The following is a 56,075-nucleotide window of genomic DNA, read 5'->3' as shown; positions in this document are numbered from 1 at the left end:
GAGGAACAGGCCGAGGACATCGACGCCATCGTCCGCACACTGGGCCAGATGGCGCGCGATGTGGAGCTGTCCTACACCGGACCCGGCTTCGAGCCGGCGGGTCTGGACGCGCAGGCCTACACCAGCGGCCTGCGCCTGCTGCGCCGTGCAGGCGGCGGGCCCGTGTTCGAGATCCTGCGCCCCGACCCTGACGGCAACGGACTGTGGCAGCGCGTGCAATGGCAGGTGCGCAAGGACGGCCTGTGGCGCGCCAGCGGGCCATCGGCGGCGCGCAGTCCGCTGCCCGCGGCGGACAACGGCATCCTCCTGCTGCCCGGCACGCGAGCCTTGACGCTGCGCGCCTGGGTGCCGGGTACCGGTTGGGTGAATGGCGAAGGCAGTCAGGCCGCCGCCCCGACCGGCCTGGAGATCGTGCTGGAACGCGGCGCCCCGGGATCCCCCGAGCGCTATACCCGCGTGCTGGAGCTGCCATGAGACGCCCGAGTAACGCAGAACGCGGCGCAGCGGTCATCAGCGCGCTCATCATCGTCGCCATCGTCGCGGCCTTGACCACCGGCCTGTTCCAGCGCCAGACCGCCAGCACGCGGCGCGTGGAAAACGAGATGGCGCGGGTGCAGGCGCGCGCCATGCTGGCGGGCGGCATAGACTGGGCCCGCCTGATCGTGCGCGACCACAGCAAGCGCGAATCCATCACCCGCGGCGACCAGATCTGGGCCACCCCGGTGCTGGACACGCGCATCGAACGCCCCGGCGACGAACGCGTCGCGGTGTTCTCCGGCCGCGTGCAGGACGAACAAGGCAAGTACAACCTCTATAACCTGGCGAACAATGGCGTGCCGCAACCCGAGCAGGAACGGGTACTGCGCCGGCTGCTGAACACGCTGCAACTGCCCGACACCTTGGCCGCGCGCATGGTGGACATCATGTCGGCCGCGCAGCCCGTGGCGCCGCCGGCGGATGCGCCGGCGGCGCCGCCAGGACGGCCCGCGCCCGACGCCCGCGCCCCTTTGCCGCGCGGCGTGGACGAAGTGGCGGCCCTGCTGGCGCTGGAGCCGTCGGCTCGCAACGAGCTGCGCCGCACGATGACGGTGCTGCCCGTTTCCACCAGCGTCAACGTCAACACCGCGCCCGCGGAGGTGCTTGCTGCACTGGTGCCCGGCCTGTCGCTCAGCCAGGCGCGTTCCATGGCGGGCGAGCGCGACCGCGGCAACTGGTTTAACAATTCCGGCGATTTCGCCAATCGCCTGGCGGGCGCGGGGGTCAAAGCGCCTGCGCCCGCCGTCGCCACCACCAGCGGCTGGTTCCTGGCCAGCGGCACCGTGGCCTATGAGCGGGCGCGCATCTCCATGCAGGCGCTGCTGCGCAGTTCACCGCCCGCCGCCCCAGACACCTTATGGACCAGAGAAATACCTTGAAGAACATCCTGCGCATCGCGCTGCCGCCGCTGGACGAGTTCGGCGCCGGCTCTCTCCTGCCCTATGCCTGGTTCGACCGGCGCGGCCGCTGCGCCCGCCAGGGCGAGCTCGCGCTTGAGGCGCTGGGCCATGCCTATCCCCACGCCGCCTGCGAAGCCGTGCTGCATCCCGCCGATGTGATCGCCGCCAGCGTGCAGATCCCCGCGGTGGCGCGTGCCCGATTTGCCGCCGCGGTGCACAGCGCCCTGGAGCCGCTGGTGCTCAGCGACCTGGACGCGCTGGCCATCGGCCACGGCCCGCGCTCGACCGACGGCACGGTGCCGCTGGCCTGGGCCGCGCGCGAACCCGTGCGCCGCGGCTGGAGCCTGCTGAATGCGCAGGGCTTGCGCACGCAGGCGCTCATCGCGCCGCAAGCGCTGGCGGCCGAAACCACGGCGCCATTGCGCGACCCTGCCGATCCTCGCTGGCAGGCGCCCTCGCCTTCGTGGTCGCTGGCCATGCCCCAGCTGGCGCCGGCCCGCGTCTCGGCCTGGCGCCCCGCCTGGCGCTGGGGCGCGGCAGCGGCAGTGGTCTGGATAGGCGGGCTGAACCTGTACGCCTCGCAACTGCAAGCCGAAGCCGACGCGTTGCGCAACGGCATGCACGCGCAGGTCCTGGCCGCGTTCCCCGACCTGCCGGTGGTCCTGGATCCGCCGCGCCAGGCGCAGCAAGGCCTGGACGCGCTGCAGGCGAACCGCGGCGCGGCCAATGCCGCCGACTTCCTGCCCCTGGCGCGCGCCGCGGCCCAGGCCCTGCCCTTCGCCGCCGACAAGGTAGCCCGCCTGGGCTACGCCGAACAGGCGCTGACGCTGCAACTGGCGGATGCCGGCGAGCAGTCGCAACGCGTGGCTGAGACGCCCGCGCTGATCCAGCAAGCCGCGGCCCTGGGCCTGAAGCTCGAACGCGGCGACAACGACACCACTTGGCGCATCGTGCGCGCGCAACCATGAAACTCCCGCAAGCCCTGCATGCGGCCAGACAGTCGCTGGCCAAGACCCTGACTCCCGCGCTGGCGCGCGCCGGACTACGCTACCAGGCGCTGGCGCCGCGCGAGCGCCGGCTGGTGACCGCGGCTGCCCTGCTGCTGGGCGGCGCGCTGGTCTTCGTGACCCTGATCGAACCGCCCCTGAACACGCTGCGCAAACTGCAGGCGGAATTGCCCGCGCTGCGCGGCCAGGCGGCCACGGTCGCGGACCTGACCGCCCAAGCCACGGCGTTGCGGCGTAAATCCGCGGCGCCCGCCGGCGCCATGCCCAGCGCCGCGGAAATCGGCGCCTCGCTGGAGCGCGCCGGACTCGCCGCGGAACAGTGGGCGCTGGGCGAGCCCGAACACGGCCCGGGCGTGCTGCTGACGCTGAAGCAGGCGCCCTCTTCGGCCTTGCTGCGCTGGCTCGACGGAGCAGCGCGCGATTGGGGCCTGGCGGTCAAGGAAGTGCAGCTCACCCGTGCCGCCAATGTCAACGGGCGGCCGCTGCCCGGCCTGGTCAATGGCAAGGTGAGCCTGATGGCGCCGCAAGCTTCGGAGCGTGGCTGAGATGTCCGGCTTCCCGCTTTCCAAACGTTCCGCCGCCCTGCTCCTGGCCGGCGCCGTCTGCGCCGCCGCGGCCGCCGTCACCGTGCTGCCCGCGCGCTGGCTGCTGGCCCTGCTGCCGGACAAGGCGCCGGTCACGCTGGCCGACGCCAGCGGCACCTTGTGGCGCGGCAGCGCCTGGATCGCGCTGGGCCCGCCTGGCGCGCGCCGCATGCTGCCGCAACCGGTGCAATGGCAATGGCGCTGGGACGTGCTCGCTCTGGATATCTCCCACCCCTGGCTGCAAGGTCCCTTGCGCGCCACGCCCGGCTGGAACGGCGTGTCCGTGCCGGCCCAGTCGCTGCGCGCGCCCGCCTCCATCCTGTCCGCGCTGGGCGCGCCGTGGAACACCATTGCCCCCCAGGGCACGCTGGAAGTCCGCTGGCAGCCGCTGCGGCTGGGCGCGCCCCTGCCCGCCGGCCCCGTGGCCGAACTGCGCTGGCGCAACGCCAGCACCGCGCTGACGCCGGTGGCGCCCGTGGGCTCGTATCTGCTGCGGGTACAAGGCGGCAAGTCTGGCGCCACGCTGGCGTTGAGCACGGAAAGCGGCCTGCTGGACGTCAGCGGCCAGGGCAGCGCGGGCGGGCGCGGCGGCCTGAAGTTCCAGGGCCAGGCAACCTATGCCGGCGCCGCGCGCGAGGCGGATCGGGCGGCGCTGGACGGACTGTTGTCGGCGCTGGGGCGGCGTTCGGGGGATGTGGCGTCGTTCGGCACCTAGGCACAGCGACAAGTCGCTGGCGTTCCCCATCGTCCGCTAGGCGTCCCTCGTCACCCGCAGGATTTCCTCCGGCGAGGTCTGCCCGCTATCCACCCAGCGCTGCCCGTCCTCACGCATGGTGCGCATGCCTGACGCGGCCGCCGCGCGGCGCAGTTCGCGTTCGTCACGCCCTTCGTGGATCAGCCGGCGCGCCTCGTCGTCCACCGTGAAGAGTTCGTGGATGCCGGAACGCCCGCTGTAGCCGGTATGGTTGCAGGCGTCGCAGCCCACCGGATGGAACACGCGTGCGCCGTCCTGCGTGGCGGGTTTCTTGCAGGCCGGGCAGAGCTTGCGCACCAGGCGCTGCGCCAGCACGCCCAAAAGCGATGACGCCAGCAGGAAAGGTTCCACGCCCATGTCCGTGAGTCGGGTCACGGCGGACACCGAGTCGTTGGTGTGCAGCGTAGCCAGCACCAGGTGACCGGTGAGCGAGGCCTGCACCGCGATCTGCGCGGTCTCCAGGTCGCGGATTTCGCCGATCATGATGACGTCGGGGTCCTGCCGCAGAATCGCGCGCAGGGCCAGCGCGAAGCTCATGTCGATCTTGGCGTTGACCTGCGTCTGGCTGATGCCGGCCAGGTCGTATTCGATCGGGTCCTCGACCGTCAGGATGTTGCTGGTGGACGCGTCCAGGCGGCTCAAAGCCGCGTACAGCGTGGTGGTCTTGCCGCTGCCGGTGGGCCCCGTCACCAGCACAATGCCGTGCGGCTGGCGGATCAACCGGTCCAGCTGGCCCAGCACGCCCGCGTCCATGCCCAGCTTCTCCAGCTGCAGGCGCCCCGCTTCCTTGTCCAGCAAGCGCAGCACCGCGCGTTCGCCGTGCCCGGTGGGCAAGGTGGACACGCGCACGTCTATGGGTCGTCCGCCCACGCGCAGCGCGATGCGGCCGTCCTGCGGCAAGCGCTTTTCGGCGATGTCCAGGTGCGCCATGATCTTGATGCGCGAGATCAGCGCGGCGTGCAGCGCCTTGCGCGGCGACACCACGTCGCGCAGGGTGCCGTCGACCCGGTAGCGCACCACCGAGTGGGTCTCGAAGGGTTCGATGTGGATGTCGCTGGCGCCGTCGCGCGCCGCCTGGGCGAACAGCGCGTTGATCATGCGGATCACGGGCGCGTCGTCCTGGGCCTCCAGCAGGTCCGCCACCTCGGGCATGTCCTGCATCAGGCGGTCCAGGTCGATCTCGTTCTCGGCCACGCCCATCACCGAGGCCGCATCCTCCGAATGGCTGTAGGCCGCGGTCAGCAAGGTTTCCAGCGCCTGGTCCTCGACCTGCGCCAACTCGATGTCGCCGTGGCAGCGGCGGATCTCGCGCACCGCCCATTCCGGCGTGCGCGGGCTGACGGTCAGCCGGGCCTGGCCGCCGCGCAGCGACAGCAGCGCGCGCTGCGCCCGCGCCCAGGCATAAGGCAAGGGGTGCGCGCTCATAGCAGCGTATCGGGGTCCACGGCCACGCTGTGCATCAGCGTGCGCGACACGCGGATGGCGCCCGAGGCGTCGCGCGCGGGTTCCATGCCGGCATACTGGCGCACGGCGAAGGACTGCGCCGTGACCGGCGCCGGCCGGCGCAGCGTTTCAGCCTGATGTTCCGGACGCAGGTCATAGGCGTTGTTGGACACCGAGGGCGCGGAGCCCGGCGGCGGCAGCATCGGCGCCTGCATGTCGGGCAGCGCCCAGTGCTGGCCCGGCTGCACCGCCGCCTGCGCGCGGCGCATGTAGTCGTAGCGGTCCATGGTGACGCCCGCCGTGCGGTTGGCGTCGCGCACCACATAGGGGCGCAGGAACACCATCAGGTTGGTCTTGGTGCGCTTGCGCGTGTCGTAGCGGAACAGCGAGCCGATCACCGGCAAGGATCCCAGCAGCGGCACGCTGTTGGTGGAGAGCGTGACGTTGTCTTCCAGCAGGCCGCCCAGCACGATGATCTGGCCGTCGTCGATCAGCACGCTGGTGTCGATGGCCCGCTTGTTGGTCACGATGCCGGTAGTGGAGTTGGAGCGGCTTTCGTCGATGCTGCTGACTTCCTGGTAGATGTCCAGCTTTACCGCGCCGCCCTCGGAAATCTGCGGCCGGATGTTCAGCTTCAGGCCCACGTCCTCACGTTCGATCGTCTGGAATGGATTGGTGCTGCCGTTGCTGCCCGAGGTCACGTACTGCCCGGTCACGAACGGCACGGTCTTGCCCACCAGGATGCTGGCCGACTGGTTGTCCAGCGTCAGCAGGTTGGGCGTGGACAGGATGTTGGCTTCGCCAGTGTTCTCCATGGCACGGGCCAGCACGCCCAGGTTGATCACCTTGTTGCCCAGCACGTCGACCGTGCCCTTGACCACCCCCAGGCTCAGGCCGCTGCCGATGCCGTCGATGGTGGTCGGCCCCTTGCCGGTGATGCCGCTGCCGCCCAGGTTGGTGCCGCCGATGAAGCTGGTGCCGTCGCTGTTGATGTTGCCGGCGCCCGTCATCCACTGGATGCCGAACTCCGCCGCCTTGGCCTCGCTGACTTCGACGATCAGGCTTTCCACCAGCACCTGCGCGCGGCGCTGGTCGAGCTGGTCGATGACTTCGCGCAGGCTGCGGTACAGCGGCTCGGGCGCGGAAATGATGAGCGAGTTGGTAGCCGGATCGGCCTGGATGGTGGCGCCGCCGGCCGAATACGACACGGCCTGCGTGCTGTTGTCTTCGCGCGAGATGCGTTCCTGTTCGCCCGACAATCCGCCCGTGTTCGAACCGGACATGCCGGCCATGCCCGCTGTCGCCTGGGCCGGCATGCCAGCCGCGGCGTTCTGCGTGCGCGCTCCGCCCTGCGCGCCCGTGCCGCCGCTGGCGCCGCCCGTGGCGCCGGGCGCGGAATTCGCCTGCCCCGTCAGCAACCCGCCCAGGACCTCGGCGATGCGCGTGGCCTGCGCGTTGCGCATGTAGACCACGTGCAGGTTGCCGGCGCGGTTCTGCTGCGCGTCCAGCTTCATGATGAGATCGCGCGCCAGCCGAGTGCGCGCCGGGCTGCCGGAACGCACCAGCACGCTGTTGCTGCGCGGATCGGCCACCACGGCGATGCGCTGGGTCGGGTCGCTGCTTTGCGTATCCAGCAGTTGCGAGGCGAGGATGGCGAGGTCGGTGGCCACGGCCGAACGCACCGGCACCACGTCGGTGTCGATCGAACTGGGCACGTCGATGCGCGCGATGACCTGCGCGATCCGCTCCAGGTTGTCGGCGTAGTCCGTGACCACCAGCGTGTTGTTGCCGGGATAGGCGTTGATCGGGTTGTTGGGCGGCACCATGGGGCGCAGCACCGGCACCAGGTTGGCGGCGTTTTCGTACTTCAGCGGGAAGACGCGGGTCAGCATTTCGCCGCTGCTGCCCTTGGCAAACGCGGACACTGGCACCGGACCGCGGCCCGCGCCGCCCACGGCTTGCGCGGGACGCGCGCTGCCCGCGACCACGCTGCCTTGCAGCTTGCCGTCGGCCTCGGGCACCACGCGCGTCACGCCGTCGACCTCGACGATGGCAAAACCCTGCATGCGCAGCGCGCCCGTCAGCATCGACAACGCCTGCGCGCTGTCCACGGGACGGTCCGACACCAGCGTCAGCTTGCCCTTGACGCGCGGATCCACCAGGAAGTTGCGCTGCGTGAACAACGACAGCGCGCGCAGCACGGCGGGGATGTCGGTGTCGACGAAATTCAGACTGACGCGATTGTCGGTCTGTTGAGCGTGAGCCCTGCTGGCTGCGGGTCCGAGCTGGCTTGCGGCGAGCAGTACCGCAAGGCTGAATTGCGCAATATGACGCATGACGGGATAGGTGCCTGAAACGTGAAATCGTGTGAAAAAACGTGAAAGCGCGTCGGAGTATACGGGGTGACAGTGCAACACTACGGTCATAATCCGCAGGCATCGTAGCGGCCTTGAAACCCTTTAAATTCGGGGCTTTGCGCGCTTTTTTGAATGCGTGCCGGCCATGCTTTCCAGATGCCTTCCTTCCGTTACGAAGCCACCGACGCACTAGGGAAGATCGTGCGCGGCACGATCGACGCCGACAGCGAACGCGGCGCCCGCAACCAGCTGCGCGGCCGCGGCCTGCTGCCGCTGTCCACGTCCCTCGCGGCGCGCGCCGAAGGGTTCGGCGCATCGCTGCGCACGCGCCTGTCGGATGCGGATCTCGCCTGGCTCACGCGCCAGCTCGCCAGCCTGCTGGCCGCGAGCCTGCCGCTGGACGCGGCCCTGAGCGCCACGCTGGAACAGGCCGAGAAAAAACATATCGCCGCCACCCTGGGCAGCGTGCGCGACGACGTGCGCGCGGGCCACAAGCTGTCGACCGCCCTGGCCGCGCGGCCGCGCGACTTTCCGGAGATCTATCGCGCGCTTATCGGCGCCGGCGAGGAATCGGGCGATCTCGCGCAAGTGATGGAGAAGCTGGCGGACTACATCGAGGAGCGCAACGCGCTACACAGCAAAGTGCTGACCGCGTTCATCTATCCGGCGGTGGTGGCCTGCGTGTCGGTGATCATCGTGATCTTCCTGCTGGGCTATGTGGTGCCGCAGGTGGTGTCGGCGTTCAGCCAGGCCAAGCAGGAGCTGCCGCTCTTGACGCGCATCATGCTGGCGTTGTCGGACTATGTGCGCGAATGGGGCGTGGCGACGGGCGCGGCGTTGGCGGCGGCCGTCGCGCTGTGGCGGTATGCGTTGCGCGCGCCCGCTGCGCGGCGGGCCTGGCATGCGCGCGTGCTGAAGCTGCCCTTGGCGGGACGCTTCGTGCTGGGTGTGAATGCCGCGCGCTTTGCTTCCACGCTGGCGATACTCTCAGGTAGCGGCGTGGCATTGCTGACGGCGCTGGAGGCGGCGCGCCGCACCCTGGGCAACGATGTGCTGCGCCAGGCGGTGGACGAAGCCTCTGCGCGCGTGCGCGAAGGCGCGTCGCTGTCGGCCTCGCTGGGCGCGCAAAAGGTGTTTCCGTCGCTGCTGGTGCATCTGATCGCCAGCGGCGAGAAGACCGGCCGCCTGCCCGAACTGCTGGACCGCGGCGCGCAGAACCTGTCGCGCGATCTGGAGCGGCGCGCCATGGCCATGACGGCCTTGCTGGAGCCGGCGCTGATACTGCTGATGGGGGGATTCGTGCTGCTGATCGTGCTGGCGGTGATGAGCCCGATCCTGGAGATGAATCAGCTCATCCGCTAGGCGGGAAAATGCGTTGCGGGCTTGGTGCGGCAGCTTCCCCGCCGCGCCAAGCCCGCAATATCCTGCTGCGGTCTCGCGGCTGCCGGCGGATCCGGCCAGCCGCAAGTCCCCAGGAACTTACAGCGCCTCTTCGTCGCTTTCGCCCGTGCGGATGCGGATGGCCTGTTCGACCGGCGTGACGAAGATCTTGCCGTCGCCGATCTTGCCGGTGCGGGCAGCCTTGACCACGGCTTCGATGGCGGCTTCGACCTGGCTGTCGGGCAGCACCACTTCAACGCGGATCTTGGGCAGGAAGTCCACCACGTACTCGGCGCCGCGGTAGAGCTCGGTATGGCCTTTCTGGCGGCCGAAACCCTTGACTTCGGTAACGGTCAGACCGCTGACGCCGACTTCGGCCAGCGCTTCGCGGACTTCGTCGAGCTTGAAGGGTTTGATGATGGCGGTGACTTGTTTCACGTTGGTCGTCCTGGGTTTTTGATCTGTTGCGTCGCCCTGACACGGCATGGCTGCAGGGCGCATCGGATAAGAGAATACCACCCGCGGGGGCCCGGACGCCGGGTCCCCCTTGGGCGGGAAATCCCGGTCAGGCCTCGTCGGGAATACGTTCGGCGTCGCGCATCCACACCGCCGACTCGGAGTCGCTGGGCGCGCGCCAGTCGCCGCGCGGCGACAGCGAACCGCCGGAGCCGACCTTGGGCGCGTTCGGCACGCAGGTACGCTTGAACTGGCTGAGGCGGAAGAAACGGTCCAGGAAAATCTTCAGGTTGCGCTTGATGGCCGCCAGATCGTACTGGTTGCGGGCCACGTGGCCGCCCTCGGGCCAGGCGCCGGCCTCGCGGTCGCGCCAGGCCGCCAGCGCCAGGAACGCCACCTTGGTCGGCGCAAAGCCGTAGCGCAGCGTGTAGTACAGGTTGAAGTCCTGTAGTTCATAGGGACCGATGGAGTCTTCGCTCTTCTGCACGGGCTTGTCGTCCGCGCCGCCCGGCACCAGTTCGGGGCTGACGTCGGTGCCCAGCACGTCCAGCAGCACCTGCGCGCCTTCGTCGCCCAGGCGGCCGGATTCCGCGACCCAGCGCACCAGGTGGGTGATGAGCGTCTTGGGCACGCTGGCATTGACGCTGTAGTGCGACATGTGGTCGCCCACGCCGTACGTGCACCAGCCCAGGGCCAGCTCGCTCAGGTCGCCGGTGCCGATGACGATGGCGTTGTTGAAATTCGCGATGCGGAACAGGTGGTTGGTGCGTTCGCCGGCCTGCACGTTCTCGAAGGTGATGTCATAGACCGGCTTGCCGTCGGCATAGGGATGGCCCAGGTCCTTGAGCATCTGCAGGCAGCTGGGCCGGATGTCGATCTCGGAAGCCGTGCACCCCACCACCTCCATCAGCTTGCGCGCCTGCTGCAGCGTGCGCGAGCTGGTGGCGAAGCCCGGCATGGTGACGGCCAGGATGTTGGAGCGCGGCAGGTCCAGCGCGTCCATGGCCTTGGCGCAGACCAGCAGCGCATGGGTGGAATCCAGCCCGCCGGAAATGCCGATGACGACCTTGGACATGCGGCTGGCCGACAGGCGCTGGACCAGGGCCTGGACCTGGATGCTGTAGACCTCCTTGCAGCGGGCGTCGCGGCGCTGCGGGTCGGCCGGCACATAGGGAAAGCGCGCCACGCGCCGCTCCAGCGGCAGCTCGGCGTCTTCCAGCGGCGGATTCACGGGGACCGCCACGCTGCGGAATTTGCGGACTTCGTCCTGGTGGCGACGCACGGACTGGCCGAATGTGGTCTGGTGCATGCGTTCGCGCGACAGGCGTTCGAGGTCCACGTCCGCAAACAGCAGGTGGGAATGGCCGAGGAAGCGTTCGGATTCGCCCAGCAGTTCGCCGTTTTCGTAGATGAGTGCCTGGCCGTCCCAGGCCATGTCGGTGGACGACTCGCCCCGCCCGGCGGAGGTGTACATGTAAGCCGACAGGCAGCGCGCCGACTGCTGCGCCACCAGTTGGTGGCGGTACTCCGACTTGCCGACCACGATGTTGGAGGCCGACAGGTTCACCAACACGGTGGCTCCCGCCAGCGCGGCGTAGGAAGACGGCGGGATCGGCACCCAGACGTCTTCGCAGATTTCGACGTGGAACTGGAACAGCGGCAGCTTTTCCATCTGGAAGACCAGCTCGGACCCGAACGGCACGGTCTGCCCCAGCAGGCGGATCTCGGACGCGGTGGCGCAATCGCCGGCGCTGAACTGGCGCGCTTCGTAGAATTCGCCGTAGTTGGGCAGGTAGCTCTTGGGCACCACGCCCAGCACGCGGCCGCCGGCGGCGACCACGGCGCAATTGAACAGCTGATGGGCCACGCGCAACGGCGCGCCGACCACGACGGCGATGTCCATTTCAGCGGTTGCCGCCACCACCTGGGCCAGCGCGGCTTCGCATTCGTCCAGCAGGGCCTTCTGGTGGAACAGGTCGTCGCAGGTATAGGCGGACAGGCCCAGCTCGGGAAACGCCGCCAGCACCGCGCCGCCCTGGGCGGCCTGCTGCGCCAGCGCGATGGTCTGGGCGGCATTGAAGGCGGGGTCCGCGACCTTGCATTCGGGCACGCCGACGGCCACCCGGGCAAAGCCGTGGGAATACAGGTTGAAGAACGGGTTCGACATCGGGTCTATCGCCAGGGATTTCAACGCCTGGATTATCTCACGGGGCCACCCGCCGCCCCCCCCACGCCTTGCCGCGCCTGCTGTCCGCTAGCGCGGCATCTTCTCGTCGGTCAGGCCGCGTTCCGACGGCGCGGCCAGGCCCGGACGGCCGCCTTCGCCCGCCAGCGCGGCCTGCAAGGCGCCTTCGCGCAGGTGGACGCCCATTGCGCCGATATCGGCGCCGGACGGCTGCTGGTACAGGCGCAGGCCCAGTTCGGGCAGGATGGCCAGCAGATGGTCGAAGATGTCGCCCTGGATGCGCTCGTACTCGACCCAGGCGGTGACGGCGGTAAAGCAATAGACCTCGACCGGGATGCCTTCGGAGGTGGGCTCCATCATGCGCACCATCATCGCCATGTCCTGGCGGACCTCGGGATTCTGTTTCAGATAGGCCAACGCATAGGCCCGCAAGGTGCCGATATTGGTCAGGCGGCGGCGGTTGGCGGGCACGCTGGCCAGTTCGCCCATGGTCTGGTTGGCCTGGGCGATATCGTGGGTCTTGGCCTGCAGGTAGTCGTGCAAGAGGCGAAAACGCATCAGCCGCTGCGCCTCGTCGTCGGTCAGGAAGCGCACGCTGGCCGAGTCGATGCGCACGGTGCGCTTGATGCGCCGTCCACCCGATTCGAACATGTGGCGGTAGTTGCGGTAGCTTTCCGAAAACAGCTTGTAGGTGGGCACCGTGGTGACGGTGTTGTCCCAGTTCTGCACCTTGACCGTGTGCAGCGCGATGTCCTTGACGAAGCCGTCGGCGTTCGATTGCGGCATCTCGATCCAGTCGCCGATGCGCAGCATGTCGTTGCTGGTCAGCTGGGTGCTGGCCACCAGCGACAGCAGCGTGTCCTTGAACACCAGCAGCAACACGGCGGACAGCGCGCCCAGGCCGGAAATCATCCAGAGCGGCGAGCGGTCGATCAGGATGGAAAGCACCAAAACGGTGCATACCGCCATCAGGATCAGCTTGCCGATCTGGATATAGCCCTTGATGGAGCGGGTCTGCGCCCGGGTGGTGGCGGAATAGGTATCCTGCCAGGCGCTCAGCACCCCGGAAAACGCCACGAACACGCAGATCCAGGCGCCGGCATGCGCCAGCCGGCCGACGATGGTCACCGCCCGCTCGACGTGCGGCACCAGGCCTATGCCCAGCGACACCACGGCGAACGGCACCGCGTACCAGAGGTTCTGGTATGCCCGGCGGCGTTGCAGGGCCTTGTCCCAGTCGCCCCGGCCGCTCAGCACCAGCACGCGATGGGCCAGCAACAGCACGACCCGGGCCACGACCCACTGGACGAACAGCGCCGTCAGGATCAGCGCGGCGATTCCGATCAGCGTCTGCGCCCAGGCTTCGCGCGGCAGATGGGTATCCAATTGGGTGACCAGCTCTTCCCATTCCAGGGGCATAGACTCTCTTCCTGCTCTAAGGTCTTGAAACTAATCCAGGATTATCCGACAAAGGCCGGGCCGGAGGGTTCGCCCCCGCGGAACCCGCGCCCGGCGGCGCGGCCTTGCGCGCCAGGCCCTATAATTCCGCCCATCATGGCAAACACTCCCTCCCCCGATCAAAACCAGTTCGCCAACAAGGCGCAGGCCTGGTCCGCCCGGTTCTCGGAACCGGTTTCCGAACTCGTCAAGCGCTATACGGCGTCCGTGGATTTCGACAAGCGCCTGGCGCGCTACGACATTCAGGGTTCGCTCGCGCACGCGGACATGCTGGCCGCCCAGGGCATCATCGGCGCCCAGGACCTGGCCGACATCCAGCGCGGCATGACACAGATCCTGTCCGAAATCGACGCCGGCAGCTTCCAATGGCTGCTCGACCTCGAAGACGTCCACCTGAACATTGAAAAGCGCCTGGTGGAACTGGTGGGCGACGCGGGCAAGCGCCTGCACACCGGCCGTTCGCGCAACGACCAGGTCGCCACCGACATCCGCCTGTGGCTGCGCGCCGAAATCGACAACCTGCTGGACCTGCTGCGCCAGCTGCGCCACGCCCTGGCCACGGTGGCCCTGGACAACGCCGGCACCATCATGCCCGGCTTCACGCACCTGCAAGTCGCCCAGCCCGTCACCTTCGGCCATCACCTGCTGGCCTACGCCGAAATGTTCGGCCGCGACGCCGAGCGCCTGGCCGACTGCCGCCGCCGCGTGAACCGCCTGCCGCTGGGCGCCGCCGCCCTGGCCGGCACGTCCTACCCGATCGACCGCGAGCGCGTCGCCAAGACCCTGGGCTTTGACGGCGTGTGCCGCAATTCGCTGGACGCCGTGTCCGACCGCGACTTCGCCATCGAATTCTGCGCCGCCGGCGCGCTGATCATGACGCACGTCTCGCGCCTGTCCGAAGAGCTGGTGCTCTGGATGAGCCCGCGCGTGGGCTTCATCGACCTGGCCGACCGCTTCTGCACCGGCAGCTCGATCATGCCGCAGAAAAAGAACCCCGACGTGCCCGAGCTGGCCCGCGGCAAGACCGGCCGCGTCAACGGCCACCTGGTCGCCCTGCTGACCCTGATGAAAGGCCAGCCCCTGGCCTACAACAAGGACAACCAGGAAGACAAGGAAGGCCTGTTCGACACCGTCGACACCGTGCGCGACACGCTGACGATCTTCGCGGACATGGCCGGCGGCATCAAGGTCAAGGCCGACAACATGCGCGCCGCCGCCCTCCAAGGCTTCGCCACCGCCACCGACCTGGCCGACTACCTGGTCAAGCGCGGCGTGCCGTTCCGCGACGCCCACGAAGTCGTGGCCCACGCCGTGCGCGACTGCGAACAGCGCGGCTGCGACCTGGCCGACCTGTCGCTGGACGAACTCAAGGCCTACCACGCCAGCATCGGCGACGACGTGCACCAGGTCCTGACCCTGGAAGGCTCGGTCGCGGCCCGCAAGCACGTGGGCGGCACCGCCCCCGAGCGCGTGGCCGAGGAAGCCCGGCGCGTGCTGCAGGAAACTGCGGAGTAAGCCTGGTTTTCCGATGCAAGATGATCGGCCCCGTTAGCGGGGCCGATTTTCATTGACATGCGGGACTTGCAGGCTTGCCAGCCTCAGGCAATCGACACGTCCAGGCGGCGCCCAAGCTGCCCGAGAGCGGATTCGACTTGCTCGATCCGGGATGCGTGTCGCACGTTGAGCAACCGGTCCACTTGCGGCATGTGAACCCCCATGCGCCTCGCCAACTCGGCCTTGCGCACCCCCTGAAGAATCATCTCGTTCGACAGAAAAACCTTGCTGGTGACCAAGGCGGGCAAGGTTACTGACGCCTGGCCCTTGGCAGGTTTGGAGGGCATGGGAATGGGGCGACGCGCCTCGAAGTAGATCTCCAGCGCAGCTTCGAGCGCCTCTTCGGCGTTGATTGCCGCCTCATCGACGTCCTGCCCTACGGCTAGCGCTTCTGGAATATCGCGAAACCGGACTAGCCACGTATCGTTGGAGTCGCGAGTCAGGGTATAGGGATAGGTCAGCATTTGGGCTTCCGTTTGATGAATGTGCCAGGCAAGGCTATCCACGTGACGCACGGCGTCATTTCAAACCGAGCTGTTTCTTGATTTCGCTTTCCAGATGCTTGCCCATTTCCTTGGACCCATGATGTGGAAAGATAGTGGTCACGCCGTTCAAGGTAACCCGGTAATGGCTGCTGCCTGACTTATGCGGCACAAACACTGCCCCTTGTCGTTCCAGCCATCTCTTGAATTCGCTGTATTTCATGACCGATGGTCACGGCCTGATTGAGCATAAACAAAAATGTTGAATAAATAAACAGAACTGTTTACTTGAGCCGTCCTCCTCCCACCATGAGCGTAGAAGACGTAGGAACAGCGCGGCGCAGGGCCGTCACTTTCTCAGACCAAACGATATTGCGGCCGCCCGCTACACGATGCTGAGTGACTCCCCCAGCATTTCCACCACCGCATCCACCTTGGGCAGCAACTGCTTGCCCAGCGGCCACGCCAGGTACAGCGGCAGGCCTTCGGTGGCCAATTGCGGCAGCACCTCGACCACCCGACCGTCGCGCAAGGCGTCGGCCGCCAGCCAGGTCGCCAGTTGCGCGATGCCGAAGCCGGCGGCGACGGCGTCGACCTGGGCCGCGGGCAAGCGCTACCCGACGCCCGCGAGCCGGCGCCGAAACCCGGCAGCAGCAGCCCCGACGCTCAGCGTCCGCCCGCCTCCGGCATACAGGCCGGCACGGCGCGCGCGGCCGGCGCCTTGATCAGGAACTCCTTCAGGCTGGCCACGTTGTTCTTCTTGAAGATGCGGTTCTTGTAGGTGACCACGGTGGTGGGCGACAGGCCCAGTTCGCGCCCCACTTCCTTCGCCGTATGGCCCTGGCGCAGCAAGTCCGCCACCTGGATCTCGCGCAGCGACAGGCCGCTGCACCAGGACGGCGCGCGCGGCGCGTCCGTTTCCGCGCGGCACAACTGGTGATGACGCCGCGCCAACGCGATCAGCAGGGGCGCTCGCCCGCGCATCAGTTCGGCTACGTCCGGCGAATGGGCGTGCGAGAAATACAGGTTCAGGTAGCTGATGCCCTCATCGCGGCAGCCGATGAGCGAAATCTTGCTGGCAAAGCCCGGGCGCTCGAACAATACGCGGCGGTACTCGTCATCCGCGATGCGTTCGGGCGACGCGGTCTGGACGACCAGGTCGGGATGGTGGCCGGGCCGGCACGCCATGTCGCGCAGCAGTCCGTAATTGGGGTCGCGCCGGTAGAACTCGTTGTCCACGAACACATTCGTGGTCCATTCGATCAGGGACTGGTTGAGCAGGCTGGCGGCCGACGAATACTGCACCGAGCCCTCGTGGCCGTAGAACACGTGCGACACGTGGTCGGCGGCCACGGTTTCGCGCAACGCCAGCAACAGCGCGGCATGGAACATCGGACCGCCCAGGTCCATGACGGCGGACTCGGCCCAACGGTCCGGCCCCCCGCCCGCGGGCATAGGGTTGTTTGTCTCTTCCATGGTGTCGTTTTCCCCCGCTTGCGCGTGTTTTCCCGATTCTAAGGTCATCCCCCGCCGCCGCGATGTCCTCTTCCGTGAGGACATGACGGACCCGCGCGGCGCTCCTAGAGTGGGGCCTGCAACAAACCACATCGAACTAGGGAAAACGATGAAAGAGCTTCCCATCTATCCATACGTCAGGCCCGAGGAAATGGACCGCCCGCGCCGCGATCCGCATCCGGTGGCGGTCGTGGGGGCCGGATTGACCGGGTTGACGCTGGCGCTGGATCTGGTGCGGCGCGGCATCCCCGTGGTCGTGCTGGACGACGACAACACCGTCGGCGTGCGTGGCCTGGCCTCGCGCGGCATGGTCTGGGCGCAGCGCACGCTGGACATCTTCGACCGGCTCGGCATGGCCGGCGACGTGGTCGGCAAGGGCGTGCGCTGGAACGTGGGCCGCGTGCTGTGCCGCGACATGGCGGTGGCCTCATTCACGCTGCAAGACCAGCCCGACATGCGCCACAACGGCTTCGTCAACCTGCAGCAGTACTACCTGGAAGCCTTCCTGGTGGACGCGCTGATGCGCGAGCCGCTGGCCGAGCTGCGCTGGTTGAACCGCGTCGCCGGCATCGAACCGCAAGCGGACGGCCCGGCGACGCTGCAGGTGGAGACGCCCGACGGCGTCTATCTGTGCCGCGCGCAATGGGTCGTCGCCTGCGACGGCGCGAAGAGCGCGGTGCGCGGCATGCTGGGCCTGAGTCCGCGGGTCTACGACCAGACCGAGGACCGCTGGATCATCATCGACATCGTGCTGCGCGACACCACCTGGCCGGAGGAACGCTGGACCTGGCTGGACGCGCGCAGCAACCATGGCCGCGCGGTCTGGCGCCACAAGATGGCCGATGACACCTGGCGGCTGGATTTCCAACTGCGCGCGGACGAAGACCCGGCCGAGGCGGCAACGGACGCGGCGATGCGCCAGCGCGTGTGGGACCTGCTGGGCGAACGCGTGGAATTCGACATCGCCTGGCACGGCGTCTGGGCCTACCGCCATGAATGCCTGGACAGCCTGCGCCACGACCGCGTGCTGTTCGCAGGCGACTCGGCCCACCTGGTCGCGCCCTTCGGCGCGCGCGGCGGCAACGGCGGCATCCAGGACGCCGACAACCTGGGCTGGAAGCTGGCCCTGCTGCTGCAAGGCCGCGCGGGCGACTCCCTGCTGGACACCTACAGCGTGGAGCGCAAGCACGCCGCGATGGAGAACATCCGCCAGGCGCGCCGCTCCTCGCGCTTCGTCTACCCGGGCGCGGCCCGCTCGGCCGCGCTGTGGCGCGACGCCATCATCGACCTGGCGCCGCGCCACGCCGTCGCCGCCCGCATGATCAACACCGGCCGCCTGTGCATGCCGGCCATCTATCCCGAATCTGCGCTGGCTTGCGGCCCGCACGTCCTGGCCGGGCGCGCGCTGCCCAACGTGGTGCTGCGGCAAAGCGACGGCCTGACGCTGCACGGGTTGCTTGGCCCCTGGTTCACCGTCCTGGTGTTCGGCGATGCCCTGCCGGCCGGCGTAGAGGACGACGACGGCCTGCTGCGCTGGGCCGCCGTCGGACCGCTGTGCGATGAACGCGGACGCGCGGCTCTGGCGCACCAGCTCGGCCAGACGCTGGATGGCCAGGCCTGGCTGCTGCGCCCCGACCAGCACGTCATGGCCGCCGCCACGCCCGAGACGCGCGATCCCCAGGCCGTGCAGGCCTGGATCAGCGCGGCGCTGGATGCGCCCGGCGCCTGTCCCGAATCCCTGCCCGAGGCCCGCGGCCTCTACCGCTCAACCGGAGGCGCCAGCCATGCCGCTATCCCAGCAACAGCTTGACGACCTGCTCGAGCGCCTCATTGCACTGACCAACGTGCCCGACCCCGCGGCCCAGCGCGACAGCCTGGCCCGGCTGTCGCTTCTGCTCATCGAAGCCGTGGACGACGCGGCCCGTGTGCAGGCGGCGGTCGACGAGATGCTGGCGAGCCAGCCCGGTTCGCCCGCCTTGAACATTCCATGAACCACGGAGACGGCGCCATGACGCTGCAACACCCCCCTGCCTGCCCCGCCATCCAGGGCCTGCACCACTTCGCCTGGCGTTGCCGCGACGCGGAAGAAACCCGGCATTTCTACGAAGACATCCTGGGCCTGCCGCTGGTGCACGTGGTCAAGGAAGAACGCGTGCCCTCCACCGGCGAGCACTGCCCCTTCGTGCACCTGTTCTTCGAATTCGCCGATGGCTCCCACATCGCCTTCTTCGATCTGGGCGACAACGGACTGAGCCAGCCCGATCCCGCCACGCCGCGCTGGGTCAACCACTTCGCCATGGAGATCCGCGGCGAGGCCGAGCTGGAGCGGATGCGCCAGCGTCTGCTGTCCCACGGCGTCGAGGTGGTGGGGCCGACCGACCACCACTTCATCCGCTCCATCTATTTCTTCGACCCCAACGGCATCCGGCTCGAACTGACCCTGCGCCTGCCCGTGGACGACTACGTGGCCCGCAAGCGCCGCAGCGCCCACGACGACCTGGCCGCCTGGACCCGCGACAAGGCCGCCGGGCTGATGCCCGGCGCCACCGGCACCAGCAGCCAGCAGCGCGGCCAAGTCCACGCCAGCTGAACCGCCGCCCACTTTCCATTCATTAAAGGAACACCATGAGCAAACCCTTCGCCTCCCAGGCCGACCTGGCGGAAAAGAAGATCTCCTTCGAACGCCTGTCCGACAACGCCTACGCCTACGTTGCCGACGGCGACCCCAACTCGGGCGTGATCATCGGCGACGACAGCGTGATGGTGGTCGACGCGACCGCGACGCCGGCCATGGCGCAGGCGCTGATCCGCGCGATCCGCGGCGTCACGGACAAGCCCATCCGCCACGTGGCGCTGACGCACTACCACGCCGTGCGCGTGCTGGGCGCGTCGGCCTTCGCCGCCGAGGGCGCGGCCAACGTGTACGCCAGCCGCGGCACGCATGAGCTCATCGTCGAACGCGGCCAGGCCGACATGGACTCGGAGATCGGCCGCTTCCCGCGGCTGTTCCAGTCCGCCGAGACCATACCCGGGCTGACCTGGCCCACCGTGGTGTTCGAGCGCGAACTGACCGTGTTCCTGGGCAGCCTCGAAGTGCGCATGCTGCACCTGGGCGCCGGCCACACCCGGGGCGACTCCATCGTCTGGATTCCGTCGCAGGGCATCTGTTTTTCCGGCGACCTGGTGGAATTCAACGCGGGCGTGTACACGGGCGATGCCTATTTGTCCGACTGGCCCGCCACGCTGGACGCCCTGCAGGCGCTGGAGCCGCGCCAGATGGTGCCGGGCCGCGGCCCCGCGCTGACCACGCCCGCCGCCTGCCGCGAAGCCATCGGCTACACGCGCAGCTGGGTCGAAACGCTGTACGGCTGCGCGCGCCAGGGCGTGGAGCAAGGCAAGAGCCTGAAGCAGGTCTATGAGGACACGCGCCGCGTCATGGACCCCGAGTTCGGTCACGTCGTCATCTACGAACACGCCATTCCCTTCGATGTTTCGCGCGCCTATGACGAGGCCAGCGGCATCGCCGATCCGCGCGTCTGGACCGCCCAGCGCGACCGCGACATGTGGGCTGAACTCACCGCCTGATCCCGCACGACAAGGCCCCAGCGCGGGCCTGCCTATCCGATACGGAGTACCTGAAGATGAAACTCGCCACCCTGACCAACGGCGCCCGCGACGGCGTCCTGGCCATCGTCAACCGCGACCTGACCCGCATGCGCGCCGTGCCGCACATCGCGGCCACCTTGCAGCAGGCGCTGGACGACTGGGCCCGCGCCGCGCCGCTGCTGCAGGCCGAATATGAGTCGTTGAACGCCGGCGACGGCGCCAGCCTCCCCTTCGACCCCGCCCGCTGCGCCGCCCCCCTGCCGCGCGCCTACCAATGGCTGGACGCATCGGCCTACCTGAACCACGTGGAGCTGACGCGCCGCGCCCGCGGCGGCGAGATGCCGCCTTCGTTCCTGACCGATCCGCTGATGTACCAGGGCGCGTCGGATGACTTCATGGGCCCCTGCGAAGACATCACCGCCGCCAGCGAGGAACTGGGCGTGGACCTGGAAGCGGAGATCGTGGTGGTGACCGACGACGTGCCGCTGGGCGTGGACGCCGACACGGCGCTCGAACACATCGTGCTGCTGGGCCTGGTCAACGACGTGACCCTGCGCAACGTGGTGCTGCCAGAGCTGTCCAAGGGCTTCGGCTTCCTGCAGGGCAAGCCCGCCTCGGCGCTGTCGCCCGTGCTCGTCACGCCTGATGAGCTCGCCCCCTACTGGCGCGGCGGCAAGCTGCACCGCGCCATGCAGGTGTGGCTCAACGGCCAACAGATCGGCCGGCCCCAGGCGGGCGAGGAAATGCAGTTCCACTTCGGCGAACTGATCGCGCACGCGGCCCGCACGCGCCGCCTGGGCGCGGGCACGCTGGTGGGCAGCGGCACCATTTCGAATGCCAGCGACGCGGCCGGCGTGTGTTGCCTGGTCGAGGCGCGCGTGCGGGAGAAGTTGCGCGACGGCGAAATGCGCACGCCCTTCCTCAAGCATGGCGACCGTGTGTGCATCGGCATGCGCGACGACGCGGGCGCAAGCCTGTTCGGCGACATCGACCAGCAGGTGCGCATTCCCGGCACGCGCCCCATGCCTGGCACCGTATCGGCCGACGCTTCTGAGCCCGCCGCCGCCTGACCGGAGACTGCCATGGCCGATACGCCTGCCCTCACCCTGCACAGCTACTGGCGCAGTTCCGCGGCCTACCGGGTCCGCATCGCCCTGGCCTTGAAAGGCCTGCCTTACCGGCAGGTCACCTGGCACATGGTCAAGGGCGAGCACCAGCAGCCCGCCTACCGCTCGCTCGCGCCCTTCGGCCTGGTGCCCATGCTGGAAATCGACGGCCTGCGCCTGCAGCAGTCGCTGGCCATCATCGAGTACCTGGACGAGCGGCATCCCGGCGCGCCGCTGCTGCCGGCCGATCCGGCGCTGCGCGCGCAGGCCCGCGCGCTGGCGCAACTGGTCGCCTGCGAAATGCATCCGCTCAACAACCTGCGCGCGCTCAAGCGCCTGCGCGCCCAGTTCGGCGCGGATGACGAACAGATCCAGGACTGGTACCGCCACTGGTGCGCCGAGGGCTTCCAGGCCTTCGAGGCGGCGCTGCCCGTGGCGCAGGACGGCGGCTACGCGCTGGGCGCCGCGCCCACGCTGGTCGAGTGCTATCTGATCCCGCAGGTCTACAACGCCTTGCGCTACGGCGCGGACCTGACGCCCTTCGAACGGGTCCGCGCCATCGTCCAGGCCTGCGCCAGCCTGCCCGCGTTCGTAGCGGCCCGTCCGGAAAACCAGCCCGACGCGCCGCAGAGCGCCGCGGCCTAGGCAACGCCTCCCAATAAGAAGCTGAACCGCCGCATTCCCCCACGGAGACAACCATGCAGACAGAAATTCCCGCCGACGGCGCCGCCGTCGCTTCCGCCCGCCGGTCCGCATCCGGCCCGCTGGTCAGCGCCGACGACCGCAAGGTACTGGCCGCCACCCTGGTCGGCTCGGCCATCGAGTGGTACGACTACTTCATCTACGTCCAGGCCGCGGGATTGGTGCTGGGTTCGCTGTTCTTCGCGCCATTCGCCAAGGAAAATCCCGAGCTGTCGCTGATCCTGTCCTTCGCGACGGTGGGCGTGGCCTTCCTGTTCCGGCCGCTGGGCGCCATCGTCTGCGGCCATCTGGGTGACCGCTACGGCCGCAAGCGGGTGCTGGCGGCCACGCTGATCCTGATGGGCGTGTCCACCGCGCTGATCGGCGTGCTGCCCACCTACGCGCAGATCGGCATCTGGGCGCCGGTGATGCTGGTGACGCTGCGCGTGCTGCAAGGGTTCTCCGCCGGCGGCGAATGGGGCGGCGCGGCGCTCATGGCGGTCGAGCACGCGCCGCGCGACCGGCGTTCGCTGTTCGGCGCCTTCCCCCAGATCGGCGTACCGCTGGGCATGATCGTCGCCACCGGCGTGCTGTGGTGCATTACCTCCCTGGTCGGCCCCGACAACTTCATGGCCTGGGGTTGGCGCGTGTCTTTCCTGCTGTCCATCGCGCTCATCATTGTCGGCGTCTTCATCCGCCGCGCAGTCGAGGAATCGCCTGTGTTCCTGGAGATGCAGTCGCGCCGCAGCCATTCCTCGGCGCCACTGGGCACGCTGTTGCGCAAACATCCGCGCCAGATCCTGCTGACCACGCTGATCTTCGTGGGCAACAGCACGGCGGGTTACCTGCTGGTCGGCTTCTTCATCAGCTACGGCAGCCGGGCGCTGCGCATGCCGCCACAGCAGGTGCTGATGATCTGCACGCTGGCCGCGGCCTGCTGGCTGGGCACCACGTTGCTGGGCGGCTGGCTGGGCGACCGCATCGGCCGCGTGCGCACCTTCCAGCTCGGCTACGTGCTGCTGGCGCTGTGGGCCATACCGATGTGGTCCTTCGTCGACTCGGGCGACGTCATGCAATTCGCCTTCGCCCTGGCCGTGCTGTCGGTGCCGCTGGGCCTGACCTATGGCCCGCAGGCCGCGCTGTACGCCGAGATGTTCCCGGCCGACGTGCGCTACTCGGGCGTGTCGGCAGGCTACGCGCTGGGCTCCATCCTGGGCGGTGCCTTCGCCGCGATGATCGCGCAGTCCATCATCACCGCCACCGGACAGTCCTGGCACGTAGGCGTCTACGTCATCGCCATGGCCGTGGTGTCGTTCGTCGCCGTGAGCCTGGTCAAGGACCGGCCCGGCGTCACGCTGCACGCCGATTGAACTTGATCCTCTGCCAAAGCCACCTGCCCTCGCACGCCATGAGCACCTTCATCCGCCAGGACGACCTGATCGAATCCATCGCCAGCGCGCTGCAATACATCAGCCATTACCATCCGGCCGACTACATCGCGCACCTGGCCCGCGCCTATGAACGCGAAGCCAGCGCGCCGGCGCGCGACGCCATGGCTCAGATCCTGGCCAGCTCGCGCATGGCCGCCATCGGTAAGCGGCCGATCTGCCAGGACACCGGCATCGTCAACGTCTTCCTGGAGGTCGGCATGGACGTGCGCTGGGAGGGCTTTACCGGTAGCCTGGAAGACGCCGTCAACGCCGGCGTGCGGCGCGCCTACCTGGACCCGGACAATCCGCTGCGGGCCTCGGTGGTGGCGGACCCGCTGTTCAGCCGCGGCAATACCCGCGACAACACGCCCGCCGTTATCAACACACGCATCGTGCCGGGCGCAAGCGTAGCCGTCACGGTCGCGGCCAAGGGCGGCGGCTCGGAAAACAAGGCGCGGCTGGCCATGCTGAACCCGGCCGACAGCGTCGTCGACTGGGTGCTGGCGCAGATACCCGCCATGGGCGCGGGCTGGTGTCCGCCCGGCATGCTGGGCATAGGCGTGGGCGGCACCGCCGAAAAAGCGGTGCTGCTGGCCAAGGAAAGCCTGATGCAGCCGCTGGACATGCACGAACTGCAGGCGCGGGCGCAGCGCGGCGATGCACTGACGCCCGAAGACGCGCTGCGGCTGGAACTGCACGAGCGCGTCAACGCGCTGGGCGTGGGCGCGCAGGGCCTGGGCGGCCTCACCACGGTACTGGACGTGAAGATCAAGACCTACCCCGCGCACGCGGCCGCCAAGCCCATCGCGCTGATCCCCAATTGCGCGGCCACGCGCCATGCAAGCTTCGTGCTGGACGGATCCGGCCCCGCACACCTGGCCCCGCCCTCGCTGGATCTCTGGCCCGACCTGGGACCCGGGCGCGGATCCAGCGCCGGTCGGCGCGTGAACCTGGACACCCTCACCCGCGAGGAGGTCGGGTCCTGGCGCGCCGGCGAAACCTTGCTGCTAAACGGCCGCATGCTGACCGGACGCGATGCCGCGCACCAGCGCATCCGCGAAATGCTGGCCCGCGGCGAGCCCCTGCCCGCCGACTTCCGCGGCCGCGCCATCTACTACGTGGGCCCGGTGGACGCCGTGCGCGACGAGGCCGTCGGCCCTGCCGGCCCGACCACGTCCACGCGTATGGACGGCTACACCGACATGATGCTGGAGCGCACGGGACTGCTGACGATGATAGGCAAGGCCGAGCGCGGCCCGCAGGCGGTCGAGTCAATCCGACGCCACCGGGCGGCCTACCTGATCGCCGTGGGCGGCGCGGCCTATCTCGTCTCCCGCGCCATCCGCAGCGCCCGGGTGGTCGCGTTCGAGGACCTGGGCATGGAAGCGATCCACGAGTTCGAAGTCCAGGACATGCCCGTGACCGTGGCGGTGGACGCGGAGGGCGGCAACCTGCATGTGTCCGGGCCGGCGCAATGGCGCCGCACGGCGGGGGCCAGGGAGATACCGGTGGCGCTGGCGGGCGCTGCCTGACCACGGGGATTGGCGTCCCCTCGAAGGCGCCGCGCGGTATGCGCCACGGCTCGGCGCGTGTTCAATCCAGCTTGAATTCCACCACGGCTCCGCCGCTGCCATAAAGCGGCGCATATTCCAGCACATTGGCGCCGCGGAACCGGTCGCCCAACGCGCCCAGCAGCCAGGACATGTGCTTGAAGCCCATCTCCGCCTTGGCCTGCCCGGCGTACTCGGGCATGAGTTCACGCAGTTTTCCGGCGTCGCCGCTTTCCAGCAGCGCCAGCATGCGGCGGTTCCAGTCGTCGTCGGTCTGGGAGATCAAGCGGTCGGATTCCGGCGCCACAGGCTCGCGGAACATGGTGTTGGACAGGCCGCCTATGCCGATGACCGCCGCCCGCTTGCCCTGGGCCGCGGCCGCCTGCAAGGCGATGCGGCTGAGCTGCTCCGTCTGCGCGTTGTCGTGATACAGGTTATTGGCCGCCAGCGTCACGGGCAGCTTGTCGGTGCCGAAGCCCATCAGCGTGCTGACCGTGATGGTGCCCGTATCGATGGGAAACTGGTCGTAGTCCACGCCGCGCGCATGGATGCCGGCGTCGCGGCAGCCCTGCACGCAGGCTTCTGCCAAGCCCGTATCGCTGGCGATGTCAAAGGGCAGCTCGCCGTACTCGTGCCAGTTCTCGTCCACGTGCACACCGGTGCTGCGCGCGCGGGTGATCCACAGCTGGTCCAGCACCGCCATCCACTGCGTCGAATACACCAGCACCACGTCGGGCCGGGAAGCGGCGAGCGACTCGCCGGCCGCGCGCAGCGCCTGATGCAGCCGCCCCCAGGGCGCCACGTCGCTGCGCAACTGCGGCAGCGGGCTGCCGGGAACGAGAAATGCGGAAACGAGGGTCATGGCATGTCTCCAACGGCTAGGCCGTAACGCCAGCGGGGGCTTCAAGGCGGGACAGCCCGGCCTCCTGCAGATTCCATTCCATCACCGCGTTGCCGGTGCCGATCACGGTGCCGTAGCCATGGAACTTGCCCGCCAGTTGCGGATAGCCCATGGCCGCGTGCATCCAGGTGAACGCGCCGGATTTCACTTCGGCGAAGGCTTCGTCGATGAACTGGGGCAGGAGTTCGAACACCTCGCCCATCCTGCCCTTGCGCATCAGTTCGATCATGCGGATGTCCCACAGATAGCCGTCGTAACGCGCCGGATGCTCCTTGGACATGTCCTCGGGCACCTCGGGCTGCTCGTGGAAATGCCAGTGCGACAGCGTATTGCTGGCCAGCAGGACCGCCCGCCGCCCGCTCTTGCGTATGGCTTCGCGCGTGGCCCGGCCCAGCAGGTCCATTTCCTTCTGCCCTTCCTGGGTGTCGAGGTAGTACGGCGTGTTGTTCGCCGACAGCCCCACCACCGGGATGTCCCATTGCGGCCGCACCATGTGCAGCGTGGTGATGGTGCCGTAGTCCACCCTGAACTTCGGATTGCGCATCATCTTGGTGACCAGGCCCAGCTTGCTGCCTTCCTCGCAACAGGCTTCGGCCAGTTCCACGTCCACGTCCATGCCGAAGTCGTAGCGGAACAGGTCGGGAAAGATCGGATCGACCGAGCGGCCCGCCAGGCGCGGCACGCCCAGGAAATGGTGGCCCACCTGGGTGATCCAGTGCGGCGAATGCACCAGCAGCACGTCGGGCTGCAGGCGTTCGATGCTCTCTCGCACGTGGTCGTAGGCCCAGCGCAGGCTTTCCCAGCCGCCGCGCGAGCGCGGCTCGTTCTGCGGCGGGTTCTCGCCGTACACCAGGTGCGGCGGGTGGGGAGCCAGGAATCCGGAAAGAATTTCGCCGTCCTTCATTGCTTACTCCTTTGCGAGAGCAGTGGGAACCCGTTAGGCCGATGCGACGCCTGTCATTTTGTACGTATACGTACTTGATTCAAGTATCGATTCGTGCAAGGCCGCTGTCAACGGGCGGCGCGTCCTCAGAAGATAGGGAGTTTCCCCGAGCGGCCACGAAAAAAAGGAGCAGCGATGGCTGCTCCTTTGAAAAGACCCTACGAAAAACCGTTTCCATCATCGCGTGCGGAGATGGCCGGTTTCTCGCGGCGCCGGCGGGCGCGATATAGCCTTGGGCGGCATTACACGCCATCTTTGGCCCCATGCATATCGCTGAAATTGGGTATTTTGCGTCCGGCAGCAACGTCAACGCATAGTTGGCCACATCCGGAAACAACCGCCCGCGCCACTCCGATATCATCGCGGCTCCCTGCGCCCCGCCCGCCCGTCCATGCGTCCATCACCCGCCCGCCGCCGCCTTTCCTCCCGCCACCTGACCCGCCTGATCGTCCTGGCCGCATTGGCTGGGGCAGCCGCCGGCTTCGGTCCGTCCGTCCAGGCGCAGACTGCCCGCAAGCCTTCGCCCTACGAGAACTCGCGGCCGTTGACTCCCGACGAGCGCGCGGCGCAGCCAGCGGAAGACGCCAAAAAGGCGGGCCCGGCCTTTCTGGGGAAAATCCAGACCCAGGCCGAATTCCTGCAGCTGGCCCGGGTCTACAACCCCGGCACGCCGCTGGAAATCCCGCACGTGCTGTTCGTGATCGACCGAAAACAGGGCGGCAAGATCTACTACCTCAACACACCGCGCTACTCGCTGCACGAGAACTTCGCACGTGAACGTCGCCTCTTGCCCGCCGACGACAAAGCCACGCTGATCGCCCAGTACAAGGACCCGCAGCGACGTCTGCTGTTCGGCACCCTGAGCTGGCAGCGCGACCTGCCCGGCTACACCTATGAATTCTGGGAAGGCGACCGGCTCACTCCGGAACTGCTGCAGCTGACCGAGGAGAAACTGCAGGCCAGCTTCTACCAACCGGTGCGCTTCAAGGCCAATTCCACGCTGCATGAACAGCTCGCGCAAAACGCCGGCCTGAAGGCCGTGACGCAGGAATCGCTGCTGCGCGAACAGACCTTCCTGCCGCTGAACACGGGTCAGGCCCAGGGCCGGCTACGCATCGTGGCCTCGGTTGACGACACGCCGGATCTGGCACCGACCGACATCCTGGTGCTGGACGAGGTCCCGGTCGCGCTGCCGCCCGTGGCCGGCCTGGTCACGCAACGGCCCTCCACCCTGCTGTCCCATGTCAATCTGCTGGCCAAAGGCTGGCGCATTCCCAATGCCTATGTGCGCGATGCCGTGGCGACGCTGCGCGAGCACGACGGCCAGTGGGTCGAGCTGACCGTCACCAATAATGCCTATCAGGTGCAGCGCATCGCCAAGCCTGAAACCGCGCCGCCGCCCAAGGCCGCGCGGCCGCTGCCCAAGCCCGACCTGACGGTGAAGGCAATCAAGCCGCTCTCCGGCATGGTCACACGCGACAGCCGCCATTGCGGCGTGAAGGCGGCCAACCTGGGCGCGCTGAAGTCGGCGCTGCCACCCGCGGCCACCGTGCCGGACGGCTTCTGCATCCCCTTCGCGCAGTACGCGGCATTCATGGCGCAGCTGCGCGTGCCGCAACGCATCGCCGCGCTGGAACAGCGGGCGGACTTCGCCAGCGATGCCAACGTGCGCCGCGCCGAACTGGCCGCGCTGCGCCAGGACATCATCCAGGCCCAACCCGATCCGGCCTTGGCCGCGGCCTGGCGCGAACGCTGGCAAAAGCAGTTGCAGGGCCGCGGCGTATTCGTGCGCAGCTCGTCCAATTCCGAAGACCTGCCGGGATTCAGCGGCGCCGGGCTCTACACCACCGTGCCCAACGTGACCCAGGCCGACGCGCTGGCGCAAGCCGTGCAGACCGTGTGGGCCTCGGTCTACAACTACGAAGCCTACGAAGCCCGGCGCGCGGCCGGCATCGGCCAGGACGGTGTGGTGATGGCGGTGCTGGTGCAACAGGCCGCCGCGTCTGACAGCTCGGGCGTCATGATCACCCGCGATCCCTTCGACGCCTCGCGCCGCTACGTCACCTACATCTCGGCCAAGCGCGGCCTGGGCATCAAGGTGGTGGAAGGCAAGCGCCAGGCCGAACAGCTGATGTACTCCAGCTGGTCCAAGGCAGTGCAGGTACTGACCCGCTCAGCCGAGGACACCCAGTTGGTAGCCGACGCAGCGGGCGGCGTGCGCGAAGTGCCGATCGAGGGCGCGCGCCAGGTGTTGAACGATGCCCTGGTGGCGCGCCTGGCCGCGGTAGGCAGCCAGGTCAAGCAGCGCCTGGGCGGCGCGGACCAGGATATCGAATGGGCCGTGCAGGGCGAGAACATCCTGATCCTGCAGGCCCGGCCGTACATCGACGGTAGCCGGTAACAACCCGGCCGGAAGGCAGACCGGGCAAGGCTGCCGCACCCGGCGCCTTGCCCGCGCCTCCTAGATATGCAGCGCGTGCCCCAGCGCCTTGAGCGCCGCTTCCTGCACCGCTTCGCCCAGGGTCGGATGCGCATGGATGGTGCCCGCCACGTCTTCCAGCGTGGCGCCCATTTCCAGCGACTGGCCGAAGGCCGTCGACAGCTCCGACACGCCGCGCCCCACCGCCTGCCAGCCCACGATCAGGTGGTTGTCGCGGCGCGCGACCACGCGCACGAAGCCGTCGGTGGATTCCAGCGTCATCGAACGTCCGTTGGCGGCAAAGGGGAAGGAAGCCGTCAGGCAGTCCAGTCCCGCGCTTTCCGCCTCGGCAGGCGACAGGCCCGCGACCACGACCTCGGGGTCGGTGAAGCAGACCGCCGGGATCGAGGCAGGCAGGAAGTGGCGGCGCTTGCCCGAAACCAGCTCGGCCACCATCTCGCCCTGCGCCATGGCGCGGTGCGCCAGCATGGGTTCGCCGGCGATGTCGCCGATGGCCCAGACGTCGCGCATGGAGGTGCGGCACTGGTCGTCGATGCGCAGCGCGTTGCCCTTGCGGTCGAGCTGCAGGCTTTCCAGCCCCCAGTCCTGCGTGCGCGGACGCCGTCCTACCGCGATCAGCACGCGGTCTGCCGGCAGCAGGGTTTCGACGCCCGCCGCGTCCTGCACGCGCACCGCGTTGCCGGCGCCATTCAGGCCCAGCACCTTGCGGCCCAGATGCAGCTCCACGCCCATTTTCGCCAAGGCGGCGGCCACCGGCTTGGTGAGTTCGGCGTCGTAGGTTGGCAGGATGCGGTCCTGCGCTTCCACCACGGCCACCTCGGCGCCCAGCTTGCGGTACACGGTGCCGAGTTCCAGGCCGATGTAGCCGCCGCCCACCACCACCAATTGCTTGGGAATGCTGGAAGGCGACAAGGCTTCGGTGGACGACACCACCATGCCGCCGAACGGCATGGACGGCAGCGGCGTCGGTTCGGAGCCCGCCGCCAGCAGCAGATGCTCGCACTGGATGCGGATGGCGCCGGACTCGCCGCCATCCACTTCCACGGTCTTGCCGTCCAGCAGCCGGGCCCAGCCGCGCACCACTTCCACGCCGTTCTTCTTCAACAACGCAGCAACGCCGCCGGTCAGCTTGCCGACGATGCCGTCCTTCCAGGCCACGGTCTGGGCCAGGTCGATGGCGGGCGCCGACACGGAAATACCCAGCGCCGACTTGCCCGCGTAGTGGCGCGCCTTGTCGAATTCCTCGGCCGCGTGGATCAGCGCCTTGGAGGGGATGCAGCCGATGTTCAGGCAGGTGCCGCCCAGCTGGGCGCCTTCGACCAGAATGGTCGGCACGCCCAACTGGCCGGCGCGGATGGCGGCGACGTAGCCGCCAGGGCCGCCGCCGATCACCAGCAAAGTCGTAGTCTTAGTGATCTGGCTCATGCTTACTCCACGAAAAGCAGCGCGGGTTGCTCCAGCAGCGCGCGCACCGCCTGGATGAAGCGCGCCGCGTCCATGCCGTCCACCACGCGGTGGTCGAAGGACGACGACAGGTTCATCAGCTTGCGCGCCACCACGGCGCCATTGCGGATGGCGGGCCGCTCGACGATGCGGTTCACGCCCACGATGCCGACCTCGGGATGGTTGATCACCGGCGTGGTGACGATGCCGCCCAAAGGCCCCAGGCTGGTAATGGTGATGGTCGACCCCGACAGCTCGTCGCGGCTGGCGCTGCCCGTGCGCACCGCCTCGGCCAGGCGGACGATCTCGGCCGCCATGGACCAGAGGTCGCGCGCCTCGGCGTGGCGCATGACCGGCACCATCAGGCCGCCGTCGCTTTGCGTGGCGATGCCGATGTGGACCGCGCCGTAGCGCGTGACCACGCCGCCCTCATCGTCGTAGCGCGCGTTGATCTGCGGGAAATCGCGCAGCGCCACCACCATGGCGCGCGCCAGCAGCGGCAACAGCGTGAGCTTGCCGCGCGTCGCGCCCCACTTCTGGTTGAGGCTGGCGCGCAGCTCTTCCAGCTCGGTCACGTCGATTTCCTCGACGTAGCTGAAGTGCGGAATGCGGCGCTTGGACTCGGCCATCTTCTGCGCGATCTTGCGGCGCAGGCCGATGACCGGCACGTTTTCCTCGTCGTTACGCTCGGCGTAGGCCACGCCGCCGCGGGCTTGAGCGCCCCCGCCCTGGCCTTGCAGATAGGCGTCCAGGTCTTCGTGCAGGATCCGGCCTGCCGGGCCGCTGCCGTGCACGTAGCGCAGTTCGATGCCCAGGTCCCAGGCGCGCTTGCGCACCGCCGGCGAGGCCAGCGGTTTGTCGCCGGGCTGGCGCGCGACGGCGGCGGACGCCTGGCGCGCGGGCTTGGCCGGCGCAGCGGGCGGCGCGGCCGGTTTCGCGGGTGCGGCAGCCTCAGCCTTCGGCGCTGGCGCAGGCTGCGGCGCAGACGCTGCGGCGGCAGGCTGTGCCGCAGCGGGAGCCGCAGCCGCCTTGGCCGGCGGCGCATCGGCGCCCGGCTTCAGGTTGCCCTCGCCTTCGACCTCCAGGCGGATCAGTTCACCGCCCACCGCCATGACCTGGCCCACGTCCCCGCCCAGCGCGACCACGCGGCCGACCACCGGCGCGGGAATCTCGACCGTGGCCTTGTCCGTCATGACGTCGGCCAGCGGCTGGTCCTCGGCCACCATGTCGCCGATCTTCACGTGCCAGGCGACCAGTTCCACTTCCGCGATGCCTTCGCCGATGTCGGGCATCTTGATGACATGAATACCCATCTCTCAACCCTCCATCGCGCGCTTGAACGCTTCGCCGACCCGGCGCGGGCCGGGGAAGTACGCCCATTCCTGCGCGTGGGGATACGGCGTATCCCAGCCGGTCACGCGCTCCACGGGCGCCTCCAGATGATGGAAGCAGTGTTCCTGCACCAGCGAAATCAGCTCGGCGCCGAAGCCGCAGGTGCGCGTGGCTTCGTGCACCACCACGCAGCGGCCGGTCTTCTTGACCGAGTTGACGATGGCGTCCAGGTCCAGCGGCCACAGGCTGCGCAGGTCGATGATCTCGGCGTCGATGCCGGTTTCCTCGGCGGCCGTCAGCGACACGTGCACGGTGGTGCCGTAGGTCAGCACGGTCAGCGCGTTGCCGGGGCGCACGATGGCTGCCGTATCCAGCGGCACGGTGTAGTAGCCGGTGGGCACCACGCTGCCCGGCCGTCCGGTCCAGGGCGTGACGGGCCGGTCATGGTGGCCGTCGAACGGGCCGTTGTAGAGCCGCTTGGGCTCCAGGAAGATGACCGGGTCGTCGTTCTCGATGGCCGCGATCAGCAGGCCCTTGGCGTCGTACGGGTTGGACGGCATCACCGTGCGCAGCCCGCAGACCTGCGTGAACATGGCCTCGGGGCTCTGGCTGTGCGTCTGGCCGCCGTAGATGCCGCCGCCGCAAGGCATGCGGATGGTCATGGGCGCGACGAATTCGTTGACCGAGCGGTAGCGCAGGCGCGCGGCCTCGGACACGATCTGGTCCGAAGCGGGATAGAAATAATCGGCGAACTGGATCTCGCAGACGGGACGCAGGCCGTAGGCGCCCATGCCCACCGCCACGCCGACGATGCCGCCTTCGGAGATGGGCGTGTCGAACACGCGCGAGCTGCCGTACTTGGTCTGCAGGCCTTCGGTGCAGCGGAACACGCCGCCGAAATAGCCGACGTCCTGCCCGAACACCACCACGTTGTTGTCGCGCTCCAGCATCACATCCATGGCCGAGCGCAAAGCCTGGATCATGGTCATCGGCGCAGAGGCCGGACCAGCGTTGTTATCGATAGCCATGATCAGACTCCGAGCTGCTGACGCTGCCGGCGCAGATGCTCCGGCATGTCCTTGTACACGTCTTCAAAGATGCTGGCGGCGCTGGGAACGTGGCCGTCCACCAGGGTGCCGTAGCTTTCCGCTTCCTTCTGCGCCGCCAGGATCTCGGCGTCGAGCTCGGCCTTGACGGCTTCATGCTCTTCGTCGGACCAGATGCCCAGCGAGATCAGGTGCTTCTTGAAGCGCGCGATCGGATCGCCCAGCGGGAAGTGGCTCCAGTCGTCGCCGGGGCGGTACTTGGAGGGATCGTCGGACGTGGAGTGCGGCCCGGCGCGGTAGGTCACCCATTCGATCAGGGTCGGTCCCAGATTGCTGCGGGCGCGTTCGGCGGCCCAGCGCGAGGCGGAGTAGACCGCCAGGAAATCGTTCCCGTCCACCCGCAACGAGGCGATGCCGCAGCCCACGCCGCGGCCCGCGAAGGTCGCGCCCTCGCCGCCGGCGATCGCCTGGAAGGTGGAGATGGCCCACTGGTTGTTGACCACATTCAGGATGACCGGCGCGCGGTAGACGTGGGCGAAGGTCAGCGCGGTGTGGAAGTCGGCCTCGGCGGTGGCGCCGTCGCCGATCCAGCCGGAGGCGATGCGGGTGTCACCCTTGATGGCCGAGGCCATGCCCCAGCCCACCGCCTGGATGAATTGCGTGGCCAGGTTGCCCGAGATGCTGAAAAAGCCCCGTTCGCGGTCGGAGTACATGACCGGCAATTGGCGGCCCTTGAGCGGATCGCGTTCGTTGGACATCAACTGGCACATCATGGTGACCAGCGACGCGTCGCGCGCCAGCAGGATGCTTTGCTGGCGGTAGGTCGGGAAGCACATGTCGCCCTGCTCCAGCGCCATGGCGTGGGCCGTGCCGATGGCCTCTTCGCCCAGGCTCTGCATGTAGAACGAGATCTTCTTCTTGCGCTGGGCGGTCAGCATGCGCGCATCGAACAGACGCGTCTTCAGCATGTTGCGCATGCCCGCGCGCAGCTGCTCGTGGCTGAGTTCCGGCGCCCACGGTCCGACGGCGCTGCCGTCGTCCGCGATCACCCGGACCAGGCTGTATGCCAGTCCGCCGGTATCGACCGCGGCAACATCAATGGGGGGTTTGGGCACATCGCCGGGCGGCGACAGGTGCAGGTAGGAAAAATCGGTCTTGCAACCCGGGCGCCCTGTAGGCTCCGGGACGTGCAACTTCAACGGCCCATATTGGCTCATGTATTGTCTCCACGCTTGATCGTGTCATGCGCATTCTTCTTACCAAGACACTGCCCAAGGGGGTGACCTCGGACATTGCCATCGTCGGCCGGTGCAAAGGGATGAACATGCACGACCGGCAGCCAGAGTAGCACAGGGCGCAGCCCCGAGACAGGGGCCGCGCCGGGCCTCGCTACCAGCGGTAGCTGAGAGTCGCGTAGAGCGTGCGCGGATCGCCGTAGCGGCAACCGGTGGCGCCGGCGCATGACAGGTAACCACGGTTGAACAGGTTGCGCGCGTTCACGGTCAAGGACAGGCCGCTGAACTGGGGCGAGACCGCGCCGAAGTCGTACGCGGCCATCGCGTCCACCAGGAACTGGCCCGGCACCTCCGCGGGATAGCCCGGCAGATTGGTCGAACTGGCGTAGCGCACGCCGGCGCCCAGGGTCAGCCCGGGCACGCCCGCCGCCGTCAGGTTGTAGTCGGCCCACACCGCAGCGCTATGCAGCGGCACCAGCGTGGTGCGCTGGCCGACCAGTTCGGGCAAGGTGCTGCGGATGGTGCGCGCATCGGTGTAGGCATAGCTCGCGGTCAGGTTCAGCGCCCCCAGCCGCGCCTTGGCCTCCAGTTCCAGGCCGCGCGAGCGCGCCTTGCCGGTCTGCACCGAATAGGTCGGATCCACCGGATCGGCGGTCAGGGCGTTGGTCTGCGTCAGGTCATAGACGGCAGCGCTGTATAGCATGTCGCTGCCAGGCGGCTCGTAGCGCAGACCCAATTCGTACTGCACGCCCTTGGTCGGCTTGAAGGCATTATCGGCGCGGTCCATGCCCACGGTGGGCGCGAAAGACTGGCTCACGCTCACATAAGGCGCCAGGCCCGCCGGCGCGAGGTACACCAGGCCGACCCGCCCGGTGGTGGCCGTGTCCCGCTGCCGGGTGGCGGCGCCGCTGGCATGGCTGCGCTGGTCCGTATCGGCCCAGTCCTGGCGCCCGCCCAGCACCACCACCCACTGGTCATGGATCTTGATCTGGTCCTGCAGGTAGAAGCCGATGCCGTTCGAGCGCGTCACGAAGCCGTTGTCGCGCGCGGTGTTCACCACCGGCACCGCGCCATAGACGGGATGATAGATGTCGCCCAACGGCGCCACCGTGCCCGAGTGGCGGCTGGTGTCGTAGTTGCTGCGGTAATAGTCCAGGCCTGCCAACACCGTGTGCTGCAGCCCGCCCCCCTCCAGCTTGAATTCCAGCGAGGTGTCGGCGGCGATGCCATACGAATTCTCGGTTCGGCTCACAACCCCGCGCCGCAGCGTCGTGCCATTGGGTTGCAGGCCACCGAACGACAGATAGTCCCACTCGCCGTAAGCGGTGAAGTAGCGCGCGCTCTGGCGCAGCTTGACGCGCTCGTTGAAGGCGTGCTCGAACACGTAGCCGGCGGTGTAGGTGTCAGTGTCATAGCGATCGAAGTCCGGTTCTCCGATGAACAGGTCGCGCGGGATCTGGCCGTTCAAGGTGTTGGCCGCCGGCATCGGAGCCGCGAAACGCGTGCGGATGCGCTGGTAGCTGGCCAGCAGCGTCAGCGAGGTCGCCGCGTTGGGCCGCCAGCTCAGGGCCGGCGCCAGGTAGGTGCGATCGTCGGGCACGTGATCGACCCAATTGTCGGCGTTGCGCGCCAGGCCGGTCAGGCGATAGGACCAGGTGCCATCTTCCGTCAGCGCGCCAGCGAAATCGCCCGACACCTGCCTGCGGGCGTAGCTGCCGGTCTCAAGATTCAGTTCGCGCAGGGGCTCGGTGGTCGGGCGTTTGCTGACGGTGTTGACCACCCCGCCCGGCGTGAGCTGGCCATACAGCACCGAGGCCGCGCCGCGCAACACCTCGACACGTTCCAGTCCATAGGGTTCCTGGCCGCCATCGTAGACGTTGGACTGCAGCTTGAGTCCGTCGCGCAGCAGGCCCGAATTGCCGGTGGCCACGTTGAAGCCGCGCAACATCAGGTCGTCCACCATGCGGCTGAAAGCCGGCGACTGGGCCGCCACACCCGGCGTGTAGCCCAGCGCGTCGGCGACGCTGGCGGCCTTGACGACGCGGATCTGGTCGCTGGTGACCACCGACACCGATTGCGGCGTCTCGATCAGCGGCGTGTCGGTCTTGGCGCCGGCCATGCTGCGCAGGGCCACGTAACCGTCGACGTGGCCGGTGGGCGATTCGGCCGCGGCGGTCACGCGCACGGGCTCCAGCATGGCCGCGCCGCCCTGCGGCAGGGGTTGCGCGCTGAAGGTGCCGTTGGCGGTGATCCGCAGCTCCAGCCCGCTACCCATCAGAGCCAGCCGCAAGGCCTGTTCGGCGGTGTAGACGCCGACCACGGCGGGGGCCTGGCGACCCGCCACCAACGCCGGCTCGACCGACACGGCACGGCCGCTCTGGCGCGCGATGCGGGTCAAGGTGTCGGCCAGCGGCGCAGCCGGCAGGTCGTAGCGCAGCGCGGCGGATGCGCCCGCCTGGGTGCTGGATTGCGCCTGGGCGGTGCCGGCCGGCACCGCCAGGGCAATGAGGAACGCGGCCGCCAGGCGCGGCGCGGAACGAACGGGGAACATGGAATCTCCTGCTGCAAGTGTGTGCTTCAGGAGGTATGTCCAGCGGACCCGGCGCAAGCGATCATTTTTTTTCGACTGACGGGCTGCGCAGGTCGATGCTGACCAGCCAGCCGGTCAGCGCGCGCACCTCGATCGGCAAGGTCTGGCGCAAGGACTCCAGCACCTGATCGGTGTCGTCCAGGGGAAAGGCCCCCAGCACCCGCAGCCGGGCGGCTTCGGGCGTGATACGCAGGAAACCGCGCCGGTACGGCCGCAAGGCCGACACTACCTCGCCCAGCGACCGGTCGCGCACCACCAGCATGCCGTCCCGCCAGGCTGCAGCCTCGGCCAGCGCGGCGTCCGGCGCGCCGACGCCATCCGCGCCGAAACGCGCGCCCTCGCCCGCCGCCAGGACCCGCCGCTGGCCGGCCGCGCGCACTTCGACACTGTGTTCAATCACGCTGGCGATGCTGCCCCGCTCATCGCGCGCCACCCCGAACACCGTGCCCAGGGCTTGCACCTCGCCATCGGGACTGGCGACGATGAACGGCCGTGCAGCATCGGCCGCCACCCGCACGTACACCGCGCCGGCCCGCAGCCGCAGCACGCGGGCGCGGCCGCCAAATTCCAGGTCCACCGCGGAGCGGGCGTTCAGGGTCAGCAGGCTGCCGTCCGGCAATGTGTGCGTGCTGCGCTCGGCGGTGCCGCTATGCAGATCGGCGGCCAACGTGCGCAATGGCGTCTGCCGGTCGACCAGGACAACCAGGCCCCCGGCCGCCAATGCCAGCCCCAATGCGTTGCGCAAGGCCCGACGCCGCGCCGGCGCGGTAGCCAGGGCGGCTCCTGCGGCGCGCGCCGGGACCCCGTCGGGTAACGGCGCGAACGTGTTCTTCAACGCCGCGGCGACCGTCTCCCAGGCGGCTGCGTGGCGCGGGTCGGCGCGGCGCCAGGCGTCAAAGCCGGCACGGTCGGCGTCGCCAGCCACGCCCGACGACAACAGCACCATCCAGTCGACCGCGGCCTCCAGGTCCGCCGGCAGCGTGGGCCCGCTCATGCCGCCAGGCGCGCCGCGACGCAGAGCGTGACGGCCTGTTTCATGCAGCGCCTGACGGTGATGCCCGACACGCCAAGGCGCTCGGCGATCTGCGGATACGTGAGTTCTTCCAGCTGGTTCAGCAGAAAGACCTGGCGCGTGCGCGCCGGCAGGCGTTGCAGGGCGCGGTCTATCTGCATCAGGGCCTCGACCGCCAGCGCGCGTTGTTCCTCGCTGGGCGCATGAGCCTGCGGCAGCAGTTCAAGGCTGTCGAGATAGGCCCGCTCGAGTTCGCGGCGACGCCAGAAGGTGTACAGCGTGCGCTGTGCCAGCGTGGTCAGGAAGGCGCGCGGTTCCCGGATGACCTCGGCCCGACTGCCGGTCAGCACCCGCACGAAGGTGTCGTGCGCCAGGTCGGCCGCATCGTGGCGGCAGCCCAGCCGGCGGCGCAGCCATTCCTGCAACCATGGATGATGGGCCTCGTACAGCTGGGCGGCGGTAGGCTGCGTCGGCTGCGCAGAATGGGACATGGGGGAAGGCGCGGTAGCGGGTCAATAAAAATAAGAATTATTGTTATTTATTCCCCGCCACGCAAGCGCGGCATGCGCCCCGCCTGCTCCATCCCAGGCTTGGAGCGCTCTATACTTGCCGTCCCTGATTCCCTGGAAAGCCACGTGCCCGGATCGACAGCCTCAAGATGGTTCAGCTGGACCGGCATCGTCTTCGCCGCGCTGTACCTCGCCATCGTCATCCTCTGCGTTGCCGGCGCGCTCTCGGCCGACGGCGATGACAAGGGGCGTTTCGTGCTGCTGCAGTTGCCGCTGGCGCCGCAACTGGCGCTGCTGCATGAACTGAACCTGGACCGCCTGCTGGGAGACCTGTCCTGGGTCGGCGGCTATCTGCTGATCGGGCTGCCCACGCTGGCCCTCTTCTACTTCGCGGGCTGGGGCCTGGAGAAGCTCGTGCGCGCCGCATTCCGGCCGATCCCGGGCCGGCGCTAAGCCGGAGATGCCATAAAAAAACCGGCCATGGGCCGGTTTGCTTCATCCAGGGCGGCAGACTCAGACCGGACCGGTCCACTCCGTGACGAATTCGCGGTAGTCCGGGCGGTTGGCCGGCGGTACGGCGCAAGCCGGGGTGCCGATGGCCAGAAAGCCCAGGAAACGGTAGTCCAGCGCGTCCAGGCCCAGCGCGTTCTGCACGTCTTCGACGTAGGTGCCGATGCCGGTGCTCCAGAACGCGCCGTAGCCCAGCATGTGCACGGCGTTCAGGAGGTTCATGGTGGCGGCGCCGGTGGCCAGCAGTTGTTCCTGCTCCGGGATCTTGGTGTTGTCGTGCGCAATCTTCTGCGCCACCGCGACGAAGAGAGGCACGCCGGCCATCCATTCGCGCACCGACTTTTCCTTTTCCGGCGTCATGCGCGGATCGCCGCTGCGCTTGACGGCGTCCAACGCCAGATCGGCCAGCTTGCCGATGGCCTCGCCCTGGATCACCACGAAACGCCACGGGCGCAAGGCGCCATGGTCGGGCGCCGACATCGCCGCCTGCAGGATCTGTTCGAGTTCCTCGGGCTTGGGCGCCGGGGCGCGGAGGAACTTGAAGGAACGGCGGGTATTCAGGGCGTGCAGCGGGGTGGCGGTCTGGGTCGTGGTCATCGGATCGGGCGTCAATGAGAAAGAAACACAATTCATATTACGCCACTCCGCCGCCCCAGGCCGTCATCCCCCCGGACCGCCAGAGGTCATTCGATCTGGATGCCGACCTCTTTGATGACCCCCGCCCAGCGCGTCAGCTCCGCGTTGACGAACTGGCCCAGCTCGGCCGGGCTGCTGGCGCCGGGCGTGGCGCCCTCGCCCTTGAAGCGGGTCTGCAAGGCCGGCACGGCCAGCGAGCGCGCCACCGCCTGGTTCAGCACCGCCACCACCGCATCGGGCGTGCCCTTGGGCGCCATCAACGCATTCCAGGTGTTGATCTCGTAGCCCTTGAACATCGGGTCCTCCGCCACCGTGGGCACGTCGGGCAGTTCGGCCGAACGGTCGCGGGTGGTCACGGCCAGGGCGCGCAGCGCGCCCGCGCGAACCTGCGGCAAGGCTGCCGGCAAGGTGGCGAAGCTGAACTGGGTTTCGCCGCTCATGACCGAGGAATTGGCCAGCGACCCGCCGCGGTACGGCACGTGCTGGATCTGCACCTTGGCCTCCGAGGCGAACATGGCGCCGGCCACGTGCACTGGCGAGCCATTGCCGCTGGAGGAATAGTTCAGGTCGCCCGGTTTCTCGCGCGCCAGCTTGACCAGGTCGGCCACCGACGCCACGGGCAGCTTGGGATTGGCCACCAGCACCAGCGGGATGGACGCGATCATGCTGACCGGCGTGAAGCCGCCCACCGGGTCGTAGCCCAGCGATTTCTTGTACACGACCGGATTGATGCCATGGCTGGACACGGTCGCCATGAACAAGGTGTAGCCATCCGGCGCGGCCTGCTGCACGGAGGCCGCGGCGATGTTGCCGGCGGCGCCAGCCTTGTTCTCGATGATGACGGGCTGCTTGAGCTCCTTGCTCAACTGCTCGCCCAGCGCCCGGGCCAGGATGTCCGTGGTGCCGCCGGCGGCGTAGCCCACCACGATGCGCACCGGCTGGCTTGGGTACGCCCCCTGCGCGTGCAGCGGCGCCGCGCACAGCCACGTCGCCAGGCCAGCCAGGCCTGCCCTCAGATAAACCGCTTTCATGTCTGTCTCCTCGTCGCCGCGCTTCTGCTGCGCGATCTATGGCCAGGCCGTCCCCGGTGGGATCGGTGGCCGGGTTGATCCGGTCCGCGGCGGATTCAGGACGCAAGCCTCCCCGGTCCGCGCCGGTGACGGCGCGGACCTGAAAGCCGCGTAGGGAATCCGGCCCGCGGCCGGAGATCAGGTACCGGTGAACACCGGCGCTCTCTTTTCCGCGAACGCCTTGCGGCCTTCGCGGTAGTCATTGCTTTCGAAACACTCCAGCACCAGACGGCGCATGCCTTCCACGTCGACCTCCGGTCCCAGCTGCTGAAGCTGTCGGATCATCTTCTTGCCGGCGCGCAGCGTCAGCGGGGCGTTGGCCTGGATCTGGGCCAGCATGGTTTCCAGCACCTGCGGCAGTTCGTCCACCGGCGCGACCCTGCGGATCAGGCCCAGCTCCTTGGCTTCGCGGGCGTCATAGCGCGCCGCCGTCAGGAAGATTTCCAGCGCGTTGGCCGGGCCGACCGCCGTCACCAGGTTGCGGATCGCGGTCAGGCGGTAGCCCAGGCCCAGCTTGCCTGCGGGAATCGCGAAGCTGCTGTTGTCGGAAGCGATGCGGCTGTCGCAGCACAGGGCGATGTTCAGGCCGCCGCCGATGCAATAGCCCTGGATGTACGCGATCGTGGGCTTGTCGTAGTCGTACAGCGCCAGTTGCGCGGTTTCGGCCACGCGCTCGTACTCCACCACCGCGTCTTCGCCGCTGCGCAGCTTGTCGAACTGCGAGATATTGGCGCCGCTGACGAAGGCCTTGCCGCCCGCGCCCTGCAGCACCACCGCCCGGATCTCCGGGTCCTGGCGAAAGGCTTCCAGCACTACCGGCACCGCTTCCCACATGGCGAACGATACGGCGTTGTGCCGCTGCGGATCGTTGAAAGTCAGCCAACCTATCGCGCCACGCTTCTCGGCCACGATGTTGTCGGTAATGTCGCCCTGCAGGATGCGTTGTATGGTCACGGTTGCTTTCCTTGTATGACTGTCTGGTGCCGTTGTATGCCGTTGGTCAGGTGGACGCGCATGGCAAGGCGCGCTGCCTCGCTGTCGCCGGCGACGATGGCATCGAAGATGCGGTGATGTTCGCGTTCGATTTCCGGCACGCGCTCGGTGCCGGCGCTGGTGTAGCGCAGCGTGCGCACGGCGCCGCGGAACACGTGGCGCAGGTGCGCCAACAGGCGCACGAAATAAGGGTTGTTGGTGGCCTCGCCCACGGCCATGTGGAAGTCCAGCGCGTGGTCGGCGCCGGCCTGCCAGTCATTGCCTGCCGCGTCGACCCGTTGCAGGGCCTGGCGCAGGGTTTCGATCTGTTCGGGGGTACGGTGCAGGGCCGCCTGCGCGGCCGCGCCGGATTCCAGTTCCACCCGCAGCTGGAAGATGTGCGCCAGCGGCTCGGGCTGCAGCAGGTCTTCCGGCGCGATTTCGAAATTGCGCGTGCCCACGTCCTGCGCCACGAAGGACCCCACGCCGCGCCGCGTATCCACATACCCCGACAGCTTCAGCCTCGCGATCGCCTCGCGCACCACATTGCGGCTGACGGCGAACATCTGCGCCAGTTCGAACTCGGTGGGCAGGCGCTGGCCGGGCTCGAATTCGCGCGCCACGATCTTCTGGCGGATCTGCGAAGCGATCTCGTCCGGCAGGTTGTCGGGGCGTCCCAGGCTGGAAAAGACCTGGTCGGCGGCGGCGGTGGATGGTGCGTTCATGTCTGGGCTGTCTCCGTCTGGGCCGCCGGATACGCGGGCGGCCTTGGCGGCGATTTTATGCTCGGTGCCTGGACGTATCCCTTAAATGACGCCTTCGCGGGCCAGCTGCTGCAAGTCGGCAGGCGCCAATCCCAGCATGCCGCCATAGACGTCGCCGTTGTGCTGGCCGCGTTCGGGCGCGGGCGCCATTTCCCCGGTGGTGGAACGGCTCAGGATCATGGGCTGCCCCACCACCGAAATCGGCCCCAGCGCGGGATGGCGGATCTCGCGGCTGAGCCCCAGGTGGCGCACCTGCGGATCCTCGAATGTCTGGTCCATGCCCAGGATCGGACCGCAAGGCACGCCTTCCTTGTTCATCAGCGCTATCCATTCGGCGGTGGGCCGGGTCGCGGTGCGCGCGCCGATGGCCGCGTTCAGCGCGGGTCGGTTGCGCGCCCGCAGCGGTACCGTCAGGAAGCGCTCGTCCTCGATCAGTTCCGGCAATTCCAGCACGCGGCACAGGCGCGCATAGATGTCGTTGCCCATGGCGGCGATGTTCATATAGCCGTCGCTGGTGGGGAACACGCCGGTCGGGCTGCTGGTGGGATGGTCGTTGCCGCTCTGGCCAGGCACCTCGCCGTTCATCAGCCAGCGCATCGCCTGGAAATCCATCATCCAGACCTGCGATTGCAACAGCGATGTCTGCACCCACTGCCCTTGCCCCGACACCTCGCGCTCCAGTAGCGCGATGAAGATGCCGATGGCGCAGAACAGGCCGGAGGTCAGGTCCGCCACCGGAATCCCCGCCCGCATGGGGCCGCGGCCGGGTTCGCCCGTCACCGACATCAGCCCGCCTATGCCCTGCGCGATCTGGTCCAGCCCCGGGCGTCCGGCGTAGGGGCCGTCCTGGCCGAAGCCGGACACGCTGGCGTAGACGATGCGCGGGTTCACCTGGCGCAGCGTCTCGTAGTCGATGCCCAGCTTGAACTTGACGTTGGGCCGATAGTTTTCCACCACCACGTCAGCCTGGCGCACCAGGTCCAGGAACAGCGCCCGGCCCTGCGGATGCTTCAGGTTCAGCGTGACGCTGCGCTTGTTGCGGTGGGTGTTCTGGTAGTCCGCGAACTGGGCGGAGCCGCCCGGCTTGTCGTCCTGCTCGTCGCCCGGCTCTTCGATCTTGATGACGGTGGCGCCCCAGTCCGCGAACTGGCGCACGGCGGCGGGACCCGAGCGCACTCGCGTCAGGTCCAGGACGGTGAATCGGCCCAAGGGCTTGGAATCCATGCTTGTCTGCCTCTCTGTATGGCGCCGCCTATCGTCGACCGCGGCTGCCTTGTCATTATTTGTTGGATGTTGGACATCTTACATGCTGATTTTGGACGCAACAAGACGCCGCCGCGCTTTTTGCGCGGCGGGTTTTCCCTAGGCCATCAGGCCCGTGCTCCGGGATGCCGCCCTGTCCAGGGCCGCTGTCAGCCCAGGTGCGTGTGGCGTTCCTGGCGCTCTTCGACCTGCATTTCGCTCAGGCCATGCAGGATGCCGCAGTCTTCCGTGTCGGGCCGGGCCGACAGGCAGCGCTGGCGCAATTCCGTGAGCTGGGTCTTGAGCTGGGTCAGTTCGGCGATGCGTTCATCCACGTGGGAGATGTGCTCGTCGAACAGTTCGTTGATGGGGCCGCAACCGCTCTGGTGGTTATCCGCCAGCGACAGGATGGCGCGGATCTCGTCCTGCGTCATGTCCAGCGCGCGGCAGTTGCGGATCAGGCGCAGCCGCTCCAGATGGGGCTGGCCGTAGCTGCGGTAGTTGTTCAGTCCCCTTTCCGGGGCCGGCAACAGCCCTTCTTTCTCGTAATACCTGACGGTCTCGACCGTGGTTCCGGCCGCCGTGGCCAATTCGCCGATACGCATCGCTGCCTCCCGGATCGCATCCGATTGATATAGGGGGTTGACCCTATAGTAACTCCAAGGTGTGGAATAGCGTCACCAGCTTATTTCAAGGCAGAGGACGATGTCTTTACCTCCGGTCAAAAAACACGAACATATGCCCGCCGGGCAAGGCGGCGCCTGCTGCGCGCACGACGGCTGCGACGCGCCCGCCAAGAACGCCCAGGCCCAGGCCGGACACGATCATGCGGGCCATGATCACGCGGATCACAGCCACGCGGGCCACGATCACAGCCACGACCATGCCGGCCATGACCACGCGCACGATCACAAGCACGATCGCAGCCACAAGCACGACCACGGCGGCGACGCCTGCTGCGGCCATGGCGATGGCCAGCCCTTCACCGTCTCGGGCGCCGGCGCGGCCACGCTTACCGCGGGCCCGGGCCAGTCGCTGGCGCGCCTGCGCATCGGCCAGATGGACTGCCCCACCGAGGAAACGCTGATCCGCAAAAAGCTCGACAACATGGCCGACGTCCACGCGCTGGACTTCAACCTGATGCAGCGCGTGCTGACCGTGGTGCACGCCGAAGGCGCGCTGGACCGTGTCATGGCCGCCATCAAGTCGCTGGACATGACGCCCGAGCCCCTGGCCGACAACGCTCCCGGCACGCCAGCCCCTGCCGCCAAACCGGTGAACTGGTGGCTGATCGGCGGCTCCGGCGTCCTGGCCGCGCTGTCGGAACTGTCGCATTTCGCCGGCTGGCCGCTGGGCGTCACCGCAGCCCTGGCCGTGGCCGCCATCCTGGCCTGCGGCATCAGCACCTACCGGAAGGGCTGGATCGCCGTACGCAACGGCAACCTCAACATCAATGCCCTGATGAGCATCGCCGTCACCGGCGCCGTGCTGATCGGCCAATGGCCCGAAGCGGCGATGGTGATGTTCCTGTTCAACGTGGCCGAACTGATCGAAGCCCGCTCCCTGGACCGGGCGCGCAACGCCATCCGTGGCCTGCTCGACCTGGCGCCGGAAACGGCGACCGTGCGCCAGGCCAATGGCGACTGGCTCGAAGTGCCCGCCGCCAGATTGCAGGTGGGCGATATCGTGCGGGTACGCCCGGGCGAACGCATCGCCGCCGACGGCATCATCGTCAGCGGCAGCTCGGCGGTGGACCAGTCCCCCATCACCGGCGAAAGCCTGCCCGTGGAAAAGACGCAGGACGACCCGGTCTACGCGGCCACCGTGAACGCGGCCGGCTCCTTCGAATACCGCGTCACCGCGGCCGCCGGCAACACTACGCTGGCGCGCATCATCCACGCCGTCGAACAGGCGCAAGGCGCGCGCGCGCCGACCCAGCGCTTCATCGACCGCTTCTCGCGCATCTATACGCCGGCCGTGGTGGGCATCGCGGTGCTGGTGGCGGTGCTGCCGCCGCTGTTCTGGAACCAGCCCTGGTTCGACGCCATCTACCGCGCCCTGGCGCTGCTGATCATCGCCTGCCCCTGCGCGCTGGTCATTTCCACGCCGGTCAGCATCGTCAGCGGCCTGACCGCGGCCTCGCGCCGCGGCATCCTGGTCAAGGGCGGCATGTACCTCGAAGAAGGCCGCAACCTGAAATGGCTGGCGCTGGACAAGACCGGCACCCTGACCCACGGCAAGCCGGTGCAGACCGACATCCAGGATTGGGACGTGTCCGACCAAAGCCGCCAGCCGGCCGCGCTGGTCGCCGCCAGCCTGGCCGCCCGCTCCGACCACCCGGTATCGCTGGCCGTGGCCAATGCCGCGCGCGACGCCGGCACGGCCTTGCTGGACGTGCAGGACTTCACCGCCCTGCCCGGCCGCGGCGTCAGCGCCACGCTGGACGGCGTGACCTTCCAGCTGGGCAACCGCCGTCTGATGCGCGAACTGGGCGTCTCCAGCCCCAAGCTGGAAGCGCGCCTGGACGAACTGGAACGCCAGGGCAAGAGCGCCATCGCGCTGACCGACGGCAACCGCGTGCTGGCCGTAGCCGCCGTGGCCGACACGGTCAAGCCGACCAGCGCCGCCGCCATCACGGACCTGCACGCCCTGGGCGTACGCACCCTGATGCTGACGGGCGACAACACGCCCACCGCGCAAGCCATCGCGCAACAAGTCGGCATCGACGAAGCGCGCGGCGATCAGTTGCCCGAAGACAAGCTGGCCGCCATCGAAAGCAAGCTGGCGTCTGGCGGTCGCGTCGGCATGGTGGGCGACGGCATCAACGACGCCCCCGCCCTGGCGCGCGCCGACATCGGCTTCGCCATGGGCGCGGCGGGCACCGGCACCGCCATCGAAACGGCGGACGTGGCCCTGATGGACGACGACCTGCGCAAGATCGGCACTTTCCTGCGTCTGTCCCACGCCACGCATCGCGTGCTGGTGCAGAACATCGCGCTGGCGCTGGGCATCAAGGCCGTGTTCCTGGCCCTGGCCATGACCGGCAACGCCACGCTGTGGATGGCGGTGTTCGCCGACGTGGGCGCGAGCCTGCTGGTGGTGGCGAACGGCCTGCGGCTGTTGCGGGCGGCGCCTGCGGCACACTGACGCGGAGCAGTCCGATTCCCGGTGGCGCATGCATTGCATGGCCGCCGGGAAAAGCAGGCCTCAGCCCGCCTGCTCTTCCTGCGGCCAGTCGCGCAGCACCGGCGCGTCCGGCGCGCCAGGCCCCACGTCGCGCAGATGGTCGTGCTGCAGCAGCGCCATGCGGTAGGCGTCGCGATAGCCGCCGTTGGAAAAGAACTCTTCCTTCAACAGTCCTTCGATCTGGAAGCCGCAGCGCTCATAGATGTGCACGGCGGCGGTGTTGTCCTTGTCCACCACCAGATAGACCTTGTGCAGGTTCAGCACGCGAAAGGCATAGCCCACAGCGATGCGCGTCGCCGCCTTGGCGTAGCCCCGGCCCTGATAGCTGGGCGCGATGATGATCTGGAATTCGGCGCGGCGGTGGATGTAGTCGATTTCCACCAGCTCGACCAGGCCGGCGGGCTGCCCGGTGTCGTGCTCGATGATGAAGCGCCGCTCGTTCTGGTCGTGCAAGTGGCGGTCATACAGGGCGACCAGTTCGTCGTAGGCCTCGTAAGGCTCTTCGAACCAATAACGCATGATGACGTCGTTATTGTTGATCTTGTGCACGAAGTGCAGGTCGCCACGCTCCAGGGGGCGTATTTTGATATCGGTTGTGACCGACATGGTGATACCTCCGAAAGTGCGCCCATTGTAAGCGGGCGCGGCCCGGCGCGCTGGCGCTCAGCCGCCCGAGAACGCCGGCAGGCGTTGTTCTATGCGCCGCATGACCTCATTGGCGGCGGACGACAGCGGCCGCCCCAGCCGCAGCAGCGCCTGGCATTCGGGCGCGCTCAGGATGGGATGCGCGATGGGAATCGCCACCAGTTCGCCGCTGGCCAGCTCATGATGCACGCCCAGGTTCGGCATCAGCGTCACGCCCGCTCCGGTCATCGCGTACTGCTTCAGTACGCGCAGCGAATTGGTGGTAAGGCTGGGCGTCAGATGGATGCGCTCGGTGAATTCCAGCAGGTCCACCGCCTGGCGCAGCCCGTAGGGCGCGGACATCAGCGCGAAGGGATACGGCATGATGTCGGCGATGGTCAGCGGCCCGCGCCTTGCGGCCAGGGCATGGCCGCGGCCCGCCAGCAGGCAGACCGGATGCTTGCGGCTGGCGCGGCAGCGCAGCCGCGGGTCCACCGGCGGGTTGTAGGCCAGCCCGATGTGGGCCGCGTCCGAGGCCACCGCCTCGACCACCTCATTGACCGAACCGACGTTGACGCTGATGTTGATCTGCGGATATTCGATGCAGAACGGCCCGACCACGTGTTCCATCAGGCCGTCGATAAAGCCTTCGCTGATCATCAGCTGCACGTTGCCGCGCTGCATGCCGCGCAATTCCTGCAGGCGCGCATTCAGATGCTCCTGCTGGGCGCGGCAGCCGCGGTGGTACTCCAGCAGCATATCGGCGGCCTCGGTGGGCGTCAGCCCGCGCGAGCGCCGCTCGAACAACTGCACGCCCAGTTCCTTTTCCAGCAGCTGGATCTGCCGGCTGATCACGGAGGCCGCGGTATCCAGCTTGTCGGCCGCGCCCCGTATCGAGCCGCAGGCCATGACCTCGTTGAAGTACTTCAGGCGGACCTGGCTGATTTCCTGCATATCCCGCGTTCCTGGGGCGCCTGGTGGCGCCGGTTGAAGGTGATTCAAGCGTTGCCCACAGGGCAACGATAATTTATCACCCCGGTCATTGTTCGGAACGCCCCTGTCTTCCAATAATGGCGGCCGCGGAAGCCACAGGGTTTCCGGCCCAACCCCAGCCAGCGCGGGCGCCAGACCCGCGCGAGGAGACATGCAATGCCCCATCCGACCACGCCGGGCGCGGACCCGCGCCTGGCCCCGCTCTATCGCAAGATCACGTGGCGCCTGCTGCCCTTCCTGCTGCTCTGTTACGTCTTTGCCTACCTGGACCGAATCAACATCGGCTTCGCCAAGCTCCAGATGCAGCAGGACATCGGCATTTCCGACGCCGTCTACGGCCTGGGCGCCGGCATCTTCTTCCTGGGCTACGTCATCTTCGAAGTGCCCAGCAACCTGTTGCTGACCCGCATCGGCGCTCGCCGCACGATCAGCCGCATCATGGTGCTGTGGGGCCTGACCTCGGCCTCGATGCTGTTCGTGCAGGGCGAATGGAGCTTCTACGTCCTGCGCTTCATGCTGGGCGTATTCGAAGCCGGCTTCGCGCCCGGCATGATCTTCTACCTGACCTACTGGTACTCGCAGTCGCGCATGGCCGGCGTCATGGCGGTGGTGATGCTGGCCGGCCCCATCGGCGGCATCGTCGGCGGCCCCGTGTCGGCCTGGATCATGACCGCGTTCTCGGGCGCGCACGGCCTGGACGGCTGGCAATGGATGTTCCTGCTGGAAGGCCTGCCTTGCGTACTGCTGGGCGTCATCGCGTACCGCTACCTGGACGACAAGCCGGCCGAGGCCAAGTGGCTCAGCGCCGACGAAAAAGCGCTGCTGGCGGCCGACCTGGAGACCCGCGGCACGCAGCAGAAGCACGCCTTCAAGCAGGTGCTGCGCGACCCCGTCATCTACGGCATGGCCCTGACCTATTTCTGCCTGATCTGCGGCATCTATGCCGTCAGCTTCTGGCTGCCCACGCTGCTCAAGCTGGCGGGCGTGCACGACACCATGGAGATCGGCCTGTATTCCGCCATCCCCTACATCGCCGCGGCGGTCTTCATGCTGTGGTTCGCGCGCAGCTCGGACCGCATGCAGGAACGGCGCTGGCATACGCTGATTCCGGCGCTCCTGGCCGGCGTGTCCCTGTGCATCGCCACCGCCGCGCCGACGCAATTCGCGCTATCCCTGAGCGCCATCACCCTGGCCACGGGCTTCATGTGGGCCTCCTACACGGTATTCTGGGCGATTCCTTCGCAGTACCTCAAAGGAGAGGCAGCAGCCGGCGGCATCGCCCTCATCAACAGCATCGGCCTGCTCGGCGGATTCCTCAGCCCGTCCATCATCGGCTGGTCCAAGGAAGCCACGGGCACGCTGGCTGGCGGCCTGTACGTGATCTCCGCCTTGCTGGTGGCAGGCGCCTTGCTCCTGCTGGTGAACCGTCCGCCCCGTTCCGCGCCCGCCCGCGCCTGAAGTCCAACTCACAGGAAACGATCATGCATATTCTGGTTGCTGGCTTCCAGCACGAAACCAACACCTTCGCGCCGTCGCTCGCCGCCTACGACAACTTCGTGCGCGGCGAAGGATTCCCCGCCATGGTGCGCGGCAAGGACATGCTGGCGCTGCGCGAGGTCAACATCCCCGCCGGCGGCTTCATCAACGCGGCGCTGGCCCAGGGCCATACGGTCGAGACCGTGATCTGGGCGGGCGCCAGCCCCTCGGCCCATGTAACCCGCGACGCCTACGAACGAATCGCCGGCGAAATCCTGGACGCGGCCCGCAACGGCAGCTACGACGCCGTCTACCTCGACCTGCACGGCGCCATGGTCGCCGAACACCTGGACGACGGTGAAGGCGAACTGCTGGCGCGCGTGCGCCAGATCGTCGGACCCGACGTGCCGGTGATCGCCAGCCTGGACCTGCACGCCAACGTCACCGCGCAGATGCTGCAGGAAGCCGACGGCCTGGCCGCGTTCCGCACCTATCCGCATGTGGACATGGCCGACACCGGCGAGCACGCGGCGCGCCTGCTGCAGGCCCGTATCGCGGCCGGCGACAGCTGGAGCCGCAGCGAACGCCGCCTGCCCTTCCTGATTCCGATCAACGGCATGTGCACGATGCTGCAGCCGTCCAAGGGTGTGTACGAGCTGCTGGAAAGCCTGGAGCAGACTCCGGGCGTGGCCTCCATCTCGTTCGCGCCCGGCTTTCCGGCGGCGGACTTCCCCGAGTGCGGCCCGGTGGTCTGGGCCTACGGCACCGATGCGGCAGCCGTCGAACGCGTGACCGAAACCCTGTACCAGCGCGTGCTGGAACTGGAGCCGCAATGGTCGCCCGACTTCCTCGATCCGTCCGAGGCCGTGCGCCGCGCGCAGGCGCTGGCGGCGGGCGCATCGCGCCCCGTGGTCATCGCCGACACGCAGGACAATCCGGGCGCTGGCGGCGACGCCAACACCACCGGCATGCTGCGCGCGCTGGTGCAGGCCGATGCCCAGAATGCCGCGCTGGGGCTGTTCTACGACCCCGAGGCGGTACGCCAGGCCACCGCGGCCGGCATCGGCGGCAAGGTCCGCCTGAGCCTGGGAGGCCAATCGGGCGTGGCGGGCGACTCGGCTTTCGAAGGCGAGTTCGTGGTCGAAACCCTGTCGCCCGGCAAGCTGCGCTTTGACGGGCCGATGATGAACGGTATGGACGTGGACCTGGAAGCCGTGGCCGGCCTGCGCATCGGCGGCGTGCGGGTGGTGGTCAGCGCCACCAAGTCGCAGATGCTGGACCGCAACCTGTTCCGCGTCGGCGGCGTGCAGCCCGAGGAGATGGCGATACTGGTGGTGAAGAGTTCCGTGCACTTCCGCGCGGACTTCCAGCCCATCGCCCACGAAGTGCTGGTGGCCAAGGCGCCCGGCCCGATGCAGGCCGACCCGGCCGACCTGCCCTGGACCCGGCTGCAGCCCGGCATCCGCGTGCGTCCGCAAGGCAAGCCGTTCTCTTACTGAACGCCCCGCCCCGCCGCCAGCCGGCGGGGTTTGCTTTCGCGCGGCGCAGTGGCAGACTGGAAGCATGAAAAAGCTCCACACGCTCGCCTATCCGCGCCTCGGCGCGTCGGACTCCGCGTTCATCGAGGAGTTCCGGCGCCAGCATGACGGCCAGCATCCGCTGGTGCAGGCGCACTTCACCATGGCATTCGGCTGCGCGGGCATCGACGAACAGGCCTACCAGCAGCACCTCGAAGAGGTCGCAGGCCTGCACGGCCCGATAGACTTCGTATGCCGTTACGCCATGCTGGGGGCCGACCCCGCGCACGCTTACGCGTACCTGGTTCCCGATGAAGGCCACAGCCAGCTGTCGCGGCTGCATGACGCCCTGTACCGCCAGGTGCTGGCGCCGACCTTGCGCCTGGACATTCCTTATGTGCCGCACATCACCATGGGGTCGTCCACCAACCGGGCACTGATGAAATCGCTGTGCGATGAATTGAACCGCAACGGACTTGAAATCCGCGGCACGGTCGACAAGTTGACGATGGCTGTCCTGGAAAATGGCGTGCTGACGGACCTGACTTCGGCCCGGCTTTCCGGCTGAGGGGCCAAGCGCCGCCTGCCCCGCTCGCCCCCGCTCACTACTTCAGCTTGCCCTGCGGACTGACGAAGTCTTCCAGCGTCAGCCCCTTTTCCTTCAGGATGGCTTCCAGCAGCGGCTGCAGCTTGCCCAGGCTTTCCTGCACGGTTTCGCGCACGGTATCGACCACCACCTGGGTGCTGCGTTCGATCTCGATGTTGACGAAATCGCCCACCTGCTTGTCCTCGAACACCGTCATGCGGCGGGTTTCCGGAATCAGCCAGACCTCGAACCAGCCCTCGACGCGGTTGACCTCCGATACGGTCAGGCTGGCGCCGTTGATGGCGATATAGCCCTTGGCGAAGACATACTTGCGGAATGCCTCGGGGATGCTGAAGCGCATCAGGCGGTTGGTATCGGACGACTTCACCATCACCACTTCAGAGGTGAAATCCACGTGCCCGGACAAGGGATGGCCGCCGATCTCGGCGCCGTCCTTGGCGGCCCGCTCGACGTTGGCGCGGTCGCCCTCCTGGTAGCTGCCCAGGGTGGTGATGGCCAGGCTTTGCAGCATGACGTCGAAAGTGGCCTGGTTCTCGGACAGGATTTCCGTGACGGTCAGGCAGACGCCATCGGTGGACACGCTGGCGCCGATGGCCAGGTCCACGCAAAAACCAGGGGGGAAATCCAGCGTGAAAGTGCGCAGGCCTTCGCGATCCGCGATCTTGGCGATCTTCGCGGTGCCTTGAACAATACCGGTGAACATACGGATCCTGAATGCGGGGCGGCGCCCCTGAAGCAAAACATCAACGTTAACCGATATTTTGCCAGGGGCCGGGCCGCCCGCAAGCCGGGATCAGTGGCGGATGGCGATCGTCTTCAGGGTGGTGAAGCCGTACAGCGCTTCAAAGCCCTTCTCGCGGCCATAGCCCGACTGGCGCGAACCGCCGAAAGGCAGCTCCACGCCGCCGCCAGCGCCGTAGTTGTTGATGAAGACTTGACCTGCGCGCAGCTTGCGCGCCAGGCGCAGCTGGCGGCCGCCGTCGCGGGTCCAGACGCCGGCCACCAGGCCGTACAGCGTGCCGTTGGCGATTTCCAGCGCCTCTTCCTCGGTGTCGAACATCATGGCGGCCAGCACCGGGCCGAAGACTTCTTCCTGCGCCAGGCGGCTGTTGGGCGGCACGTCGCGGAACAGCACGGGCGGTTGGTAGAAACCGGCCTCGGGCGTGCCTTCCTTCAATTTGCCGCGGGCCGCGACCTTCATGCCTTCAGCTTCGGCTTCAGCCAGGAAGCCGCGCACGCGGTCCTGCTGGCGCGCGTTGATCAGGGGGCCCACGTCCAGGTCGGCCGCGGCCGGACCGGTAACGGTGGCCGAGAACGCGTCGGACAGGCGCTTGAGCACCGTTTCGTACACGCCGCGCTGGATCAGCACGCGGCTGCCGGCCGAGCAGGTCTGGCCCGCGTTCTGGATGATGGCGGCCAGCAGCACCGGCATGGCGGCGTCCAGGTCGGCATCGTCGAACACGATCTGGGGCGACTTGCCGCCCAGTTCCAGCGTGACCGGCACGTGGTTTTCGGCGGCGGCATGCGCCACCATCTTGCCCGTCTGCGGCGAACCGGTGAACGAGATGTGGTCGATGCCCGGGTGGGCGGACAGCGCCGCGCCGGCTTCATGGCCATAACCCGTGCAGATGTTCAAGGCGCCTGCCGGCAGGCCGACCTCGGCCGCGATCTCCGCCAGCTTCAAGAGCGACAGGCAAGCGTCTTCCGCGGGCTTGACCACGCACGCGTTGCCCGCGGCCAGGGCCGCGCCGACGCTGCGGCCGAAGATCTGCAGCGGATAGTTCCAGGGCACGATGTGGCCGGTGACGCCGTGAGCTTCGCGCACCGTCAGCACGGTGAAGCCCGGGGTGTAGGGAATGGTCTCGCCATGCAGCTTGTCGACCGCGCCGGCATAGAACTCGAAGTAGCGGGCAACGGCGGCGGCGTCGGCGCGCGCCTGCTTGATGGGCTTGCCGGTGTCGGCCGATTCCAGCTGCGCCAGCTCTTCCTGACGCTCCAGCAGCGCAAAGGCGATACGCATCAAGAGGCGGCTGCGCGCAGCGGGCGCCATCTGGCCCCACTCGCCTTCAAAAGCCTCGCGCGCCGCAGTCACGGCACGGTCCACGTCCGCCGCGCCCGAACGCGCGATCGCCTCGAAGGGCTTGCCATCGGACGGGTTCAGGACGGGAATGGTTTCACCGGTGGCGGCGGCCACCCATTGGTTGGCGATAAAGTTCTTCTGAGTCACGATGTGCGGAGTAAAGTAGCGGCCGAACGGCCGGTTGCGGGGATATGGCGTCGCGCGCGGGTTGCGTTTTGGTTTCGGATCAAGGTACGGGAGCGCGCCGCAACTTGTCAATTGAATTGACAGCTTTTGTCCCAAGAGTCAGGATATTTCCCGACCACCTCGGGTAATCCCTAATAATTCAGCGGCTTAACGCCACCCCGGATTTGTCATGGTGACTGACAAGCCCGGCAATGCATGTAGGAATGACGATGAGCAATGTGCGGGATCCACAGCTGGAATCGCTGCTGCAAGCCGTGGACCGCCCCCGTCCTGAATTGGACGTGCTGGCGGAAGTGGCTTCGGGCCTGGGCTACGTGCGCGCCGAACGCTTTGCCGAGCGCGTCTACGAAAGCCTGTTCTATGCCATTGCCACCGGCAAGATCGCGCCCGGCAACAAGCTGCCAACGGAACTGGAGCTGGCCGCGCTGTTCGAGGTATCGCGACCGGTGGTGCGGCAGGCGCTGGATCGGCTGCGCGAAGACCAATTGGTGGACTCCATCCGCGGCTCTGGCACCTATGTGCGCGCAAAACCCGACCTGATGGGCGGCATGCCCGCGGTCGACCCGGCGCGCCGCGTCGGCCATATCCTGGAAGGCCTGGAACTGCGCATGGTGATCGAGCCCGAATGCGCCTACCTGGCTGCGCTGCGCCGCACCGACGAAGACCTGCGCGAAATGGACCGCATGCTGACCGGCTACGAAGAAGCCGACGCTTCCGGCGCCATCGCCCACCATCACGATTACGGATTCCACCGCGCCATCGCCGCGGCCACCAGCAACCAGCGCTTCGTGCAGGTGCTGAAATCCCTGGAGTACGACGTCAGCCACGCCGTGAACGTCATGCGCCACCTGGTCCACAGCGAACCCTGGAAGCGCACCCGCGCCGCCATCGAAGAACACCGCCACATCTACCGGCTGATCCAGGAACAGGACGCCGAAGGCGCGCGCAACGTCATGCGCGCCCATATTGAAAAAGCCCGCAGCCGCATGCTGAACAGCGGCTCGGAACATTGAGCAGGAAGCCTTAACTACATGTCATCGCAACAACGCCCCTCCCTGGACCTGAACCTGCAGCTCGTCGTCGTCACCGGCGCCAGCCGCGGCCTGGGCGCCGCCATCGCCCGCGCCTTCCTGCGCGAAGGCGCCAAGGTCGTCGTCAACTATCTGAACAGCGCCGAACGCGCGCAGGCACTGGCCGCCAGTGCGCCGGACCGCGCCATCGCGCTGCAGGCCGACGTGCGCGACCCGGCCGCCGTCGCCGCCATGTTCGCGCAAGCCGCCAAGCATTTCGGCCAGCCCGTGACCACCGTCGTCAACAACGCCCTGCCCGCCTTCCAGTTCAACGGCGATGCCCGTCCGCATGCCGGCGCGCTGGACTGGACGCAGATGAACGCGCAGCTGGAAGGCAGCGTGCGCGCCGCGCTCAACACCACGCAGGCCGCTCTGCCCGCCATGCGGACCGCTGGCGGCGGGCGCATCATCAACGTGGGCACCAACCTGGTCCAGAACCCGGTGGTGCCATACCACGACTACACCGCGGCCAAGGCTGCGCTGCTGGCCTTCACCCGCACCTTGTCGCATGAACTGGGCGCGGACGGCATCACCGTCAATATGGTGTCGGGAGGTTTGCTGCGCACCACCGACGCCTCGGCGGCCACGCCGGACGCGGTCTTCGACATGATTGCCGCGGGCACGCCGCTGCGCGAAGTCACCACGCCCGAGCAATTCGCCGACGCCGTGCTGTTCTTCGCCAGCCCCTGGTCGCGCGCGGTGACGGG

At 68.0% G+C, this 56,075-nt stretch carries 51 protein-coding genes (2 of these 51 cut by a window edge); 23 read left to right on the top strand and 28 right to left on the bottom strand.

What is annotated here, in order from left to right; translation table 11 throughout:
- The 5 genes in view from IB258_RS00500 to gspN are tightly spaced (at most 1 nt apart) and all read left to right on the top strand, a layout consistent with a single transcriptional unit that may run on beyond the window.
- Positions 1–474, top strand: partial view of a type II secretion system protein J gene (locus IB258_RS00500; protein WP_054456597.1) — the 3' portion only. Its footprint begins 132 nt before the window's first position; only the last 474 of its 606 coding nucleotides appear in the window; its start codon lies beyond the left edge, outside the window; it ends in the stop codon at positions 472–474.
- Complete coding sequence (gspK, locus tag IB258_RS00495) at positions 471–1,415, top strand: type II secretion system minor pseudopilin GspK (RefSeq protein ID WP_175182102.1); 945 nt, start codon at positions 471–473, stop codon at positions 1,413–1,415. The genes IB258_RS00500 and gspK overlap by 4 nt, the downstream gene beginning before the upstream one ends.
- Positions 1,394–2,404, top strand: coding sequence for a type II secretion system protein GspL (gene gspL / locus IB258_RS00490; RefSeq protein ID WP_225590235.1), 1,011 nt, complete (start codon positions 1,394–1,396; stop codon positions 2,402–2,404). The genes gspK and gspL overlap by 22 nt, the downstream gene beginning before the upstream one ends.
- Positions 2,401–2,988, top strand: coding sequence for a type II secretion system protein GspM (gene gspM, locus IB258_RS00485; protein WP_175163911.1), 588 nt, complete (start codon positions 2,401–2,403; stop codon positions 2,986–2,988). Before gspL ends, gspM begins: the two co-directional genes overlap by 4 nt.
- A gap of 1 nt (position 2,989) precedes the next feature.
- Positions 2,990–3,742: a type II secretion system protein N gene (gene gspN, locus IB258_RS00480; RefSeq protein ID WP_119449495.1), complete on the top strand. Its 753-nt coding sequence runs from the start codon at positions 2,990–2,992 to the stop codon at positions 3,740–3,742.
- 36 nt (positions 3,743–3,778) lie between these two features.
- On the opposite strand, the gene gspE is transcribed toward gspN, so the two are convergent.
- Positions 3,779–5,206 (bottom strand): type II secretion system ATPase GspE, encoded by a 1,428-nt coding sequence (gene gspE / locus IB258_RS00475; protein ID WP_175163913.1) that lies wholly within the window; start codon positions 5,204–5,206, stop codon positions 3,779–3,781.
- On the bottom strand, positions 5,203–7,560 hold the full coding sequence (gspD, locus tag IB258_RS00470; RefSeq protein ID WP_054456591.1) for a type II secretion system secretin GspD: 2,358 nt from the start codon (positions 7,558–7,560) through the stop codon (positions 5,203–5,205). Before gspD ends, gspE begins: the two co-directional genes overlap by 4 nt.
- A gap of 177 nt (positions 7,561–7,737) precedes the next feature.
- On the opposite strand from gspD, the gene gspF reads away from it, so the two are divergent.
- On the top strand, positions 7,738–8,943 hold the full coding sequence (gene gspF / locus IB258_RS00465; protein WP_192351976.1) for a type II secretion system inner membrane protein GspF: 1,206 nt from the start codon (positions 7,738–7,740) through the stop codon (positions 8,941–8,943).
- Between the two features lie 117 nt (positions 8,944–9,060).
- Here the strand turns inward: gspF and IB258_RS00460 are convergent, their stop codons facing one another.
- The 3 genes from IB258_RS00460 to IB258_RS00450 all read right to left on the bottom strand — a co-directional run bounded on the left by IB258_RS00460 (position 9,061) and on the right by IB258_RS00450 (position 13,021).
- Complete coding sequence (locus tag IB258_RS00460) at positions 9,061–9,399, bottom strand: P-II family nitrogen regulator (protein WP_013393295.1); 339 nt, start codon at positions 9,397–9,399, stop codon at positions 9,061–9,063.
- Between the two features lie 127 nt (positions 9,400–9,526).
- Positions 9,527–11,584, bottom strand: coding sequence for an NAD(+) synthase (locus IB258_RS00455; RefSeq protein ID WP_192351975.1), 2,058 nt, complete (start codon positions 11,582–11,584; stop codon positions 9,527–9,529).
- An 87-nt stretch (positions 11,585–11,671) separates the two neighbouring features.
- A complete protein-coding gene (locus IB258_RS00450; protein ID WP_119449493.1) occupies positions 11,672–13,021 on the bottom strand; it encodes a mechanosensitive ion channel family protein in 1,350 nt (449 codons plus the stop codon).
- Positions 13,022–13,156: 135 nt separating this feature from the next.
- On the opposite strand from IB258_RS00450, the gene argH reads away from it, so the two are divergent.
- Entirely contained in the window at positions 13,157–14,575 is a 1,419-nt protein-coding gene (gene argH, locus IB258_RS00445) for an argininosuccinate lyase (RefSeq protein ID WP_054456589.1), read from the top strand.
- An 83-nt stretch (positions 14,576–14,658) separates the two neighbouring features.
- Here argH and IB258_RS00440 read toward each other — a convergent pair whose 3' ends face one another.
- From IB258_RS00440 to IB258_RS00425, 4 genes are all read right to left on the bottom strand, one after another.
- Positions 14,659–15,078, bottom strand: a complete 420-nt coding sequence (locus IB258_RS00440) for a type II toxin-antitoxin system HicB family antitoxin (RefSeq protein ID WP_054456849.1) — start codon at positions 15,076–15,078, stop codon at positions 14,659–14,661.
- Between the two features lie 55 nt (positions 15,079–15,133).
- Positions 15,134–15,319, bottom strand: coding sequence for a type II toxin-antitoxin system HicA family toxin (locus IB258_RS00435; RefSeq protein WP_119449491.1), 186 nt, complete (start codon positions 15,317–15,319; stop codon positions 15,134–15,136).
- A 162-nt stretch (positions 15,320–15,481) separates the two neighbouring features.
- Complete coding sequence (locus tag IB258_RS00430) at positions 15,482–15,706, bottom strand: LysR substrate-binding domain-containing protein (protein WP_225588708.1); 225 nt, start codon at positions 15,704–15,706, stop codon at positions 15,482–15,484.
- Between the two features lie 56 nt (positions 15,707–15,762).
- Complete coding sequence (locus IB258_RS00425; protein WP_119449488.1) at positions 15,763–16,572, bottom strand: helix-turn-helix transcriptional regulator; 810 nt, start codon at positions 16,570–16,572, stop codon at positions 15,763–15,765.
- Between the two features lie 148 nt (positions 16,573–16,720).
- Between IB258_RS00425 and IB258_RS00420 the strand changes: the two genes are divergently transcribed.
- The 8 genes from IB258_RS00420 to IB258_RS00385 are packed head-to-tail and all read left to right on the top strand — an operon-like array spanning position 16,721 to position 24,966.
- Positions 16,721–18,421, top strand: a complete 1,701-nt coding sequence (locus IB258_RS00420) for an FAD-dependent oxidoreductase (protein ID WP_192351974.1) — start codon at positions 16,721–16,723, stop codon at positions 18,419–18,421.
- A complete protein-coding gene (locus IB258_RS00415; RefSeq protein ID WP_054456585.1) occupies positions 18,396–18,602 on the top strand; it encodes a hypothetical protein in 207 nt (68 codons plus the stop codon). The genes IB258_RS00420 and IB258_RS00415 overlap by 26 nt, the downstream gene beginning before the upstream one ends.
- 17 nt (positions 18,603–18,619) lie before the next feature.
- A complete protein-coding gene (locus IB258_RS00410) occupies positions 18,620–19,201 on the top strand; it encodes a VOC family protein (RefSeq protein WP_119449525.1) in 582 nt (193 codons plus the stop codon).
- A 35-nt stretch (positions 19,202–19,236) separates the two neighbouring features.
- On the top strand, positions 19,237–20,196 hold the full coding sequence (locus tag IB258_RS00405) for an MBL fold metallo-hydrolase (RefSeq protein WP_054456584.1): 960 nt from the start codon (positions 19,237–19,239) through the stop codon (positions 20,194–20,196).
- Between the two features lie 56 nt (positions 20,197–20,252).
- Positions 20,253–21,287, top strand: coding sequence for a fumarylacetoacetate hydrolase family protein (locus tag IB258_RS00400; RefSeq protein ID WP_192351973.1), 1,035 nt, complete (start codon positions 20,253–20,255; stop codon positions 21,285–21,287).
- Between the two features lie 12 nt (positions 21,288–21,299).
- Entirely contained in the window at positions 21,300–21,968 is a 669-nt protein-coding gene (gene maiA / locus IB258_RS00395) for a maleylacetoacetate isomerase (protein WP_119449485.1), read from the top strand.
- Positions 21,969–22,021: 53 nt separating this feature from the next.
- Positions 22,022–23,374: an MFS transporter gene (locus tag IB258_RS00390; RefSeq protein WP_175163930.1), complete on the top strand. Its 1,353-nt coding sequence runs from the start codon at positions 22,022–22,024 to the stop codon at positions 23,372–23,374.
- A 38-nt stretch (positions 23,375–23,412) separates the two neighbouring features.
- Positions 23,413–24,966: a fumarate hydratase gene (locus IB258_RS00385; protein WP_192352225.1), complete on the top strand. Its 1,554-nt coding sequence runs from the start codon at positions 23,413–23,415 to the stop codon at positions 24,964–24,966.
- Positions 24,967–25,027: 61 nt separating this feature from the next.
- On the opposite strand, the gene IB258_RS00380 is transcribed toward IB258_RS00385, so the two are convergent.
- The gene (locus tag IB258_RS00380) at positions 25,028–25,846 is read right to left on the bottom strand and encodes a tRNA U-34 5-methylaminomethyl-2-thiouridine biosynthesis protein (RefSeq protein WP_175182094.1); all 819 of its coding nucleotides are present in this window, start codon (positions 25,844–25,846) and stop codon (positions 25,028–25,030) included.
- Positions 25,847–25,862: 16 nt separating this feature from the next.
- Positions 25,863–26,789 carry a tRNA U-34 5-methylaminomethyl-2-thiouridine biosynthesis protein gene (locus IB258_RS00375; RefSeq protein WP_054456579.1) on the bottom strand — a complete coding sequence of 309 codons (927 nt, stop codon included), beginning with the start codon at positions 26,787–26,789 and terminating at the stop codon, positions 25,863–25,865.
- Positions 26,790–27,219: 430 nt separating this feature from the next.
- On the opposite strand from IB258_RS00375, the gene IB258_RS00370 reads away from it, so the two are divergent.
- Complete coding sequence (locus IB258_RS00370) at positions 27,220–29,229, top strand: PEP/pyruvate-binding domain-containing protein (RefSeq protein WP_192351972.1); 2,010 nt, start codon at positions 27,220–27,222, stop codon at positions 29,227–29,229.
- Between the two features lie 60 nt (positions 29,230–29,289).
- On the opposite strand, the gene lpdA is transcribed toward IB258_RS00370, so the two are convergent.
- From lpdA to IB258_RS00335, 7 genes are all read right to left on the bottom strand, one after another.
- The gene (gene lpdA, locus IB258_RS00365; RefSeq protein ID WP_054456575.1) at positions 29,290–30,693 is read right to left on the bottom strand and encodes a dihydrolipoyl dehydrogenase; all 1,404 of its coding nucleotides are present in this window, start codon (positions 30,691–30,693) and stop codon (positions 29,290–29,292) included.
- A gap of 2 nt (positions 30,694–30,695) precedes the next feature.
- Positions 30,696–32,024, bottom strand: a complete 1,329-nt coding sequence (locus IB258_RS00360) for a dihydrolipoamide acetyltransferase family protein (protein WP_192351971.1) — start codon at positions 32,022–32,024, stop codon at positions 30,696–30,698.
- A gap of 3 nt (positions 32,025–32,027) precedes the next feature.
- A complete protein-coding gene (locus tag IB258_RS00355; protein WP_054456573.1) occupies positions 32,028–33,071 on the bottom strand; it encodes an alpha-ketoacid dehydrogenase subunit beta in 1,044 nt (347 codons plus the stop codon).
- A gap of 2 nt (positions 33,072–33,073) precedes the next feature.
- A complete protein-coding gene (locus IB258_RS00350) occupies positions 33,074–34,306 on the bottom strand; it encodes a 3-methyl-2-oxobutanoate dehydrogenase (2-methylpropanoyl-transferring) subunit alpha (protein WP_054456572.1) in 1,233 nt (410 codons plus the stop codon).
- A 172-nt stretch (positions 34,307–34,478) separates the two neighbouring features.
- On the bottom strand, positions 34,479–36,875 hold the full coding sequence (locus tag IB258_RS00345; protein ID WP_192351970.1) for a TonB-dependent siderophore receptor: 2,397 nt from the start codon (positions 36,873–36,875) through the stop codon (positions 34,479–34,481).
- A gap of 61 nt (positions 36,876–36,936) precedes the next feature.
- Positions 36,937–37,908, bottom strand: coding sequence for a FecR domain-containing protein (locus tag IB258_RS00340; RefSeq protein WP_192351969.1), 972 nt, complete (start codon positions 37,906–37,908; stop codon positions 36,937–36,939).
- The gene (locus IB258_RS00335; protein ID WP_175162625.1) at positions 37,905–38,417 is read right to left on the bottom strand and encodes a sigma-70 family RNA polymerase sigma factor; all 513 of its coding nucleotides are present in this window, start codon (positions 38,415–38,417) and stop codon (positions 37,905–37,907) included. Before IB258_RS00335 ends, IB258_RS00340 begins: the two co-directional genes overlap by 4 nt.
- Before the next feature lie 144 nt (positions 38,418–38,561).
- Between IB258_RS00335 and IB258_RS00330 the strand changes: the two genes are divergently transcribed.
- Positions 38,562–38,888 carry a hypothetical protein gene (locus IB258_RS00330; RefSeq protein WP_119449127.1) on the top strand — a complete coding sequence of 109 codons (327 nt, stop codon included), beginning with the start codon at positions 38,562–38,564 and terminating at the stop codon, positions 38,886–38,888.
- 60 nt (positions 38,889–38,948) lie between these two features.
- Here IB258_RS00330 and IB258_RS00325 read toward each other — a convergent pair whose 3' ends face one another.
- From IB258_RS00325 to cadR, 6 genes are all read right to left on the bottom strand, one after another.
- Positions 38,949–39,542, bottom strand: coding sequence for a nitroreductase (locus IB258_RS00325; RefSeq protein ID WP_041653427.1), 594 nt, complete (start codon positions 39,540–39,542; stop codon positions 38,949–38,951).
- A gap of 86 nt (positions 39,543–39,628) precedes the next feature.
- Complete coding sequence (locus IB258_RS00320) at positions 39,629–40,612, bottom strand: tripartite tricarboxylate transporter substrate binding protein (RefSeq protein WP_125472185.1); 984 nt, start codon at positions 40,610–40,612, stop codon at positions 39,629–39,631.
- A 177-nt stretch (positions 40,613–40,789) separates the two neighbouring features.
- On the bottom strand, positions 40,790–41,605 hold the full coding sequence (locus tag IB258_RS00315; RefSeq protein WP_192351968.1) for an enoyl-CoA hydratase: 816 nt from the start codon (positions 41,603–41,605) through the stop codon (positions 40,790–40,792).
- The gene (locus IB258_RS00310) at positions 41,602–42,348 is read right to left on the bottom strand and encodes a FadR/GntR family transcriptional regulator (protein WP_054456566.1); all 747 of its coding nucleotides are present in this window, start codon (positions 42,346–42,348) and stop codon (positions 41,602–41,604) included. Before IB258_RS00310 ends, IB258_RS00315 begins: the two co-directional genes overlap by 4 nt.
- Before the next feature lie 81 nt (positions 42,349–42,429).
- Positions 42,430–43,611, bottom strand: a complete 1,182-nt coding sequence (locus IB258_RS00305; protein WP_054456565.1) for a CaiB/BaiF CoA-transferase family protein — start codon at positions 43,609–43,611, stop codon at positions 42,430–42,432.
- 188 nt (positions 43,612–43,799) lie between these two features.
- Positions 43,800–44,234 (bottom strand): Cd(II)/Pb(II)-responsive transcriptional regulator, encoded by a 435-nt coding sequence (gene cadR / locus IB258_RS00300; RefSeq protein ID WP_054456564.1) that lies wholly within the window; start codon positions 44,232–44,234, stop codon positions 43,800–43,802.
- 133 nt (positions 44,235–44,367) lie between these two features.
- On the opposite strand from cadR, the gene IB258_RS00295 reads away from it, so the two are divergent.
- Positions 44,368–46,776 (top strand): cation-translocating P-type ATPase, encoded by a 2,409-nt coding sequence (locus tag IB258_RS00295; RefSeq protein WP_225590234.1) that lies wholly within the window; start codon positions 44,368–44,370, stop codon positions 46,774–46,776.
- A gap of 60 nt (positions 46,777–46,836) precedes the next feature.
- Here the strand turns inward: IB258_RS00295 and speG are convergent, their stop codons facing one another.
- Together speG and IB258_RS00285 are read right to left on the bottom strand one after the other, a co-directional pair.
- Entirely contained in the window at positions 46,837–47,421 is a 585-nt protein-coding gene (speG, locus tag IB258_RS00290; RefSeq protein WP_013393257.1) for a spermidine N1-acetyltransferase, read from the bottom strand.
- Positions 47,422–47,478: 57 nt separating this feature from the next.
- Positions 47,479–48,393: a LysR family transcriptional regulator gene (locus IB258_RS00285; RefSeq protein WP_119449121.1), complete on the bottom strand. Its 915-nt coding sequence runs from the start codon at positions 48,391–48,393 to the stop codon at positions 47,479–47,481.
- A gap of 195 nt (positions 48,394–48,588) precedes the next feature.
- On the opposite strand from IB258_RS00285, the gene IB258_RS00280 reads away from it, so the two are divergent.
- From IB258_RS00280 to IB258_RS00270, 3 genes are all read left to right on the top strand, one after another.
- Positions 48,589–49,890 carry an MFS transporter gene (locus tag IB258_RS00280; RefSeq protein ID WP_175162611.1) on the top strand — a complete coding sequence of 434 codons (1,302 nt, stop codon included), beginning with the start codon at positions 48,589–48,591 and terminating at the stop codon, positions 49,888–49,890.
- A gap of 23 nt (positions 49,891–49,913) precedes the next feature.
- The gene (locus tag IB258_RS00275) at positions 49,914–51,407 is read left to right on the top strand and encodes a M81 family metallopeptidase (RefSeq protein ID WP_119449119.1); all 1,494 of its coding nucleotides are present in this window, start codon (positions 49,914–49,916) and stop codon (positions 51,405–51,407) included.
- A 64-nt stretch (positions 51,408–51,471) separates the two neighbouring features.
- The gene (locus IB258_RS00270; protein WP_054456560.1) at positions 51,472–51,993 is read left to right on the top strand and encodes a 2'-5' RNA ligase family protein; all 522 of its coding nucleotides are present in this window, start codon (positions 51,472–51,474) and stop codon (positions 51,991–51,993) included.
- A 37-nt stretch (positions 51,994–52,030) separates the two neighbouring features.
- Here the strand turns inward: IB258_RS00270 and IB258_RS00265 are convergent, their stop codons facing one another.
- Complete coding sequence (locus tag IB258_RS00265) at positions 52,031–52,735, bottom strand: riboflavin synthase (RefSeq protein ID WP_054456559.1); 705 nt, start codon at positions 52,733–52,735, stop codon at positions 52,031–52,033.
- 90 nt (positions 52,736–52,825) lie between these two features.
- Complete coding sequence (locus IB258_RS00260; protein WP_192352224.1) at positions 52,826–54,262, bottom strand: aldehyde dehydrogenase family protein; 1,437 nt, start codon at positions 54,260–54,262, stop codon at positions 52,826–52,828.
- A 245-nt stretch (positions 54,263–54,507) separates the two neighbouring features.
- Between IB258_RS00260 and IB258_RS00255 the strand changes: the two genes are divergently transcribed.
- Positions 54,508–55,311, top strand: a complete 804-nt coding sequence (locus IB258_RS00255; RefSeq protein WP_054456557.1) for a FadR/GntR family transcriptional regulator — start codon at positions 54,508–54,510, stop codon at positions 55,309–55,311.
- Between the two features lie 18 nt (positions 55,312–55,329).
- Positions 55,330–56,075: the 5' portion of a 3-oxoacyl-ACP reductase gene (locus tag IB258_RS00250; protein WP_119449118.1), read on the top strand. It continues 40 nt past the right edge of the window; only the first 746 of its 786 coding nucleotides appear in the window; the start codon lies at positions 55,330–55,332; its stop codon lies beyond the right edge, outside the window.

Origin of the sequence: Achromobacter sp. ACM02, assembly GCF_014851605.1 — a bacterium.
GTDB classification, from domain to species: Bacteria; Pseudomonadota; Gammaproteobacteria; order Burkholderiales; family Burkholderiaceae_B; genus Achromobacter; species Achromobacter aegrifaciens.
This window is presented reverse-complemented; position numbering and strand designations above follow the sequence as displayed.

What these genes read in the sequence shown, in the direction of transcription:
- gspK (WP_175182102.1), top strand. Translation starts at nt 471, where the DNA reads ATGAGACGCCCGAGTAACGCAGAACGCGGCGCAGCGGTCATCAGCGCG.
- gspL (WP_225590235.1), top strand. Translation starts at nt 1,394, where the DNA reads ATGGACCAGAGAAATACCTTGAAGAACATCCTGCGCATCGCGCTGCCG.
- gspM (WP_175163911.1), top strand. Translation starts at nt 2,401, where the DNA reads ATGAAACTCCCGCAAGCCCTGCATGCGGCCAGACAGTCGCTGGCCAAG.
- gspN (WP_119449495.1), top strand. Translation starts at nt 2,990, where the DNA reads ATGTCCGGCTTCCCGCTTTCCAAACGTTCCGCCGCCCTGCTCCTGGCC.
- gspE (WP_175163913.1), bottom strand. Translation starts at nt 5,206, where the DNA reads ATGAGCGCGCACCCCTTGCCTTATGCCTGGGCGCGGGCGCAGCGCGCG.
- gspD (WP_054456591.1), bottom strand. Translation starts at nt 7,560, where the DNA reads ATGCGTCATATTGCGCAATTCAGCCTTGCGGTACTGCTCGCCGCAAGC.
- gspF (WP_192351976.1), top strand. Translation starts at nt 7,738, where the DNA reads ATGCCTTCCTTCCGTTACGAAGCCACCGACGCACTAGGGAAGATCGTG.
- IB258_RS00455 (WP_192351975.1), bottom strand. Translation starts at nt 11,584, where the DNA reads ATGTCGAACCCGTTCTTCAACCTGTATTCCCACGGCTTTGCCCGGGTG.
- IB258_RS00450 (WP_119449493.1), bottom strand. Translation starts at nt 13,021, where the DNA reads ATGCCCCTGGAATGGGAAGAGCTGGTCACCCAATTGGATACCCATCTG.
- argH (WP_054456589.1), top strand. Translation starts at nt 13,157, where the DNA reads ATGGCAAACACTCCCTCCCCCGATCAAAACCAGTTCGCCAACAAGGCG.
- IB258_RS00440 (WP_054456849.1), bottom strand. Translation starts at nt 15,078, where the DNA reads ATGCTGACCTATCCCTATACCCTGACTCGCGACTCCAACGATACGTGG.
- IB258_RS00435 (WP_119449491.1), bottom strand. Translation starts at nt 15,319, where the DNA reads ATGAAATACAGCGAATTCAAGAGATGGCTGGAACGACAAGGGGCAGTG.
- IB258_RS00425 (WP_119449488.1), bottom strand. Translation starts at nt 16,572, where the DNA reads ATGGAAGAGACAAACAACCCTATGCCCGCGGGCGGGGGGCCGGACCGT.
- IB258_RS00420 (WP_192351974.1), top strand. Translation starts at nt 16,721, where the DNA reads ATGAAAGAGCTTCCCATCTATCCATACGTCAGGCCCGAGGAAATGGAC.
- IB258_RS00415 (WP_054456585.1), top strand. Translation starts at nt 18,396, where the DNA reads ATGCCGCTATCCCAGCAACAGCTTGACGACCTGCTCGAGCGCCTCATT.
- IB258_RS00410 (WP_119449525.1), top strand. Translation starts at nt 18,620, where the DNA reads ATGACGCTGCAACACCCCCCTGCCTGCCCCGCCATCCAGGGCCTGCAC.
- IB258_RS00405 (WP_054456584.1), top strand. Translation starts at nt 19,237, where the DNA reads ATGAGCAAACCCTTCGCCTCCCAGGCCGACCTGGCGGAAAAGAAGATC.
- IB258_RS00400 (WP_192351973.1), top strand. Translation starts at nt 20,253, where the DNA reads ATGAAACTCGCCACCCTGACCAACGGCGCCCGCGACGGCGTCCTGGCC.
- maiA (WP_119449485.1), top strand. Translation starts at nt 21,300, where the DNA reads ATGGCCGATACGCCTGCCCTCACCCTGCACAGCTACTGGCGCAGTTCC.
- IB258_RS00390 (WP_175163930.1), top strand. Translation starts at nt 22,022, where the DNA reads ATGCAGACAGAAATTCCCGCCGACGGCGCCGCCGTCGCTTCCGCCCGC.
- IB258_RS00385 (WP_192352225.1), top strand. Translation starts at nt 23,413, where the DNA reads ATGAGCACCTTCATCCGCCAGGACGACCTGATCGAATCCATCGCCAGC.
- IB258_RS00380 (WP_175182094.1), bottom strand. Translation starts at nt 25,846, where the DNA reads ATGACCCTCGTTTCCGCATTTCTCGTTCCCGGCAGCCCGCTGCCGCAG.
- IB258_RS00375 (WP_054456579.1), bottom strand. Translation starts at nt 26,789, where the DNA reads ATGAAGGACGGCGAAATTCTTTCCGGATTCCTGGCTCCCCACCCGCCG.
- IB258_RS00370 (WP_192351972.1), top strand. Translation starts at nt 27,220, where the DNA reads ATGCGTCCATCACCCGCCCGCCGCCGCCTTTCCTCCCGCCACCTGACC.
- lpdA (WP_054456575.1), bottom strand. Translation starts at nt 30,693, where the DNA reads ATGAGCCAGATCACTAAGACTACGACTTTGCTGGTGATCGGCGGCGGC.
- IB258_RS00360 (WP_192351971.1), bottom strand. Translation starts at nt 32,024, where the DNA reads ATGGGTATTCATGTCATCAAGATGCCCGACATCGGCGAAGGCATCGCG.
- IB258_RS00355 (WP_054456573.1), bottom strand. Translation starts at nt 33,071, where the DNA reads ATGGCTATCGATAACAACGCTGGTCCGGCCTCTGCGCCGATGACCATG.
- IB258_RS00350 (WP_054456572.1), bottom strand. Translation starts at nt 34,306, where the DNA reads ATGAGCCAATATGGGCCGTTGAAGTTGCACGTCCCGGAGCCTACAGGG.
- IB258_RS00345 (WP_192351970.1), bottom strand. Translation starts at nt 36,875, where the DNA reads ATGTTCCCCGTTCGTTCCGCGCCGCGCCTGGCGGCCGCGTTCCTCATT.
- IB258_RS00340 (WP_192351969.1), bottom strand. Translation starts at nt 37,908, where the DNA reads ATGAGCGGGCCCACGCTGCCGGCGGACCTGGAGGCCGCGGTCGACTGG.
- IB258_RS00335 (WP_175162625.1), bottom strand. Translation starts at nt 38,417, where the DNA reads ATGTCCCATTCTGCGCAGCCGACGCAGCCTACCGCCGCCCAGCTGTAC.
- IB258_RS00325 (WP_041653427.1), bottom strand. Translation starts at nt 39,542, where the DNA reads ATGACCACGACCCAGACCGCCACCCCGCTGCACGCCCTGAATACCCGC.
- IB258_RS00320 (WP_125472185.1), bottom strand. Translation starts at nt 40,612, where the DNA reads ATGAAAGCGGTTTATCTGAGGGCAGGCCTGGCTGGCCTGGCGACGTGG.
- IB258_RS00310 (WP_054456566.1), bottom strand. Translation starts at nt 42,348, where the DNA reads ATGAACGCACCATCCACCGCCGCCGCCGACCAGGTCTTTTCCAGCCTG.
- IB258_RS00305 (WP_054456565.1), bottom strand. Translation starts at nt 43,611, where the DNA reads ATGGATTCCAAGCCCTTGGGCCGATTCACCGTCCTGGACCTGACGCGA.
- cadR (WP_054456564.1), bottom strand. Translation starts at nt 44,234, where the DNA reads ATGCGTATCGGCGAATTGGCCACGGCGGCCGGAACCACGGTCGAGACC.
- IB258_RS00295 (WP_225590234.1), top strand. Translation starts at nt 44,368, where the DNA reads ATGCCCGCCGGGCAAGGCGGCGCCTGCTGCGCGCACGACGGCTGCGAC.
- speG (WP_013393257.1), bottom strand. Translation starts at nt 47,421, where the DNA reads ATGTCGGTCACAACCGATATCAAAATACGCCCCCTGGAGCGTGGCGAC.
- IB258_RS00285 (WP_119449121.1), bottom strand. Translation starts at nt 48,393, where the DNA reads ATGCAGGAAATCAGCCAGGTCCGCCTGAAGTACTTCAACGAGGTCATG.
- IB258_RS00280 (WP_175162611.1), top strand. Translation starts at nt 48,589, where the DNA reads ATGCCCCATCCGACCACGCCGGGCGCGGACCCGCGCCTGGCCCCGCTC.
- IB258_RS00275 (WP_119449119.1), top strand. Translation starts at nt 49,914, where the DNA reads ATGCATATTCTGGTTGCTGGCTTCCAGCACGAAACCAACACCTTCGCG.
- IB258_RS00270 (WP_054456560.1), top strand. Translation starts at nt 51,472, where the DNA reads ATGAAAAAGCTCCACACGCTCGCCTATCCGCGCCTCGGCGCGTCGGAC.
- IB258_RS00265 (WP_054456559.1), bottom strand. Translation starts at nt 52,735, where the DNA reads ATGTTCACCGGTATTGTTCAAGGCACCGCGAAGATCGCCAAGATCGCG.
- IB258_RS00255 (WP_054456557.1), top strand. Translation starts at nt 54,508, where the DNA reads ATGAGCAATGTGCGGGATCCACAGCTGGAATCGCTGCTGCAAGCCGTG.